Source organism: Pseudomonas sp. NPDC096917 (genome assembly GCF_044762555.1).
Classification (GTDB): Bacteria; Pseudomonadota; Gammaproteobacteria; order Pseudomonadales; family Pseudomonadaceae; genus Aquipseudomonas.
In genome coordinates this window covers 1-57,671 of the sequence record NZ_JBIWEO010000013.1, presented here as the reverse complement: position 1 = coordinate 57,671, position 57,671 = coordinate 1, and the positions used below count along the sequence as shown (strand labels likewise).

49 protein-coding genes, 1 other RNA gene and 4 pseudogenes (1 of these 54 running past the window's edge) are annotated in these 57,671 nt (G+C 54.3%); 26 read left to right on the top strand and 28 right to left on the bottom strand.

The genetic code is table 11. The features are described from left to right. The 17 genes and pseudogenes from ccoN (ACIQYF_RS16405) to ACIQYF_RS16325 all read left to right on the top strand — a co-directional run. Window positions 1–1,319, top strand: the 3' portion of a protein-coding gene (gene ccoN / locus ACIQYF_RS16405; RefSeq protein WP_402863808.1) for a cytochrome-c oxidase, cbb3-type subunit I. The gene continues 106 nt to the left of window position 1, outside the view; the window shows 1,319 of its 1,425 coding nt (coding positions 107–1,425); its start codon lies off the left edge, out of view; the stop codon is at window positions 1,317–1,319. Window positions 1,320–1,329: 10 nt separating this feature from the next. After that, window positions 1,330–1,938: a cytochrome-c oxidase, cbb3-type subunit II gene (gene ccoO, locus ACIQYF_RS16400; protein WP_402863805.1), complete on the top strand. Its 609-nt coding sequence runs from the start codon at window positions 1,330–1,332 to the stop codon at window positions 1,936–1,938. 15 nt (window positions 1,939–1,953) lie between these two features. Then, window positions 1,954–2,148, top strand: coding sequence for a cbb3-type cytochrome c oxidase subunit 3 (locus ACIQYF_RS16395; protein WP_026014402.1), 195 nt, complete (start codon window positions 1,954–1,956; stop codon window positions 2,146–2,148). Next, window positions 2,141–3,079, top strand: a complete 939-nt coding sequence (ccoP, locus tag ACIQYF_RS16390) for a cytochrome-c oxidase, cbb3-type subunit III (RefSeq protein WP_402863800.1) — start codon at window positions 2,141–2,143, stop codon at window positions 3,077–3,079. The genes ACIQYF_RS16395 and ccoP (ACIQYF_RS16390) overlap by 8 nt, the downstream gene beginning before the upstream one ends. Window positions 3,080–3,554: 475 nt before the next feature. Further along, entirely contained in the window at window positions 3,555–4,997 is a 1,443-nt protein-coding gene (gene ccoN / locus ACIQYF_RS16385) for a cytochrome-c oxidase, cbb3-type subunit I (RefSeq protein WP_402863797.1), read from the top strand. Further along, a complete protein-coding gene (gene ccoO / locus ACIQYF_RS16380; RefSeq protein ID WP_402863794.1) occupies window positions 4,997–5,608 on the top strand; it encodes a cytochrome-c oxidase, cbb3-type subunit II in 612 nt (203 codons plus the stop codon). The genes ccoN (ACIQYF_RS16385) and ccoO (ACIQYF_RS16380) overlap by 1 nt, the downstream gene beginning before the upstream one ends. A gap of 5 nt (window positions 5,609–5,613) precedes the next feature. After that, window positions 5,614–5,805 carry a CcoQ/FixQ family Cbb3-type cytochrome c oxidase assembly chaperone gene (locus ACIQYF_RS16375; RefSeq protein ID WP_026014404.1) on the top strand — a complete coding sequence of 64 codons (192 nt, stop codon included), beginning with the start codon at window positions 5,614–5,616 and terminating at the stop codon, window positions 5,803–5,805. Beyond that, window positions 5,802–6,779, top strand: coding sequence for a cytochrome-c oxidase, cbb3-type subunit III (ccoP, locus tag ACIQYF_RS16370; protein ID WP_402863790.1), 978 nt, complete (start codon window positions 5,802–5,804; stop codon window positions 6,777–6,779). The genes ACIQYF_RS16375 and ccoP (ACIQYF_RS16370) overlap by 4 nt, the downstream gene beginning before the upstream one ends. 164 nt (window positions 6,780–6,943) lie before the next feature. Further along, window positions 6,944–7,048: pseudogene (locus ACIQYF_RS16365) on the top strand (VapC toxin family PIN domain ribonuclease); the annotation flags it as partial. Between the two features lie 216 nt (window positions 7,049–7,264). Further along, the gene (ccoG, locus tag ACIQYF_RS16360) at window positions 7,265–8,680 is read left to right on the top strand and encodes a cytochrome c oxidase accessory protein CcoG (RefSeq protein ID WP_402863787.1); all 1,416 of its coding nucleotides are present in this window, start codon (window positions 7,265–7,267) and stop codon (window positions 8,678–8,680) included. Window positions 8,681–8,692: 12 nt separating this feature from the next. Next, the gene (locus tag ACIQYF_RS16355) at window positions 8,693–9,232 is read left to right on the top strand and encodes a FixH family protein (RefSeq protein WP_402863784.1); all 540 of its coding nucleotides are present in this window, start codon (window positions 8,693–8,695) and stop codon (window positions 9,230–9,232) included. Between the two features lie 68 nt (window positions 9,233–9,300). Continuing rightward, complete coding sequence (locus ACIQYF_RS16350) at window positions 9,301–11,751, top strand: heavy metal translocating P-type ATPase (RefSeq protein WP_402863781.1); 2,451 nt, start codon at window positions 9,301–9,303, stop codon at window positions 11,749–11,751. A 20-nt stretch (window positions 11,752–11,771) separates the two neighbouring features. Then, window positions 11,772–12,002 carry a cbb3-type cytochrome oxidase assembly protein CcoS gene (ccoS, locus tag ACIQYF_RS16345; protein ID WP_402863778.1) on the top strand — a complete coding sequence of 77 codons (231 nt, stop codon included), beginning with the start codon at window positions 11,772–11,774 and terminating at the stop codon, window positions 12,000–12,002. Continuing rightward, window positions 11,995–12,678 (top strand): sulfite exporter TauE/SafE family protein, encoded by a 684-nt coding sequence (locus ACIQYF_RS16340; RefSeq protein WP_402863775.1) that lies wholly within the window; start codon window positions 11,995–11,997, stop codon window positions 12,676–12,678. Before ccoS ends, ACIQYF_RS16340 begins: the two co-directional genes overlap by 8 nt. 107 nt (window positions 12,679–12,785) lie before the next feature. Further along, window positions 12,786–14,168, top strand: coding sequence for an oxygen-independent coproporphyrinogen III oxidase (hemN, locus tag ACIQYF_RS16335; RefSeq protein WP_402863772.1), 1,383 nt, complete (start codon window positions 12,786–12,788; stop codon window positions 14,166–14,168). Between the two features lie 178 nt (window positions 14,169–14,346). Further along, the gene (gene fnr / locus ACIQYF_RS16330) at window positions 14,347–15,081 is read left to right on the top strand and encodes a fumarate/nitrate reduction transcriptional regulator Fnr (RefSeq protein ID WP_402863769.1); all 735 of its coding nucleotides are present in this window, start codon (window positions 14,347–14,349) and stop codon (window positions 15,079–15,081) included. A 55-nt stretch (window positions 15,082–15,136) separates the two neighbouring features. Further along, window positions 15,137–15,679 (top strand): adenine phosphoribosyltransferase, encoded by a 543-nt coding sequence (locus ACIQYF_RS16325; protein ID WP_402863766.1) that lies wholly within the window; start codon window positions 15,137–15,139, stop codon window positions 15,677–15,679. Window positions 15,680–15,765: 86 nt separating this feature from the next. On the opposite strand, the gene recR is transcribed toward ACIQYF_RS16325, so the two are convergent. The 8 genes from recR to ACIQYF_RS16285 all read right to left on the bottom strand — a co-directional run bounded on the left by recR (window position 15,766) and on the right by ACIQYF_RS16285 (window position 27,219). Continuing rightward, complete coding sequence (gene recR / locus ACIQYF_RS16320; RefSeq protein ID WP_402863763.1) at window positions 15,766–16,368, bottom strand: recombination mediator RecR; 603 nt, start codon at window positions 16,366–16,368, stop codon at window positions 15,766–15,768. A gap of 118 nt (window positions 16,369–16,486) precedes the next feature. Continuing rightward, entirely contained in the window at window positions 16,487–16,825 is a 339-nt protein-coding gene (locus ACIQYF_RS16315) for a YbaB/EbfC family nucleoid-associated protein (protein ID WP_016780291.1), read from the bottom strand. Window positions 16,826–16,902: 77 nt separating this feature from the next. Continuing rightward, a complete protein-coding gene (gene dnaX, locus ACIQYF_RS16310; protein WP_402863759.1) occupies window positions 16,903–18,966 on the bottom strand; it encodes a DNA polymerase III subunit gamma/tau in 2,064 nt (687 codons plus the stop codon). Between the two features lie 226 nt (window positions 18,967–19,192). After that, an RNA gene (gene ffs / locus ACIQYF_RS16305) (signal recognition particle sRNA small type) lies at window positions 19,193–19,289 on the bottom strand. Window positions 19,290–19,488: 199 nt separating this feature from the next. Further along, entirely contained in the window at window positions 19,489–21,849 is a 2,361-nt protein-coding gene (gene ligA / locus ACIQYF_RS16300) for an NAD-dependent DNA ligase LigA (protein ID WP_402863756.1), read from the bottom strand. A gap of 96 nt (window positions 21,850–21,945) precedes the next feature. After that, window positions 21,946–22,812, bottom strand: coding sequence for a cell division protein ZipA (gene zipA / locus ACIQYF_RS16295; protein WP_402863753.1), 867 nt, complete (start codon window positions 22,810–22,812; stop codon window positions 21,946–21,948). Window positions 22,813–23,068: 256 nt separating this feature from the next. Further along, complete coding sequence (smc, locus tag ACIQYF_RS16290; RefSeq protein ID WP_402863750.1) at window positions 23,069–26,557, bottom strand: chromosome segregation protein SMC; 3,489 nt, start codon at window positions 26,555–26,557, stop codon at window positions 23,069–23,071. 2 nt (window positions 26,558–26,559) lie between these two features. Beyond that, window positions 26,560–27,219, bottom strand: coding sequence for a GntR family transcriptional regulator (locus ACIQYF_RS16285; RefSeq protein WP_402863747.1), 660 nt, complete (start codon window positions 27,217–27,219; stop codon window positions 26,560–26,562). Window positions 27,220–27,443: 224 nt separating this feature from the next. Here ACIQYF_RS16285 and xdhA point away from each other — a divergent pair, with 224 nt between their 5' ends. From xdhA to guaD, 4 genes are read left to right on the top strand one after another with little or no spacing between them, the layout of a single operon-like run. Then, window positions 27,444–28,898: a xanthine dehydrogenase small subunit gene (gene xdhA / locus ACIQYF_RS16280; protein ID WP_402863744.1), complete on the top strand. Its 1,455-nt coding sequence runs from the start codon at window positions 27,444–27,446 to the stop codon at window positions 28,896–28,898. After that, window positions 28,891–31,362 (top strand): xanthine dehydrogenase molybdopterin binding subunit, encoded by a 2,472-nt coding sequence (gene xdhB / locus ACIQYF_RS16275; RefSeq protein WP_402863741.1) that lies wholly within the window; start codon window positions 28,891–28,893, stop codon window positions 31,360–31,362. The genes xdhA and xdhB overlap by 8 nt, the downstream gene beginning before the upstream one ends. After that, on the top strand, window positions 31,355–32,212 hold the full coding sequence (xdhC, locus tag ACIQYF_RS16270; protein WP_402863738.1) for a xanthine dehydrogenase accessory protein XdhC: 858 nt from the start codon (window positions 31,355–31,357) through the stop codon (window positions 32,210–32,212). Before xdhB ends, xdhC begins: the two co-directional genes overlap by 8 nt. Window positions 32,213–32,220: 8 nt before the next feature. Next, the gene (guaD, locus tag ACIQYF_RS16265) at window positions 32,221–33,519 is read left to right on the top strand and encodes a guanine deaminase (RefSeq protein ID WP_402863735.1); all 1,299 of its coding nucleotides are present in this window, start codon (window positions 32,221–32,223) and stop codon (window positions 33,517–33,519) included. Window positions 33,520–33,604: 85 nt separating this feature from the next. On the opposite strand, the gene ACIQYF_RS16260 is transcribed toward guaD, so the two are convergent. Beyond that, window positions 33,605–34,357: a GntR family transcriptional regulator gene (locus ACIQYF_RS16260; RefSeq protein ID WP_402863732.1), complete on the bottom strand. Its 753-nt coding sequence runs from the start codon at window positions 34,355–34,357 to the stop codon at window positions 33,605–33,607. 243 nt (window positions 34,358–34,600) lie between these two features. Here ACIQYF_RS16260 and ACIQYF_RS16255 point away from each other — a divergent pair, with 243 nt between their 5' ends. Then, complete coding sequence (locus tag ACIQYF_RS16255) at window positions 34,601–35,791, top strand: benzoate/H(+) symporter BenE family transporter (RefSeq protein ID WP_402863729.1); 1,191 nt, start codon at window positions 34,601–34,603, stop codon at window positions 35,789–35,791. Window positions 35,792–35,894: 103 nt separating this feature from the next. On the opposite strand, the gene ACIQYF_RS16250 is transcribed toward ACIQYF_RS16255, so the two are convergent. Further along, the gene (locus ACIQYF_RS16250) at window positions 35,895–36,656 is read right to left on the bottom strand and encodes an SDR family oxidoreductase (RefSeq protein ID WP_402863726.1); all 762 of its coding nucleotides are present in this window, start codon (window positions 36,654–36,656) and stop codon (window positions 35,895–35,897) included. 194 nt (window positions 36,657–36,850) lie between these two features. Here ACIQYF_RS16250 and ACIQYF_RS16245 point away from each other — a divergent pair, with 194 nt between their 5' ends. After that, window positions 36,851–37,855, top strand: a complete 1,005-nt coding sequence (locus ACIQYF_RS16245) for an NADP-dependent oxidoreductase (protein WP_402863723.1) — start codon at window positions 36,851–36,853, stop codon at window positions 37,853–37,855. 47 nt (window positions 37,856–37,902) lie between these two features. Here ACIQYF_RS16245 and pyrF read toward each other — a convergent pair whose 3' ends face one another. Further along, the gene (pyrF, locus tag ACIQYF_RS16240) at window positions 37,903–38,601 is read right to left on the bottom strand and encodes an orotidine-5'-phosphate decarboxylase (protein ID WP_402863720.1); all 699 of its coding nucleotides are present in this window, start codon (window positions 38,599–38,601) and stop codon (window positions 37,903–37,905) included. Window positions 38,602–38,832: 231 nt separating this feature from the next. On the opposite strand from pyrF, the gene ACIQYF_RS16235 reads away from it, so the two are divergent. Both ACIQYF_RS16235 and ACIQYF_RS16230 read left to right on the top strand, forming a co-directional pair. Beyond that, window positions 38,833–39,000 (top strand): DUF2897 family protein, encoded by a 168-nt coding sequence (locus tag ACIQYF_RS16235; protein ID WP_402863717.1) that lies wholly within the window; start codon window positions 38,833–38,835, stop codon window positions 38,998–39,000. Window positions 39,001–39,137: 137 nt separating this feature from the next. Beyond that, a pseudogene (locus ACIQYF_RS16230) lies at window positions 39,138–39,692 on the top strand (TetR/AcrR family transcriptional regulator). 61 nt (window positions 39,693–39,753) lie between these two features. Here ACIQYF_RS16230 and ACIQYF_RS16225 read toward each other — a convergent pair. Further along, complete coding sequence (locus ACIQYF_RS16225; RefSeq protein WP_402863714.1) at window positions 39,754–40,083, bottom strand: ComEA family DNA-binding protein; 330 nt, start codon at window positions 40,081–40,083, stop codon at window positions 39,754–39,756. A gap of 440 nt (window positions 40,084–40,523) precedes the next feature. On the opposite strand from ACIQYF_RS16225, the gene ACIQYF_RS16220 reads away from it, so the two are divergent. Then, a complete protein-coding gene (locus tag ACIQYF_RS16220) occupies window positions 40,524–41,642 on the top strand; it encodes an acyltransferase family protein (protein ID WP_402863711.1) in 1,119 nt (372 codons plus the stop codon). Window positions 41,643–41,778: 136 nt separating this feature from the next. Here the strand turns inward: ACIQYF_RS16220 and ACIQYF_RS16215 are convergent, their stop codons facing one another. The 16 genes and pseudogenes from ACIQYF_RS16215 to ACIQYF_RS16140 form a co-directional block, all read right to left on the bottom strand. Beyond that, entirely contained in the window at window positions 41,779–43,767 is a 1,989-nt protein-coding gene (locus ACIQYF_RS16215) for a polysaccharide biosynthesis protein (RefSeq protein ID WP_402864117.1), read from the bottom strand. Between the two features lie 68 nt (window positions 43,768–43,835). Continuing rightward, window positions 43,836–45,029: a DegT/DnrJ/EryC1/StrS family aminotransferase gene (locus tag ACIQYF_RS16210; protein ID WP_402863708.1), complete on the bottom strand. Its 1,194-nt coding sequence runs from the start codon at window positions 45,027–45,029 to the stop codon at window positions 43,836–43,838. A gap of 78 nt (window positions 45,030–45,107) precedes the next feature. After that, window positions 45,108–45,722: pseudogene (locus tag ACIQYF_RS16205) on the bottom strand (NeuD/PglB/VioB family sugar acetyltransferase); the annotation flags it as partial. A gap of 21 nt (window positions 45,723–45,743) precedes the next feature. Further along, window positions 45,744–46,334, bottom strand: a pseudogene (locus ACIQYF_RS16200) (sugar transferase); the annotation flags it as partial. Then, window positions 46,327–47,478 (bottom strand): glycosyltransferase family 4 protein, encoded by a 1,152-nt coding sequence (locus tag ACIQYF_RS16195; RefSeq protein ID WP_402863705.1) that lies wholly within the window; start codon window positions 47,476–47,478, stop codon window positions 46,327–46,329. The pseudogene ACIQYF_RS16200 and the gene ACIQYF_RS16195, both read right to left, overlap by 8 nt. A 37-nt stretch (window positions 47,479–47,515) precedes the next feature. Continuing rightward, window positions 47,516–48,604: a glycosyltransferase gene (locus tag ACIQYF_RS16190; protein ID WP_402863702.1), complete on the bottom strand. Its 1,089-nt coding sequence runs from the start codon at window positions 48,602–48,604 to the stop codon at window positions 47,516–47,518. A 1-nt stretch (window position 48,605) separates the two neighbouring features. Continuing rightward, window positions 48,606–49,400 carry a glycosyltransferase family A protein gene (locus ACIQYF_RS16185; protein ID WP_402863699.1) on the bottom strand — a complete coding sequence of 265 codons (795 nt, stop codon included), beginning with the start codon at window positions 49,398–49,400 and terminating at the stop codon, window positions 48,606–48,608. Next, complete coding sequence (locus ACIQYF_RS16180) at window positions 49,394–50,629, bottom strand: oligosaccharide flippase family protein (RefSeq protein ID WP_402863696.1); 1,236 nt, start codon at window positions 50,627–50,629, stop codon at window positions 49,394–49,396. Before ACIQYF_RS16180 ends, ACIQYF_RS16185 begins: the two co-directional genes overlap by 7 nt. 1 nt (window position 50,630) lies before the next feature. After that, window positions 50,631–51,662 carry a hypothetical protein gene (locus ACIQYF_RS16175; protein ID WP_402863693.1) on the bottom strand — a complete coding sequence of 344 codons (1,032 nt, stop codon included), beginning with the start codon at window positions 51,660–51,662 and terminating at the stop codon, window positions 50,631–50,633. 263 nt (window positions 51,663–51,925) lie between these two features. Continuing rightward, the gene (gene rfbC / locus ACIQYF_RS16170) at window positions 51,926–52,483 is read right to left on the bottom strand and encodes a dTDP-4-dehydrorhamnose 3,5-epimerase (RefSeq protein ID WP_402863690.1); all 558 of its coding nucleotides are present in this window, start codon (window positions 52,481–52,483) and stop codon (window positions 51,926–51,928) included. Continuing rightward, entirely contained in the window at window positions 52,480–53,373 is an 894-nt protein-coding gene (gene rfbA, locus ACIQYF_RS16165) for a glucose-1-phosphate thymidylyltransferase RfbA (protein ID WP_402863687.1), read from the bottom strand. Before rfbA ends, rfbC begins: the two co-directional genes overlap by 4 nt. Before the next feature lie 165 nt (window positions 53,374–53,538). After that, a complete protein-coding gene (rfaH, locus tag ACIQYF_RS16160) occupies window positions 53,539–54,066 on the bottom strand; it encodes a transcription/translation regulatory transformer protein RfaH (RefSeq protein WP_402863684.1) in 528 nt (175 codons plus the stop codon). Window positions 54,067–54,145: 79 nt separating this feature from the next. Continuing rightward, window positions 54,146–55,633 (bottom strand): MBL fold metallo-hydrolase RNA specificity domain-containing protein, encoded by a 1,488-nt coding sequence (locus ACIQYF_RS16155; RefSeq protein ID WP_402863681.1) that lies wholly within the window; start codon window positions 55,631–55,633, stop codon window positions 54,146–54,148. Between the two features lie 721 nt (window positions 55,634–56,354). Continuing rightward, window positions 56,355–56,603: a lipopolysaccharide assembly protein LapA domain-containing protein gene (locus ACIQYF_RS16150; protein WP_402863678.1), complete on the bottom strand. Its 249-nt coding sequence runs from the start codon at window positions 56,601–56,603 to the stop codon at window positions 56,355–56,357. Between the two features lie 24 nt (window positions 56,604–56,627). Then, the gene (ihfB, locus tag ACIQYF_RS16145) at window positions 56,628–56,924 is read right to left on the bottom strand and encodes an integration host factor subunit beta (RefSeq protein WP_003447108.1); all 297 of its coding nucleotides are present in this window, start codon (window positions 56,922–56,924) and stop codon (window positions 56,628–56,630) included. A gap of 380 nt (window positions 56,925–57,304) precedes the next feature. After that, a partial coding sequence (locus tag ACIQYF_RS16140) for a S1 RNA-binding domain-containing protein (protein WP_402863674.1) occupies window positions 57,305–57,671 on the bottom strand: 367 nt, incomplete at its 5' end.

Below are 57,671 nucleotides of genomic sequence, written 5' to 3'. Positions count from 1 at the left end.
CCGCGCAGTTGGTCTGGCCCGAACTTAACTTGGATTTGCCCTGGACCAGTTTTGGGCGCCTGCGCCCATTGCACACCAACGCAGTGATTTTCGCCTTTGGCGGTTGCGCTCTTTTTGCGTCCTCGTTCTACTCGGTGCAACGCACCTGTCAGACCACGCTGTTCGCACCCAAAGTCGCAACGTTTACCTTTTGGGGCTGGCAACTGGTCATTCTGCTGGCTGCGATCAGCTTGCCGCTGGGCTACACCAGCTCCAAGGAATACGCAGAGCTTGAATGGCCGATCGATATTTTGATCACCATCGTCTGGGTCGCATACGCCATCGTGTTCTTCGGCACGATCATGAAGCGCAACACCAAGCACATTTACGTGGGCAACTGGTTCTTCGGCGCGTTTATCGTGACCGTGGCTATTTTGCACATCGTTAACAACCTCGAAATCCCGGTCAGCCTCACCAAGTCCTACTCACTTTACGGTGGCGCCACTGACGCCATGGTGCAGTGGTGGTACGGCCACAACGCCGTGGGCTTTTTCCTGACGGCGGGCTTTTTGGGGATGATGTATTACTTCGTGCCGAAACAGGCCGAACGCCCGATCTATTCCTATCGCCTGTCTATCGTGCACTTCTGGGCGCTGATCACCCTGTACATCTGGGCGGGTCCGCACCACTTGCACTACACCGCGCTGCCGGACTGGGCGCAGTCACTGGGCATGGTGATGTCGCTGATTCTGCTGGCACCGAGCTGGGGCGGCATGATTAACGGCATGATGACGCTCTCGGGCGCCTGGCATAAGTTGCGCAGCGACCCGATCCTGCGCTTCCTCGTGGTCTCCCTGGCGTTCTACGGCATGTCGACTTTCGAAGGCCCGATGATGGCAATCAAGACCGTCAACGCCCTCTCCCACTACACCGACTGGACCATCGGCCACGTACACGCCGGGGCTCTGGGATGGGTGGCGATGATTTCGATTGGCGCGCTGTATCACATGATTCCCAAAGTCTTCGGCCGCCAGCAGATGTACAGCACCGGCCTGATCAACGCGCACTTCTGGCTGGCCACCATTGGCACCGTGCTTTATATCGCTTCGATGTGGGTCAACGGCATCGCTCAAGGCCTGATGTGGCGCGCAGTCAACGAAGACGGCACGCTGACTTACTCCTTCGTCGAAACCCTGGTGGCCAGCCATCCGGGCTATGTAGTACGACTGATCGGCGGGGCGATTTTCCTGAGCGGCATGTTCCTGATGGCTTACAACACCTGGCGCACAGTGCGTAATGCCGAGCCCGCCGAAGTTGTAGCCGCCGCGCAGATGGCTTAAGGAGTTCGCCATGAAACACGAGATTATTGAAAAAAATATCGGCCTCATGCTGTTGCTGATGATTCTGTGCGTGAGTGTCGGCGGCCTGACACAGATCGTGCCGCTGTTTTTTGAAGACGTGACCAACACCCCGGTCGAAGGCATGAAGCCGTACACCGCGCTGCAACTGGAAGGCCGCGATGTGTACATCCGCGAAGGGTGCGTGGGCTGCCACTCGCAGATGATCCGCCCGTTCCGCGCCGAAACCGAGCGTTATGGCCACTATTCGGTAGCCGGTGAAAGCGTATGGGATCACCCTTTTTTGTGGGGCTCCAAACGGACCGGGCCGGACCTGGCACGCGTTGGCAGCCGCTACTCGGATGACTGGCACCGCGCGCACTTGTACAACCCGCGCAACGTCGTGCCCGAGTCGAAAATGCCCGCCTACCCGTGGTTGGTGTCAACCCCGGTGGATAGCAGGCATACCGCCAAAAAACTCGAGGTGATGCGCACCCTGGGCGTGCCATACACCGATCAAGACATCGCCAATGCCAAGCAGTCGGTACAGGGCAAAACCGAAATGGACGCACTGGTGGCCTACCTGCAAGTGCTCGGCACTGCCATCAAGAGCAAGAGGTGAGCCATGGTGTTTGAGATGAGTAGTGGAATGATTCGCGGGCTGGGCACTGTGGTAGTTGCAGTGGCTTTTATCGGTCTGGCGCTGTGGGTGTTCAGTCCACGGCGCAAGTCGGAGTTCGAAGACGCAACCTTACTGCCATTCAAGGACGATCCAGAGGCCATAAAACACGTCGAGCAAGAGCAAGCGTCCAGGAGTAACAAACATGTCTGAGTTCTGGAGTATCTACATCAGCGTGCTGACCATTGGCACGTTGATCGGTCTGACCTGGCTGCTGTTCAGTACGCGCAAGGGCGAGAAAAAAGGCGAAACCGTCGAAACCATGGGGCACAGCTTCGATGGCATCGAGGAGTACGACAACCCGCTGCCGCGCTGGTGGTTCATGTTGTTCATCGGCACGCTGGTATTTGGGGTCTGCTATTTGATCCTCTACCCGGGCCTGGGCAACTGGAAAGGTTTGTTGCCCGGTTACGAGGATGGCTGGACCGGCGTCCACGAGTGGGAGAAGGAAATTGGCAAGGCCGACGCCAGGTTCGGCCCGATTTTCGCCAAGTATGCCGCCATGCCGGTCGAGCAGGTTGCGCAAGATCCGGCGGCCCTGAAAATGGGTGGCCGCCTGTTCGCTTCAAACTGCTCGGTGTGCCACGGTTCGGATGCCAAGGGCGCATTCGGCTTTCCTAACCTGGCTGACGCTTCCTGGCGCTGGGGCGGTGATGCCGACACCATTAAAGCGACGATCATGGGTGGGCGCATTGCGATGATGCCCGCCTGGGGTGAAGTGCTGGGTGAGGACGGGGTGAAAAACGTTTCGGCCTATGTGCGCCATAGCCTGGCGGGCCTGCCTCTGGCGCAGGGCACGACGTTCAACCTGGACGCAGGCAAGCAGGCGTACGACACCACCTGTGTGGCGTGCCACGGCGCAAACGGCAAAGGCAACCCGCTGATGGGTGCGCCGGACCTGACGACTCCTGCGGCCTTTATTTACGGCACCAGCCTGGCGCAATTGCAGCAAACCATTCGTCATGGCCGCCAGGGTCATATGCCTGCACAAAACGAGTTGTTGGGTAACGACAAGGTGCAATTGGTGGCCGCGTACGTATTCAGCTTGTCGCACGCCAATCAAGAGCAAAAAACAGCCGAGTAATGGCTGCAATATTGCTTACTTGAACCCACGCAATTCCTGCAGGCGCGAGGCAAGCTCGCGCCTGCAGCTTTTTTAATGCCCACGTTACAACCTTAAAGCGCGACCCAGTGTCGCATCGGTTTCCAGCCCCCTATCCCCCACTCCCTGCCCAGCGTTTCACCATTCAGGTCAAGTGCTAAGTCAACGGGCTTCATGCCAAGCCAAACTGACGGGTTTGCACCGGCTGTCGTTGATTACCATCTTGTAAGGTATGTTCCACGAGCCCACCTCCCTACCCTCCCGCCCTCTCTAACCCGCCCGACAGGGTGCCGGTCTACCCGACCTCACTTACCCTTACTCCGAGCATGGAAAGGCCGCAGAATAGGCGCTCCAACGCATTGACCCAGGTCAAGCTGCGTTGCAATAGCTAGACACATTACCCATACTCTCGACCGCTTTTTACTCCTAATAAAATATAAAACCGTGGAACCTTAGAATGAGCACAGCAATCAGTCCGACTGCTTATAACTATAAGGTCGTCCGCCAGTTCGCCATCATGACGGTGGTCTGGGGGATCCTTGGCATGGGACTCGGGGTTTTTATCGCGTCACAGCTTGTGTGGCCCGAACTGAACCTCGGCCTTGAATGGACGACCTTTGGCCGTCTGCGCCCCTTACACACCAACCTTGTGATTTTCGCCTTCGGCGGCTGCGCATTGTTTGGTACGTCTTACTACGTGGTGCAACGCACCTGCCAAACACGACTGATCTCCGACACCCTGGCCTCCTTTAGCTTTTGGGGCTGGCAAGCGGTCATCGTCGGCGCAATTATCACCTTGCCACTGGGCTACACCACCACCAAAGAATACGCAGAACTGGAATGGCCGCTGGCTATCCTGCTGGCCATCGTCTGGGTGGTGTACGGCATCGTGTTCTTCGGCACCATCACCCAGCGTAAAACCAAGCATATTTATGTGGGCAACTGGTTCTACGGCGCGTTCATTGTGGTGACGGCCATGCTGCACATCGTCAACCACGCGTCGCTGCCGGTGAGCTTCTTCAAGTCTTACTCCGCCTATGCGGGTGCGACAGACGCCATGATTCAGTGGTGGTACGGGCACAACGCAGTAGGGTTTTTCCTGACAACCGGCTTCCTGGGCATGATGTATTACTTTGTGCCAAAGCAGGCTGAGCGCCCGATTTACTCGTATCGCTTGTCTATCGTGCACTTTTGGGCGCTGATCACCCTGTACATCTGGGCCGGTCCGCACCACTTGCACTACACCGCACTGCCGGACTGGGCTCAGTCACTGGGCATGGCCATGTCGATCATTCTGCTGGCGCCAAGCTGGGGCGGCATGATCAACGGCATGATGACGTTGTCGGGCGCCTGGCATAAGTTGCGCACCGACCCGATCCTGCGCTTCCTCGTGGTGTCTTTGGCGTTCTATGGCATGTCGACCTTCGAGGGGCCGATGATGGCCATCAAGACAGTCAATGCGCTGTCGCACTACACCGACTGGACCATCGGCCACGTACACGCCGGGGCGCTGGGTTGGGTCGCGATGATTTCGATTGGTGCCATGTATCACATGATCCCGAAAATCTACGGCCAAAAGCAGATGTACAGCACCCCCCTGATCAACGTGCACTTCTGGCTGGCGACCATCGGCACTGTGCTTTACATCGCCTCGATGTGGGTCAACGGCATCACTCAAGGCCTGATGTGGCGCGCGATCAACGACGACGGCACCCTGACCTACTCGTTCGTCGAAGCCCTGCAAGCCAGCCACCCTGGCTATATCGTTCGCGCCCTTGGCGGGGCCATTTTCGCCAGCGGCATGCTGTTCATGGCCTACAACGTGTTACGCACGGTTATCGCCTCGAACCCGGTTGAAGCTGAAGCCGCGAGCAAGATCGCGGTAGTGGGAGCCCACTGATGTTTAAGCACGACACTATCGAGAAGAATATTGGCCTTATGGCCTTCTTAATGGTCATCGCCGTGAGCATCGGCGGCCTGACGCAAATCGTTCCGCTGTTCTTCCAGGACGTGACAAACACCCCGGTTGAGGGCATGAAGCCGCGCAGTGCGCTGGAACTCGAAGGCCGCGATATCTACATCGCCAATGGCTGTGTGGGCTGCCACTCGCAAATGATCCGCCCGTTCCGCGCCGAAACCGAACGTTACGGGCACTACTCGGTCGCCGGTGAAAGCGTCTGGGACCACCCGTTTCTGTGGGGCTCCAAACGCACAGGGCCGGACCTGGCCCGTGTGGGCGGTCGTTACTCCGATGACTGGCAACGTGCGCACTTGTACAACCCGCGCAACGTGGTGCCTGAATCGATCATGCCGGCTTACCCGTTTCTCGTAGAACGAAAACTGGACGGCAAAGACACGGCTAAAAAAATGGAAGTCTTGCGCACACTGGGCGTTCCTTACACCGATGCAGACATCGCCGGTGCCAAGGATGCAGTGAAGGGCAAAACCGAAATGGACGCACTGGTGGCTTACCTCCAGGGCTTGGGCACCATCATCAAAAGCAAACGGTGATCTGAATGGATATCGGGATGATTCGTGGCCTGGGCACTGTCGTGGTGATGGTGGCGTTTATCGGTTTGGCGCTGTGGGTGTTCAGCCCGCGACGCAAGTCAGAGTTTGACGACGCGACGATGCTGCCGTTCAAGGATGATCCCGAAGCCATCAAGCACGTCGAGCAAGAGCAAGCGTCTAGGAGTAACAAAGAATGACTACATTCTGGAGTCTGTACGTCACAGTCCTCACTCTGGGTACTATCTTCGCCTTGACCTGGCTGCTGCTGGCCACTCGCAAGGGCCAGCGCAGCGAGCAGACCGACGAGAAAGTCGGGCACGCTTTCGACGGGATCGAAGAGTACGACAACCCAATGCCCAAATGGTGGTTCATGCTGTTTGTGGGCACCATCGTGTTTGCCCTCGGCTACCTGGTGCTGTACCCGGGCCTGGGTAACTGGAAAGGCCTGCTGCCGGGCTATCAGTACCTGGACACCAAAGAGCAAACCCCGTTTGCCAATGGCCAGACCGGCTGGACCGGCGTGCATGAGTGGGAAAAGGAAATGGCCAAATCGGACGCCAAATTTGGACCGATCTTTGCCAAGTTCGCCGCCATGCCCATCGAAGAAGTCGCCAAGGACCCACAAGCACTGAAAATGGGCGGACGCCTTTTCGCCTCCAACTGCTCGGTGTGCCACGGCTCCGACGCCAAGGGCGCTTATGGCTTCCCCAACTTGACCGATGCCGACTGGCGCTGGGGCGGTTCACCCGCCGACATCAAGACCACCATCATGGCGGGGCGTCACGCCGTCATGCCAGGCTGGGCTGAAGTCATCGGTGAGCAAGGTGTCAGCGACGTAGCCGCTTACATACTGACCGCTCTGGACGGTCGAAAACTGCCAGAAGGTGCCAAGGTCGACCCGCTCAAGGGCAAGGAAATCTTCGCCACCAACTGCGCGGTGTGCCACGGCCCGCAAGGCCAAGGCAACCCATTGATGGGCGCGCCTAACCTGACTCACCCCGGCGCATTTATCTACGGTTCGAGCTTCGCTCAACTGCAGCAGACCATCCGTTACGGTCGTCAGGGCCAGATGCCTGCCCAGGCTGACCTGCAAGGCAACGACAAGGTGCACTTGCTGGCGGCTTACGTGTACAGCCTGTCCCATGGCGATGAAGCCAACAAAGAGGAATAAACCCCTCGCGTAATCGCTACAAAAACCGGCCTCGCCCGCGAAATTGGCGGGGCCGTTTTGTTTCATCGTGTTTTCGCGGTTGTCGCAAGAGCCAAAAGTAGTAACGCCACTCCATTCGTTTTTTGGGAGGAAATCCCCATGACCCTCACCACCCTGTCGAGTCGTGGATCGCGGCGACGGCCCAGGTCCACGGCTTGACCGTCGTGACCCGCAACACCCAGGATTTCGCCCTCAGCGGCGCGCCCTTGCTCACCCCTTGGGCGCTTTGATTCAGAGGCTTTCACACCTGACTCCACGCCTTAAGTCAATTGATCCAGGTCATGACTTGTTATATCTCCTATACCAACTTTGGGCTTTTCGGAACGCGACCAAAGGTCGCACCCTTGGGCTAGAGTCACAGGGGTATCATTGCGCCATCGCAACACCTTCTGACCCCGGTTGGCACGTACTGACCGAGGCATTTTCCACTGCCGTGGGACGCACTAATGAGCAATAAGATTCCGGTTCAAAACGTTACGCCACCTGCCAAGACAACCACCGAAAGCGTCGACCTGTACGCCGCCCGAAAAAAGATCTACACCCGCGCCTTCAGCGGCTTTTTCCGCAACCTGCGAATCGCCGGTGGCGCCGCGCTGTTCTTGCTGTATTTCGGCACGGTGTGGCTCAACTGGGGTGGCCACCAAGCCGTCTGGTGGAACCTTCCCGAGCGTAAATTCTTTATTTTTGGCGCCACCTTCTGGCCACAGGATTTCATCCTGCTCTCGGGTCTGTTGATCGTCGCAGCCTTTGGCCTGTTCTTTATTACAGTGTACGCAGGCCGCGTGTGGTGTGGTTACACCTGCCCGCAAAGCGTATGGACCTGGGTGTTCATGTGGTGCGAGAAAGTCACCGAAGGTGATCGCAACCAGCGCATCAAGCTCGACAAGGCGCCAATGAGCGCCAACAAGTTCGTGCGCAAGCTCAGCAAACACACACTGTGGCTGCTGATTGGCTTTATCACCGGCATGACCTTTGTCGGTTACTTCTCCCCCATCCGAGAATTGGTCTTTGATTTTTTCACCGGCCAGGCCAATGGCTGGGCCTACTTCTGGGTCGGCTTTTTCACCCTTGCCACCTACGGCAATGCCGGCTGGCTGCGCGAGCAAGTGTGCATTTACATGTGCCCATATGCGCGCTTCCAGAGCGTGATGTTCGACAAAGACACGCTGATTGTTTCCTACGATCCGCGTCGCGGCGAAATGCGCGGCCCGCGTAAAAAAGAGGCTGATTACAAGGCTCAGGGCCTGGGCGACTGCATCGACTGCACCCTGTGCGTTCAAGTGTGCCCGACCGGCATCGACATCCGCGACGGCTTGCAGATTGAATGCATTGGCTGCGCCGCGTGTATCGATGCCTGCGACAGCATCATGGACAAGATGAACTACCCGCGCGGTCTGATCAGCTACACCACCGAGCACAATCTTTCAGGCCAGAAGACCCATAAACTGCGTCCGCGCCTGATTGGCTATGCACTGGTCTTGGTGACCATGATGGGCCTGTTGGCAGCCGCCTTTTTCACCCGCTCTCTGGTTGGTTTTGATGTCAGCAAAGACCGCGTGCTGTATCGCGAAAACGCCGAAGGCCGGATCGAAAACGTTTACAGCCTGAAGATCATGAACAAAGATCAGCGCGACCATACATACGTGCTGGAAGCCAGCGGCTTGCCTGACTTGAAACTGCAAGGCAAACGCGAGATCACAGTCGCGGCGGGTGACATTGTCAGTCTGCCTGTCGAGTTGTCGAGTGCACCGGAACAATTGCCGTCCAGCACCAACGAAGTGTTCTTCATCCTTAAAGATGCCGATAACAGCGACATCAACGTTAAAGCCAAGAGCCGTTTCATCGGCCCCCACATCAGATAAGAGAAACTGTCCATGCCCGCAGCAAACGCCCACAGCCCTTGGTACAAACACATATGGCCGTGGATCATCATTGCCATTCTCGCCTGCTCTGTGACGCTGACCCTGTCGATGGTGACCATTGCTGTAAAAAACCCGGACAACCTGGTTAACGACAATTACTACGAAGCAGGCAAAGGGATTAACCGTTCGCTGGACCGTGAGTTGCTGGGCCAGACCTTGCAACTGAATGCCAAGCTGCGTTTGGACGAAGTGACCGGCGAAGTGGTGCTGCTGCTTCAAGGCAACAGTCAGCCGCAAACCCTGGAGCTGAACCTGATCTCACCGACCCAACCGGAGAAGGACCGCCGAGTCAGCCTGACCCAAAGCCCAACAGAGCCGGGCCGTTACACCGGCCAGTTGGATGACAAGGTGCAAGGCCGTCGTTTCGTGGAGCTGCTGGGCGTTGAAGACGGCAAGACCTGGCGCCTGTTTGAAGAAGAACGGGTCGACCATGACAAAGACCTGATGCTGGGCGACGAGCCGATTCAGGGCGCGGAAGACCGTAAGCAGTGATGCAACGCTTGTAGCCTCATTCCTCGACAGCGGCTACAGGCTCTCGATAGCTGCACAAGGTGTGTTCCATGAGTTCTCCCGTTCCCTGCTACCACTGCGCCCTGCCCGTTCCACCCGGCAGCCGCTTCACCGCCGAGGTTCTGGGCCAGCCCCATGAATTCTGCTGCCCTGGCTGCCAGGCGGTGGCGCAAGCAATCGTCGCCGGTGGCCTGGAAAGCTACTACCAACATCGCAGTGAGGCGTCGGCCAATCCACAGGCTCTGCCGCTGCAACAGGTGGAAGAACTGGCGCTGTATGACCGGCCTGACGTGCAAAAACCCTTTGTTCGGCACGAGGGCCAGCAGGCCGAAACCACGCTGCTGATCGAGGGCATCAGTTGTGCCGCCTGTGGCTGGCTGATTGAGAAACACCTGCTGCACCTACCCGCTGTGAGTGAAGCCAGGCTCAACCTGTCCAACCACCGCTTGCACATCCGCTGGGCCGACAACCAACTGCCACTGAGCGAAGTGCTGAGCGAGCTGCGACATATCGGTTACGCAGCCCACCCGTATCAGGCGGATCGTGCGACTGAGCAATTGGCCAGCGAAAACCGCCTGGCCTTGCGCCAACTGGGCGTCGCAGGCTTGCTGTGGTTTCAGGCGATGATGGCGACCATGGCCACCTGGCCCGAATTCAACATCGACCTCAGCCCCGAGATGCATACCATCCTGCGCTGGGTCGCGCTGTTTCTGACCACGCCTATCGTGTTTTACAGTTGCGCCCCGTTTTTCAAAGGTGCAATGCGTGACCTGCGCACACGTCACCTGACCATGGACGTGTCTGTGTCTCTGGCCATTGGCGGCGCCTATGTGGCCGGCATCTGGACCACCATCACTGGCGTTGGCGAGCTGTATTTCGATGCCGTCGGCATGTTCGCCCTGTTCTTGCTGGCTGGGCGCTACCTCGAGCGTCGCGCCCGTGAGCGTACGGCGGCGGCCACGGCGCAACTGGTCAATTTGCTGCCCGCTTCGTGCTTGCGCTTGAGTGGCGATGGCCAGAGTGAGCGCATCCTGCTGAGCGAACTCACGGTAGGCGACAAGGTCTTGGTGCACCCCGGCGCCATTGTGCCTGCCGACGGCAAGATCCTTGACGGCCAATCGAGCATCGACGAATCACTCCTGACCGGCGAATACCTGCCCCAACCCCGCAACGTGGGCGATGCCGTGACGGCGGGCACCTTGAATGTCGAGGGGGCACTGACCGTCGAGGTCTTGGCATTGGGCCAAGACACGCGTCTGTCGGCCATTGTGCGATTGTTGGACCGCGCCCAAAACGAAAAACCGCGCCTGGCCGAAATCGCCGACAAGGCGGCGCAATGGTTCCTGCTGTTCTCGCTGATAGCGGCTGTTGCGATTGGCCTGCTGTGGTGGCAACTCGACCCTTCTCGAGCCTTCTGGATCGTGCTGGCAATGCTGGTGGCCACGTGCCCATGCGCACTGTCACTGGCGACTCCGACGGCCTTGACCGCCGCGACCGGCACCTTGCACAAACTAGGATTGCTGCTGACCCGGGGCCACGTGATTGAAGGGCTGAACCAGATCGACACGGTGATTTTCGACAAGACTGGCACCTTGACCGAAGGCAGGCTGGCATTGCGGGCCATTCGCCCCTTGCGCAATCTGGACAGCGATCAGTGTCTGGCCCTCGCCGCCGCACTCGAACATCGCTCCGAACACCCTATTGCCCGCGCCTTCGGTCGCGCCCCGCAAGCCGCCGATGAAGTGCACAGCACGCCGGGGCTGGGCCTTGAAGGACGAGTCGGCGAACAACGGTTACGGATTGGCGAGCCCACATTCGTCTGCGCGCTGAGCCTGTGCGCCACCCCGGACATGCCGAACGAAGCCGGGCAATGGCTATTGCTGGGCGATACCGAGGGAGCGCTGGCCTGGTTTGTACTCGACGACCGCCTGCGCGCCGACGCCCCCGCCTTGTTGGCGGCCTGTAAGGCGCGCGGCTGGCACACGTTGCTGCTGTCGGGAGACAGCTCGCCGATGGTTGCCAGCGTGGCTGCCGAACTGGGAATCGATGCCGCTCAAGGCGGCTTGCGACCCGACGACAAACTGCGAGTGCTACAACAATTGCACGCTCAGGGACGCAAGGTGTTGATGCTGGGCGATGGGGTTAACGACGTGCCGGTGCTGGCCGCCGCCGACATCAGCGTGGCGATGGGCTCGGCCACCGACCTGGCCAAAACCAGCGCGGACGCGGTGTTGCTGTCCAATCGCCTGGAGGCACTGGTGCAAGCCTTTAGCTTGGCTCGACGCACGCGCCGGGTGATCATCGAAAATCTGCTGTGGGCCGGTTTGTACAATGGCCTTATGCTGCCTTTTGCCGCGCTGGGATGGATCACGCCGATCTGGGCCGCGGTCGGCATGTCGATCAGTTCATTGACTGTGGTGCTTAACGCCCTGCGCCTGACCCGCATGCCGCGTCAGGCGCAGACCCAGCCTGCGCCAAACACTCGCCCGCTACCGGCTTGAGCCGGTCGCCTGGAGCCTTTATGCCAGCGCTTTACATCATGATTCCTGCGGCCCTGCTGATTGTTGCAATCGCCGTCTACATCTTCTTCTGGGCCGTGGACAGTGGCCAGTACGATGACCTGGACAGCCCGGCCCACAGCATCCTGTTTGACGACCAGGACCCACAGCACACGGCGGCCGTCGAACAAGCCAGAGGGACTCAGGCGCACGTAGCCAAAGACGCCAGCGACAAGGCCCCACCCCATGCTTGAGCTCGCACCGCTGCTGGTGTCCGCGGTCATCCTGGGCCTGCTCGGCGGCGGGCATTGCCTGGGCATGTGCGGGGGTTTGATGGGCGCCTTGACCTTTGCCATTCCCAAGGAGCAACGCAGACGACGCTTCAAACTGTTGCTGGCTTACAACCTGGGTCGAGTTCTCAGCTACGCCACCGCAGGTTTGCTGCTGGGGCTCGCAGGCTGGGCCGTCGCCAACAGCCCGGCGGCGATGGCTATGCGGGTGCTGGCCGGGGTGTTGTTGATCTGCATGGGCTTGTACCTGGCGGGTTGGTGGAGCGGCCTGACCCGCATCGAAAGCCTGGGACGCGGCCTGTGGCGGCATATTCAACCCGTCGCGAGCCGCTTGCTGCCAGTCTCGAGCCTGCCCCGCGCCTTGCTGTTGGGCGCGCTGTGGGGCTGGCTGCCATGCGGATTGGTTTACAGCACCTTGATCTGGTCAGCCAGTCAAGGCAGCGCCCTGGACAGCGCCTTGTTGATGCTGGCATTCGGCTTGGGTACCTGGCCCGTGCTGCTGGCCACAGGCTTGGCGGCCGAGCGCATGACGGCGGTACTGCGTAAACGCAGCGTGCGCATGGCCGGTGGATTGCTGGTGATGCTGTTCGGCATCTGGACCCTGCCCGGCCCGCATCAGCATTGGTTGATGGGGCATTGATCGCCCCCCCTCTGTAGCCGTTGCGGGCGTTGATGCAAATCAAGGTGTTGCAAATCCGCAGCCCCTAGACTCCGCAGCATTGCTAGCCATCCCAGAGGAATGCCCGCATGCTCGACACCATTCGTTGGGACTCAGATTTAATTCGCCGTTATGACCTCGCCGGGCCGCGCTACACCTCGTATCCGACGGCGCTGCAGTTTCATGACCAGGTCAGTCCATTCGACTTGCTGCACGCCCTGCGTGACAGCCGCAAAGCCATGCGCCCACTGTCGCTGTACGTGCACGTGCCGTTTTGCGCCAACATTTGCTACTACTGCGCCTGCAACAAAGTCATCACCAAAGACCGCGGCCGCGCACAGCCGTACTTGAAGCGGCTGGAGCAGGAAATCCGTCTGATCGCCTGCCATCTGGACCCCAGGCAAACAGTGGAACAACTGCACTTTGGCGGTGGCACACCGACCTTTTTAAGCCACGATGAGTTGCGCCAGTTGATGGGCCATCTGCGCGAGCATTTCAATCTGCTCGACGATGACTCTGGCGACTACGGCATCGAAATCGACCCCCGGGAAGCCGACTGGTCGACCATGGGATTGCTCCGTGAACTGGGGTTCAATCGCGTGAGCATTGGCCTGCAGGACCTCGACCCCGACGTGCAACGCGCCGTCAATCGCCTGCAAAGCCTGGAAGAGACCCGCGCAGTGATCGATGCTGCGCGCACCTTGCAGTTTCGCTCGATCAACATCGACCTGATTTACGGCTTGCCCAAACAAACCCCGCAGGCTTTCGCCCGGACCATTGAAGAAGTGATCAGCCTGCAGCCGGATCGCTTGTCGGTGTTCAATTACGCGCACTTGCCAGAGCGCTTCATGCCGCAGCGCCGGATCAACACCAGCGACCTGCCCTCGCCTGCCGAGAAGCTGAACATGCTTGAGCGCACTATCGAGCAACTGACGGGCGCCGGTTATCGCTACATCGGCATGGACCATTTCGCTCTGCCAGACGATGAGCTGGCGATTGCCCAGGAAGAGTCGACCCTGCAGCGCAACTTTCAGGGCTATACCACCCACGGTCATTGCGACCTGATCGGGTTGGGCGTATCGGCCATCAGCCAAATCGGTGACCTGTACTGTCAAAACAACAGCGATATTACGCACTACCAGCATACGCTCGGCAGTGAACAACTCGCGACCCACCGCGGCTTGTTGTGCAATCAGGATGACCGAATACGCCGCGAGGTGATTCAGCAAATCATCTGCAACCTGCACTTGCCGTTCGCGCGTATCGAGCAGGCGTTCAACATTGACTTCAGGGGGTATTTTTCAAACCAGTGGCCGGCACTGGAAACGATGGCGGCAGACGGTTTGATTGCACTGGACAACGAACAACTGACGGTACTGCCCGCAGGGCGCTTATTGGTGCGCTCAATCTGCATGGTGTTCGATGCATACCTTGCACAGCAAAGCCGTCAGCGTTACTCACGGGTTATCTAGCGCCAACTACGGCGAAAGTCCTATAGATATTGACTAAGGCGCTTTTTACGGACTCAAAACACACCTGGAGGGATCGATCAGTGCTGGAATTAAATGCACTGTATTGGCGCGCTGGCCTCGACCCACTCACTGGGGTACCCTTGCGTCTTATGTGTGTTTTCCCACAAGGATTGAAGAAATGTCCGAGCCAGTAAAAGTGCGCGCTCATACCCAGGCTCACTGCAAGGATTGCAGCCTTGCTCCTCTTTGCTTGCCTCTTTCGTTGAATTTGGAAGACATGGATGCGTTAGAGGAAATCGTAAAGCGCGGGCGCCCTCTAAAGAAAGGCGAGTTTTTGTTTCGTCAGGGCGACGTATTTGGCTCGGTCTATGCCGTACGCTCTGGCGCACTTAAAACATTCAGCTTGAGTGACAGCGGCGAAGAACAAATTACCGGCTTCCACCTGCCCAGCGAGCTGGTTGGCCTGTCAGGCATGGGCACTGAAGCCTACCCTGTGTCAGCTCAAGCGCTCGAAACGACGCCTGTTTGCGAAATTCCTTTCGAACGCCTGGACGAACTCTCAGTTCAACTGCCCCAATTGCGTCGCCAATTGATGCGCATCATGAGCCGAGAGATTCGTGACGATCAGCAAATGATGCTGCTGCTGTCAAAAAAGACGGCCGATGAGCGGATCGCGACATTCCTTGTGAACCTGTCTGCACGTTTCCGCGCTCGAGGCTTCTCGGCCAACCAGTTCCGCCTGAGCATGTCGCGCAACGAGATTGGTAATTATCTGGGCCTGGCGGTCGAAACGGTTTCTCGCGTGTTCACTCGCCTGCAAGATAGCCAACTGATCACGGCTGAAGGCAAAGAAGTGCACATTCTTGATCCCATCAATCTGTGCGCGCTGGCCGGCGGCTCGGTAGAGGCCTGACACAACTGTTTGAGCGCTATACTGGCGGCCTCAACGCCGCCAGGACATCCAAAAGATGGTCAACGACTTCAACCTCAAATCCCTGATCCGTCCAGTGCTCGATTTTCCCAAGCCAGGCGTGATCTTTCGTGACATCACCCCGCTTTACCAGTCACCTCGCGCCATGCGGGTGATCGCCGATACCTTTATCGAACGCTATGTCGAAGCTGAGTTCAGCCACATCGGGGCGATGGACGCTCGTGGCTTTTTGATTGGCTCAGTGCTTGCCCATCAACTCAACAAGCCGCTGGTCCTGTTTCGCAAGCAAGGCAAGTTGCCGGCTGACGTCTTGGCCGAAGGCTATCAGACGGAATATGGCGAAGCGTTTCTGGAAGTGCACGCCGACAGCTTGTGCGAGGGCGATTCGTTGCTGATAGTCGACGATTTGATTGCCACGGGCGGGACGTTGATCGCCGCAGTGAATCTGGTACGCCGCCTGGGCGCCCAGGTGCTGGAAGCGGCGGCGATTATTGACCTGCCAGAACTGGGCGGCTCAAAGCGCCTGCAGGACCTGGGCGTACCGACTTTTAGCCTGACCGAGTTTTCGCTGACGGAGTAACTGTTCAGAGTGGGAGCTGCCGCAGACTGCGATCGTACAAGATCAACAGATCGCAGCCTGCGGCAGCTCCCACACAGTTGGGTGGGTTACAACGCGATAGGTTTGCGCCCGGCAAACGAGTGCGCCAAGGTGCCGCCATCCACCAATTCCAACTCCCCCCCCAACGGCACGCCGTGGGCGATGCGCGAAGCGATCAGGCCTTTGCTGCTCAGCAATTGGGCAATGTAATGCGCTGTAGCCTCGCCTTCGACCGTCGGGTTAGTCGCCAGAATCACTTCTTTGAAAGTGCCCTGCTCGGCAATGCGCGTCATCAATTGCGGAATACCAATCGCCTCGGGGCCCAAGCCATCCAACGGCGACAAATGCCCCTTGAGCACAAAGTAACGCCCGCGATAGCCGGTCTGCTCAACGGCATACACGTCCATTGGCCCCTCAACCACGCATAGCAAAGTGTCATCGCGGCGCAAGTCAGCGCACTGCGGGCACAAGTCATCTTCGGTCAGGGTTCTGCACAAGCGGCAATGACCCACACCGTCCATCGCCTGACTCAAAGCCAGCGCCAGGCGCGAACCGCCACTGCGATCACGCTCTAGCAATTGCAGGGCCATGCGCTGCGCAGTCTTTTGACCCACACCCGGCAAAGTGCGCAGGGCGTCGATCAGTTGGCGAATAAGGGGGCTGAAACTCATAGAGAAAGGTCCGACAAAACAACGAGAGGCGGTTTATACCCGTGGGCCGGGCCAGCGTCAAATACCCATCAAACAGGCAAAAAAATACCGGGCTCAAGGCCCGGCATTTTTGAGCGCCTTAGAATGGCAGCTTCATGCCCGGTGGCAGTTGCATGCCAGCGGTCACGCCAGACATTTTGTCCTGGCTGTTGGCTTCGATCTTGCGCACGGCGTCATTGACGGCAGCGGCGAACAGATCTTCCAGCACTTCGCGGTCGTCTTCGCTTACGCCTTCGAGAAGAGTGGGGTCAATGCTCACGCGCTTGACGTCATGACGGCCGGTCATGACCACCGTCACCATGTCGCCACCTGCTTTACCGGTGACTTCAGCATTGGCCAGTTCTTCCTGCATCTTGGCCATTTTTTCCTGCATCTGCTGTGCCTGCTTCATCAGGCCGGCCATGCCACCTTTCATCATGGGAATCACCTCAAACGTTATTTGGACAAAGCACCCGCAATCACAATGACTTCGGGCTGTAAGTGCTTACCCTGCCGTTACGAAGCCTGAGCCTCTTCAACATCGACAGGTTGAATCGTATCGTCACGGACTGCCGCGCCGAACTGTTGAATCATTTGCTGGACCAGCGGGTCTGCGTAAATCGACTCTTCGGCCAGACGCTGGCGCTCGGCACGCAAACGCGAGGCCGCCTGGGCCGGAGTTTCCTGCTCGGGCTTGACCAGCTCTATTGTGACTTTGAGTGTGCGCTGATGAAACTGGTTCAACGCATCGTTAAGTCGACGTTGCTGGGTCGCGTTAAACAGCGCGCTGTGAGCCGGGTCCAGGTGCAACAACCAGTCATCACCGTCAACGGCGACCAAGGTGCAGTTGGCGCCAATGCTCGCCGTCATGCCCGACACCGGTAATTGGGGGAACATGTTCAACCATTCAAGGGCAAGCCCCGTGGCAGGCATCGCTGCCGGCAAGGGTTCGGGCTCTGGCTCAGGGTCGACCGCATGCTCACTGGCCAATTCATCCAGGTAGCTGTACGCCACAGAATCCATGTCTGGTTCGATGTAGTCTTCATCCAGAGGTGGCTCGTCGTCGCGATCCATGCCCGGCACCGCGGCGTCTACCTGTTCGACGGTTGGCTCAACGATGGGCGCCGCCACCCACTCCGGTGCGTCCGGCACAACGCTGTCGGGTGTCGGCAACGGCATGGGCGGCAAATCGGGCTGCTCGCTGACCGTATCGAGCATCGGCTCGGGCACGATGTCGTCTTCGATTGCAGGTGCTGGCCGGTCATTCCATGGCAAATCTTTTTCAGGCAGCGCAGGCGCCAGTACAGCGGCGACCGGCTCGGGCACAGGAGCGACCACCTCAGCGACCGGCGCAGAAACGGCTACGGGAGTTGGCTCTACACGCGGCGCCACGGCTGGCGCAACAGCGGTCGCGCCAGCCACGGTGTTGGCGGAATCAACTGTGGCCTGGCTGATCCCCACTGGCTTTAGCGGCTGACTCGGCGCATCGCCGGTATCGGCTGGGCGGAAGGCCAGCATCCGCAGCAGGACCATTTCAAAACCGCCTCGCGGGTCTGGCGCCAGCGGCAGATCGCGTCGACCGATCAGGCCCATCTGGTAATAAAACTGTACGTCTTCGGCCGGCAGCGCCTGCGCCAGGGCCAATACGCGGTCGCGGTCGCCGTGCCCGTTGTCGACGCCTTCAGGCAGCGCCTGGGCAATCGCAACACGGTGAAACACGTTTAAGATCTCGGAGAGCACGCCATTCCAGTCCGGGCCTTGCTCGGCCAAATGCCGCACCGCCTCAAGCAGCGCCCGCGCATCACCCTGAATCAAGGCGTGCAGCAGGTCAAACACCTGACCGTGGTCGAGAGTACCCAGCATCGCCCGCACATCGGCAGCCAGCACCTTGCCTTCGCCGAACGCAATCGCCTGATCGGTGAGGCTCATGGCATCACGCATCGAGCCATCAGCCGCACGGCCAAGCAGCCATAAAGCATCGTCTTCGAACGGTACGTTTTCGACACTCAACACGTGGGTCAAGTGCTCAACGACGCGCTCGGGCGTCATGTTTTTTAGCGAGAACTGCAGGCAGCGAGACAGAATCGTCGCCGGCAGTTTTTGCGGATCCGTGGTCGCCAAAATGAATTTGACGTAGGGCGGCGGCTCTTCGAGGGTTTTCAACAGCGCATTGAAAGAATGGCTGGAAAGCATGTGCACTTCGTCGATCAGATAGACCTTGAAGCGCCCGCGGCTGGGCGCGTACTGCACGTTGTCAAGCAGCTCACGCGTGTCCTCAACCTTGGTCCGGCTCGCGGCGTCGATCTCGATCAGGTCGACAAAACGCCCTTCATCGATCTCGCGACACACCGAGCACTCGCCGCAAGGGGTCGAGGTGATACCTGTTTCACAGTTCAGGCATTTGGCAATAATCCGCGCAATGGTGGTCTTGCCGACGCCACGGGTACCGGTAAACAGGTAGGCGTGGTGCAGGCGCTGACTGTCCAGGGCGTTGATCAGAGCCTTGAGCACATGGGTCTGGCCGACCATTTCGCGGAACGAGCGCGGACGCCATTTACGTGCAAGAACCTGATAACTCATTGATAACCGTCGCGTCTAAAAAGCGGAGGGGGCTAATGCTAGCGGAGCAGGGGCAAAATTGCATCCGATGCGCGCTTTTAACTGCTCAGGCGCTCGTGGCCGGGTATTTTAGGCGTACACGAAAAGACGTCGACAGAGCATGCTGCAATCGAAAATTTTAAAGGAGAGAAATAGATTTTTCCGGACTAAAAACCCTGCGAATTGAGGGTTTTTAAAATGGAGGCAACCCCACCAGCCACACCCCGGCACACAATGTTCCCGCTGTGGCTGCTTCCTTCCGGATCTGACCAGGTTCACGGGTAATCGTTGCGGAGGGACCGATAGGGTCACCATAACAACATCCGCCTAGCAGCGAACGGCGCCATTGTACCTGTCTGACGAAAAGTTACAACCGCTGCTGCAAGAATAAAAAAATGAATAGGCTCAAGCACTTGGATTCGAGCCGGGGCGCGCTGCAATCTGATTTCCCAGCAGTCGCCTCGCAGGCTCGGCTACTGCTACAAGATTTGCGCGCTGCGGCTGTCAGGCAATTGAGATGCCCTGCTCTTTCAGGAACGCGACAAACGCTTCTTCATCCAGCACTTTGAGGCCCAGTTCGTTGGCCTTGACCAATTTTGAGCCCGCCCCCGGCCCCGCCACTACGCAGTGGGTTTTGCCAGAGACGGAACCCGAGACCTTGGCCCCCAGGCTTTCAAGTTTGTCTTTGGCCACGTCACGGCTCATTAACTCCAGCGAACCGGTCAGCACCCAGGTCTGTCCAGCAAGCGGCAGGCCTTCTACGGCTTTTTTCTCGCTCTGCCAGTGCATGCCGAAGTCACGCAACTGCGCTTGGACTTCAAGCGCCAGACGGGCATTGTCCGGGTTATCGAAGAATTCGCGCACCGCCTTGGCTTGCTTCTCGGGAAGAGCCTGACGCATGTCCAGCCAGTCGGCGTGTATCACGCCTTCCAGGGTGCCAAATTTGTCTGCCAGTTTTTGCGCCCCGCCCGGCCCTACGGATGGAATGTGCAGTTTGTCGATGAGCCCGCCCAAGGTGGCACTGGCGGCAAACTCGGCACCCAGTTCGCCCTGATCCTGCAATTGCAGTCCTCGCGCCAGCAATTGGGCAATCACCTGCTGGTTGTGGTCATCACTGAAGAAGCTGTGAATCTCGTGAGCCACTTCCAGGCCCACATCCGGCAAGTAGGTGAGCACTTGCGGCAGAGCACGCTGTACGCGCTCCAGGGACGCCAATGAGCGCGCCAGCACCTTGGCTGTCTCTTCTCCTACATCGGGAATACCCAAGGCATAGATAAAACGAGCCAATGTCGGACGCTTGCTATCGGCAATGGCCTCCAGCAAGTTCTTGCTGGACAGCTCGGCAAAGCCTTCCAGGTCGACAATTTGCTCAAACGAAAGGATGTACAGGTCGGCAGGTGAACTGACCAGGCCTTCATCGACCAACTGCTCGACGCTCTTTTCACCCAGGCCTTCAATGTCCATCGCACGTCGCGAGACGAAATGGATGATGGCCTGTTTGAGCTGAGCACCACAGGCCAGCCGTCCGACGCAGCGATACACGGCACCTTCGCTGATGGTTTCACGGCCCTTGCTGCGTTTGATCAACTGCGTACGCTCAACGTGCGAACCGCACACCGGGCAGTTTTCAGGAATGCGTACCGCACGCGCATCGTCGGGACGACGATCAAGCACCACTTGCACCACCTGCGGAATGACATCGCCAGCGCGACGAATAATCACTGTGTCGCCAATCATCAGGCCCAAACGCGCCACTTCATCCATGTTGTGCAACGTGGCATTGGACACGGTAACGCCCGCCACCTTGACCGGCTTAAGGCGCGCCACCGGAGTTACTGCACCTGTACGCCCCACTTGAAACTCGACATCCAGCAGTTCAGTCAGCTCTTCCATGGCCGGGAATTTATGGGCGATGGCCCAACGCGGCTCGCGCGCACGAAAACCCAGTTCGCGTTGAGAGGCCAGGCTGTTGACCTTAAACACCACGCCGTCGATTTCGTAAGGCAAAGCGGCCCGGCGCTCGCCGATGTCGCGGTAGTAGTCCAAGCACTCGGCAATGCCTTTGGCCAGTTTAAGCTCGTGGCTGATGGGCATCCCCCATTGCTGCAACTGCTTAAGGTTGCCGATGTGGGTGCCTGAAAACTCCTCAGAAACTTGCCCCAGACCATAGCAGCAGAATTCCAGCGGGCGGCTGGCAGTGATTTTCGAGTCCAACTGACGCAAGCTACCGGCCGCCGCGTTACGCGGATTGGCGAAGGTCTTGCCGCCCGTCGCGAGCTGGGCTTCATTGAGGCGCTCGAAACCGGCCTTGGACATAAAGACCTCGCCGCGCACTTCAAGCACCGCAGGCCAGCCACTGCCCTGCAACTTGAGCGGAATATTGCGCACGGTGCGCACGTTGACGCTGATGTCTTCACCGGTGGCGCCATCACCCCGCGTAGCACCGCGCACCAGAACGCCATTCTGGTACAGCAGACTGACCGCCAGACCGTCCAGCTTGGGCTCGCAGCTGTATTCCACTTCGGCGCCGCCGCCAAACAGATCACCTGAAGGCAGATCCAGGCCTTCGCTGACACGCCGATCAAACTCGCGCATATCGACTTCATCAAAAGCATTACCCAAACTGAGCATGGGCACTTCGTGACGCACTTGAGTGAAAGCAGACAAGGCCGCACTGCCGACCCGCTGAGTCGGCGAATCTGGCGTTACCAGTTCAGGGTGTTCCGCTTCCAGCGCTTTCAACTCACGAAACAGGCGGTCGTACTCAGCGTCCGGAATGCTCGGCTCGTCGAGCACATGGTAACGGTAGTTGTGCTGATCCAGTTCAGCGCGCAGCTCTAGAATGCGGGTGTTGGCGGCGGTCATGGGGTGTTCTCTCACAAAGCAAAAGAGCAGCCGAGGCTGCTCAAGTGTTAATTCATTTTGCATTCAGCGGGAGCACACACGTTGCCCCCCCTGTTTTTAGCGTTTTTGAGTCAGGGCACGGCGCTCGAATTCGACGATGCGCTGGCGGTAATGCTCGATGGTCTGAGCCGTCAGCACACTGCGCTGATCGTCTTTGAGCTCGCCATTGAGCTCTTGGGACAGCTTGCGTGCAGCGGCCACCATGACATCAAACGCCTGCTTGGGATGACGCGGCCCCGGCAGACCGAGGAAGAAGCTCACCGCCGGGGTGCTGAACAGATCGATGTCGTCCAGATCGAATACGCCCGGCTTGACAGCGTTTGCCATCGAGAACAGCACTTCGCCATTACCGGCCATGCTTTCATGACGGTGGAAAATATCCATCTCGCCAAAGCGCAAGCCACTTTCAAGAATGTTTTGCAACAGTGCCGGGCCCTTGAAGCCCGCAGGGTCACGACAGATAACGCTGATCACCAGCACTTCTTCAGCGGGCTGGGCAGGCTCTTTGCTTTCTACGGCAGAAACGGTTGGCGCAGCACGCCCACGCGGCTTGGTTTCAGCAGGGAAATCGTCATCACGGGCACTGAGGCTTGGACCATCATCGTCAAGGTCGAGATTGAGGTTCAAGTCACCCTGGCTTGGCTCCCCGCCACGCTTGGAGCCCTTCTCGCGAGCCGGCATGCTCACCGATGGCAAGTCCTGCTCATCGAGCTGCGGCTCTTTGTGATTAGGTGTATCCAGGACCCGTGCAGGACCCAGCAATTCAGCGCTGGTCTCCTCATCAGGGACGTTGGAAAAACTGCGATCAAGGCGAAATTTGAGCTTGCCCTTACCGCCACGCATACGGCGCCAGCCATCAAAAAGAATACCGGCTATGACCACTATGCCGATGACTATCAGCCACTCGCGCAGACCGATTTCCATGTAATCCCGTGCCCCTAAAAAATGATTCTATGAAGAAGAGCCTAAAGCCCTTTAAAACGTGGCGCCAAGTCTATGTTCTGAATGGCGTTTTCCCACGTACAAAAAAATTAGACGCTAAATTAACACGACCAAAGATAACTTTACACCGTCTGTCGCCTTGAGTTAGACACATGTGTTGACTGATGAACCAACCAGATCAGCCAATTATTAGGATTTTTCTTACGCGAAAAATTCTTTAGCCATACATGCTTATAGCTCAAGCATCGACCATTGCCATTGCCTCCTCAACATCAACCGCAACAAGACGTGAACATCCAGGCTCATGCATCGTCACACCCATCAACTGATCAGCCATTTCCATGGCAATTTTGTTATGCGTGATGTAGATGAATTGCACGGTCTGCGACATCTCTTTAACCAAGCGCGCATAGCGGCCCACGTTAGCGTCATCAAGCGGTGCATCAACTTCGTCAAGCATGCAAAACGGCGCCGGGTTGAGTTTGAAAATGGCAAAAACCAATGCCAAAGCCGTCAACGCTTTCTCGCCACCGGACAGCAAATGAATCGTGCTGTTCTTCTTGCCCGGCGGCCGCGCCATGATCGTTACCCCTGTATCGAGTAAATCTTCGCCCGTCAGTTCCAAATAAGCGCTGCCGCCACCGAAAACTTTTGGGAAAAGTGCCTGTAATCCACCATTTATCTGATCAAAGGTGTCTTTGAAGCGACTACGGGTTTCTTTGTCGATCTTGCGAATAACGTTTTCCAGGGTGTCCAATGCCTCGACCAAATCAGCATCTTGAGCATCCAGATAACGTTTACGCTCGGATTGCTGCTGGTATTCATCAATGGCCGCGAGGTTGATAGCGCCCAAACGCTGAATACGCGCTGCAATACGTTCAAGCTCTTCTTCGGCCTGTTGCTCATTGACCTCATTGCTCAACGTGGCCAGCACCCCGTGCAGATCATAGCCATCTGCCAGCAACTGATCCTGCAACGCGGTGCGCCGAACGGTGAGCGCCTGCCACTCCATGCGCTGCTGTTCGAGCTGGCCTCGAATCAACTGGGACTGTTGTTCAGCCTGATTACGACGTTTTTCAGCGTCTCGCAGTTCACGATCGGCATCTTCAAGCGCCAGTTGCGCAATTTTAAGTTCTTCGTCCACGCTCAAGCGTTTGTCGAGCAACTCTTCAAGTTTGAGGCGCAGCTCTTCAAGCGGTGCCTCGCCCTCCTCCAGATTGAGTGTGAGCTGCTCGCGCTTTTCAGCCAGCCGCTCAGACTGCAGCTCCAGACGCTCAAGCGCTTGCCGGGTCGAATCGTGCTGCGCCCTGAGCGAACCCAGGCGAACCGCCAACTGATGCGCGTGATCTTTGTGCTGGCGCGCCTCCTGGCGCACTCGATCCAGCCGCTCGCGCAAGCTGTCGCGCTGAGCCAACAGCAACTCGCGCTGCTCGGTATCGGTGGCCATGGCGTCCAGCGCTTCCTGCAATTGCAGACGCGCTTCGCCGACTTGCTCATGTTCCAGCGCACGCTGCTCGCCCAGCTCCGCCAGTTCTTCGTCCAAGCGCCTACGGCGCAAGGTCAATTGCTCGACCTTGGCTTTGCTGGCAGACAGCCTGGCCTTGACCTCACCTTGTTGCCGGGCTTCGTCCTGCAAGCGGCGGCGAACCTGCTCACGGGCGTCTTCTTGTGCGACTTGTTGTTCGCGCAAGCGTTGCAATTGTTCTTCAAGGCAAGCAAGGGTCGCTTCACGCTCTTCGCACTCAACGCCCAGTCGCAGGATTTCCTGACCGCGGGCCAGCACACCGCTTTCAGCTTCGCTGGCACGTCGAACCCGCAAGAAGTGACGCCCGACCCAGTAGCCGTCACGGCTGATCAGGCTTTGCCCATCGCTCAGTTGCCCGCGCAGGGCCAGCGCCTGCTCAAGGGTTTCAACCGGCTTGACCTGCCCCAGCCACGGCGCCAGATCAAAATCGGCCTCGACTTTGTCCAGCAAGCTGCCGGACACACGGCCGACCTGAACGTCGGCGCTGAAGAGGCGCAAATCGCCTTGGGCAAAGCCCGCCAGATCAAGCTGCGAAAAGTCATCCACCAGCACCGCTTGCAAGTCAGCACCTAGCACGGTTTCGACGGCAAGCTCCCAACCCGCTTCTACCCGCAGCCCTTCGGCCAAACGCGGGCGCTCAGCCAGTTGCTGCTCGCGTAGCCATTCGCCAGCACCGGTGCCAGGATCAAGTGCGGCTTGTTGCAGCGCTTCAAGGGAAGCCAGGCGGCCGTTGAGCCGCTGCAACTCACCCTGAGCCTGCTGCTGGTTTTGCGTGGCCTGGTGCAACTCGTGGCGCACTTGCTCCAGTCGCTCGATGACCTGCTCTTCACTGACCTGAAGTGCTTGTTGCGTCAGTTCACTGGTTGCCAGTTGCTCACTCAGTTCAAGGATCGCAGCATCTTCCGGGTCTGCGGCCAGCAAGGCACGCTCTTCGGCCATTCGGCGCTGGCGCTCCGCCACCCGCTCCATGCTGGTTTCCAACTGCTGAATGCGCGCCTGCAACACTTCGGACTGGCGTTGCGGCTCGGCCGAGCGCAGGTTGAAGGCATCCCACTGCTCTTGCCAGCCGTGCATGGTGTGTTCGGATTCTTCGAGCGCTGCGGCCGCTTCTTCGGCCGCAGCGCTGGTCAGTTCTTGCTCGGGCACAAGCATGTCGAGCTCTTCGCCCAAGGTCGCGAGCATTGTGCGGTCATGGCCCAGGTGCGATTCGGTTTCAAGCCGCGCACGCTCGGCTTCACGCAGGTCATCTTGCAACTGACGCAACCGCTGCTGGCCGTGCTGAATGCTTTGCTCAACCCGGGCGATGTCACCCCCGACCGAATAGAAGCGCCCCTGCACCAAATTGAAGCGCTCTGACAGATCATGGTGCCCGTCACGCAGGCGCTCAATGCTGGCATCCGCGTTACGCTGGTCTGCAACCAGGGCTTCAAAGCTGACTTCCTGATTGCCAATGACGGCTTCGCGCTGACCCACTTGCTCGTTCAGGGCTTGCCAGCGCAACGCTGATAGCTGCGCCTTGAGCTGACGCTCTTCAGCCTTGTATTCCTGATACTTCTCGGCCGCCTGAGCCTGACGGTGCAGACGCTCAAGCTGACGCCCCAGCTCGTCCCGCAAGTCGGTCAGACGCGCCAGGTTTTCGTGGGTGCGGCGAATACGGTTTTCGGTCTCGCGGCGGCGCTCCTTGTACTTGGAGATGCCGGCCGCCTCTTCGATAAAGTTACGCAGGTCTTCGGGCTTGGACTCGATCAATTTCGAGATCATGCCCTGCTCTATGATTGAGTAGCTGCGCGGCCCCAGGCCAGTGCCCAGGAAGATATCGGTGATGTCTCGGCGTCGGCACTTGGTGCCGTTGAGGTAGTACGTAGTCTGGCTGTCGCGGGTTACTTTACGGCGAATGGAGATCTCGGCGTAGGCCGCGTACTCACCCAGCAGCGTGCCGTCGGAGTTATCAAAGACCAGCTCGATACTGGCCTGACTCACGGGTTTGCGGCTGGTGGAGCCGTTAAAGATGACATCGGTCATCGACTCGCCGCGCAGGTTCTTGGCCGAGCTTTCGCCCATTACCCAGCGCACGGCGTCGATAATATTCGACTTGCCGCAACCGTTAGGGCCGACAACAGCCGCCATGTTGCTCGGAAAGTTAACCGTCGTGGGGTCAACGAAAGACTTGAAACCCGCCAGTTTGATGCACTTGAGGCGCACGCTTAGGCAACCGTCAAGGCTGACAACACCAGGTCACAACTGCGCTGAGCATATCGGCTCAGTACTACACGAATTTGCGAAAAATCACGCGCCAAAACGGCTTCAAGCAACTGCGCAAACAGCTCCAGAAACTCGCTCATCTCAGCCTTGCGTTGTTCCAGTGCCAAGTAATAGGCACGGCTCATGGCCGGGTGCAGGTTTTCGACGGTTTCCTGCAGGTACGGGTTGTCGGCAAATGGGTAAGCCGCACGCATCACGTTGAAGCTCTCTTCAACAAAGGCGCTGATGTCCTGACGCTCATAGCTGTCAGTCAGGCGTTGTTGAATTTGCAGGAAGGGCCCCAGGTCAGCCGGGACGGTCCAGCGCTGCGCAACGGCATTGCCGAGCAAAATGTACATCTCGCTCATCAAAGTGCAGAGGCTCTGCACCTTGTGCGCAGTCAGCTCGGTGACATGGGCGCCACGCCGCGCAAGGATGGCAATCAAATGCCGGCGCTCAAGGATCAACAACGCCTCACGAACAGAACCACGACTGACATTGAGCGCCAGCGTTACCTTCTGTTCTTGAATGCGTTCCCCAGGCTTGAGTTCGCCACGAATAATACGTTCGGCGAGGTGGTGAGCAATTTGCTCGGCGAGGCTATCCGGCGCCTTGAACGTCATGTTTTACCTTCAAAATCTTAGATCAGTGCAGGCGGCGAAGTGTAACCCACTTGCGAGGTGCTCGCAGAGTGTCTCGGCCGTTGAAATTGGCACGATATAAGCAAATAAACCTTCCAGCGATCAAGCATCGGGATGACCGAGCCTCATTTCTTGACCCTCAGGTCAACAATGACTAGATTCAGCTCATCCCGCCCGATAAAAACAATGATGTTGCGAGGCCACCCGTGATCCAGTTTTTACTCAATCAGACCCTACGCACTGAGCACACACTGGACCCCAATCTGACGGTGCTCAATTACCTGCGCCAGCACCTGCACAAACCCGGGACCAAGGAAGGTTGCGCCAGCGGTGACTGCGGCGCTTGCACCGTGGTCGTGGGCGAGTTGCATGTCGATGAACACGGTATTGAAGGCCTGCGTTATCGCAGCCTCAACTCATGCCTGACGTTCGTGCCTGCCCTGCATGGCAAGCAGTTGATCAGCGTCGAAGACCTCAAGCATCAAGGTCGGTTGCACAGCGTGCAACAGGCGATGGTCGACTGCCACGGCTCACAGTGCGGTTTTTGTACGCCTGGCTTTGTGATGTCGCTGTTTGCACTGCAAAAAAACAGCCTGGACGCCGACCGTCATCAGGTCCATGAAGCGCTGGCGGGCAATCTGTGCCGCTGCACCGGCTATCGACCGATTGTGGCCGCCGCCGAACAAGCTTGCCACTCCCCTCACGCAGACCAATTTGATGCCCTGCAGGCTGCGACCCTCGCCAAGCTCAAGGCCATTGCGCCCAGCGGGACCGCCGAGTTGAAAAGCGGCGACAAGCGCTGCCTGCTACCCGTGAACGTCGATCAGGTGGCAAACCTGTACGAGGTCCACCCTCAGGCTCGCCTGCTGGCGGGCGGCACCGATCTGGCGCTGGAGGTCACGCAGCTCCATCGGCCGTTGCCGGTGATGATTTACCTGGGACAGGTTGCCGAGATGAAGCGCATCGAACGCTTCGCTGATCGCCTTGAAATCGGCGCAACGGTGTCACTGACGGATGCCTATAGCACGCTCAAGGCTGAATACCCGGACTTCGGCGCACTGTTGCTGCGCTTCGCCTCGCTGCAAATTCGTAATCAGGGCACGCTGGGCGGAAACATCGGCAACGCTTCGCCTATTGGTGATTCGCCGCCGTTACTGATTGCCCTTGGCTCACACCTGATACTGCGCAAAGGCCAGACACGCCGCACGTTGGCGCTTGAGGATTACTTCATTGACTACCGAGTGACTGCCCGCGAAGAGGGCGAATTTATCGAAAAAATCGTCATCCCACGCGCCAGGAAAAGTCATCTGTTTCACGCCTATAAAGTCTCCAAACGCCTGGATGACGACATCAGCGCCGTGTGTGCTGCCTTCAATCTGCACATTGACAACGGCGTGGTGATCGAAGCCCGAGTGGCTTACGGCGGCATGGCGGCCACGCCCAAACGCGCCAGGGCCTGCGAAGCCGCATTGCACGGCTCGCCCTGGAACACAGCAACCGTGGAACGAGCCTGCACCGCTTTGGCGCAGGATTTCAGCCCACTCTCGGACTTTCGCGCCAGCAAGGAATATCGCTTGTTGAGTGCGCAAAACCTGCTGCGTAAATACTTTATCGAACAGCAAAACCCCCATCTTCAAACACGGGTGAGCGCTTATGTCTAATCATCACCCGATCGAACCCTCGCAGGCCGAGTTGAGCGCCCTGTTTGTGCAGGACCTGAAAACCGGTGTCGGACGCAGCGTCAAACATGACAGCGCCGAAAAGCACGTATCTGGCGAAGCCCAGTACATTGATGACCGGCTGGAGTTTCCTAATCAGCTGCATGTTTATGCACGCTTGTCTGACCGAGCTCACGCCCGAATCATTCGCGTCGACACCACCCCGTGCTACGCGCTTGCCGGCGTGCGCCTGGTCATCACCCACGAAGACATCCCTGGCCTCAAAGACATCGGCCCGCTGCTACCCGGCGACCCGTTACTGGCTATCGATAAAGTGGAGTTTGTCGGGCAGCCGGTGCTGGCCGTGGCCGCCTGTGATCTGGAGACCGCGCGCCAGGCGGCGATGGCGGCAATCATTGAATACGAAGACCTCGAACCGGTGCTGGATGTGGTTGAGGCGCTGCGCAAGAAGCACTTCGTGCTCGATAGCCATACCCACCAACGCGGCGATGCTGCCGCGGCGTTGAGCAAAGCGACACATCGATTGCAAGGCAGCCTGCATATCGGCGGGCAAGAACACTTTTACCTTGAGACCCAGATCTCTTCGGTCATGCCCACCGAAGACGGCGGCATGATCGTCTACAGTTCGACCCAACACCCAACTGAAATTCAGAAACTGGTTGCCCAAGTGCTCGGTGTGTCGATGAACAAAATCGTCGTCGACATGCGCCGCATGGGCGGGGGCTTCGGTGGCAAGGAAACCCAGGCTGCCAGCCCGGCCTGTTTATGTGCCGTGGTGGCGCACCTGACCGGTCAACCGACCAAAATGCGTCTGCCACGGGTCGAAGACATGCAGATGACGGGCAAGCGCCACCCGTTTTATATCGAGTACGACGTCGGCTTCGATGACAACGGCCAGTTGCAAGGCATCCAATTGGATCTGGCAGGTAACTGCGGCTATTCACCTGACTTGTCCGGGTCAATTGTCGACCGCGCCATGTTTCACGCAGACAACGCATATTACTTGGGCGACGTCACCATCCATGGCCATCGCTGCAAAACCAATACAGCCTCGAACACAGCCTATCGAGGCTTCGGCGGCCCCCAAGGAATGGTTGCCATCGAAGAAGTCATGGACCGGATTGCTCGTCACTTGCAGCTCGACCCGCTGCAAGTGCGCAGAACTAATTACTACGGCAAAACCAACCGTAACGTGACCCACTATTACCAAACCGTGGAGCACAACTTGCTTCACGAAATGACCGAGGAACTGCAAGCCAGCAGCCAGTACACAGAACGTCGCGCTGCCATCCAGGCCTTCAACGCCAACAGCCCGGTTCTGAAAAAGGGCCTGGCTCTGACACCGGTCAAGTTCGGCATTTCGTTCACAGCCAGCTTTCTCAACCAGGCCGGGGCGCTGATCCATATCTACACTGACGGCAGCATCCATTTGAACCACGGTGGCACAGAAATGGGTCAGGGCCTGAACATCAAGGTCGCGCAAGTGGTGGCCGAAGTGTTTCAGGTCGAGATCAGCCGCGTGCAGATCACCGCCACTCACACCGACAAAGTGCCCAACACCTCGCCGACCGCGGCTTCCAGCGGTACCGACCTGAATGGCAAAGCGGCGCAGAACGCAGCGCAGATCATCAAGCAGCGACTCATTGAATTTGCCGCCAGTCAGTATCAGGTCACTGCGCAGGAGGTGCATTTTCATAACGGCCTGGTACGCGTTGGCGAGCAGATCCTGAGCTTTGAAGCACTGATACAGCAGGCCTATTTCGGCCAGGTTTCACTGTCGAGTACCGGTTACTACAAAACGCCGAAGATTTTTTACGACCGCAGTCAGGCGCGCGGTCGCCCGTTTTACTACTACGCGTTTGGTGCCGCTTGCGCGGAAGTGATCGTCGACACCCTGACCGGCGAATACAAAATGTTGCGCACCGACATCCTGCATGACGTGGGTGCATCGCTGAACCCGGCCATCGACATCGGCCAGGTTGAAGGCGGCTACATTCAGGGCGCTGGCTGGTTGACCATGGAAGAATTGGTGTGGAACACCAAAGGCAAGCTGATGACCCATGGCCCGGCCAGCTACAAGATCCCGACCGTCGCCGATATGCCCCTGGATCTGCGGGTCACGCTGGTAGAAAACCGCAAGAACCCGGAAGACACGGTCTTTCACTCCAAAGCCGTGGGCGAACCGCCCTTTATGCTCGGCATTGCCGCATGGTGCGCCATTAAAGACGCCGTCGCGAGCCTGGCCGACTATCGCGTGCAGCCCACTATCGACGCCCCCGCCACTCCGGAACGGGTGCTCTGGGGCTGTGAGCAGATGCGTAACTGCGTAGCCACTGCTGAAGGCTGCGATGGGTTGCGTAGCAGCCCGGAAAACCTGAAGCACCTGCGGCCCTTATCGACGCGTGCGGCAGCGGCTACAAAGGAGCGAGGGGAAGACCATGAATAACTGGATCAGCGCGCTGGCCTGTTTACAGCAACAAGGTGAACCCTGTGTGTTGGTGACAATCATCGAAGAGCAAGGCTCGACCCCACGCAATGCCGGCTCCAAAATGGTCATCAGCGCCAGTCAGATATTCGACACCATCGGTGGCGGGCATCTGGAATTCAAGGCCATGACCATTGCCCGCGAAATGCTCAACGCCCACAAGCAAGGGCCGCAGTTACAGCGTTTTAGTCTGGGTGCCAGCCTCGGCCAATGCTGTGGCGGTGTCGCGGTGCTGCTATTCGAGCCTATGTGCCAGGTGCAGGCGCAGATCGCCGTGTTCGGCGCCGGTCATGTCGCTCGCGCACTGGTGCCGCTGCTGGCCAGCCTGCCGTGCCGCGTCCGCTGGATCGACTCGCGGGAACAGGAGTTCCCTGCGCTCATCCCGGACGGCGTGCATAAAATCGTGACCGAAGACCCGGTCGATGAGATCAATGAGCTGCCTACGGGTTGCTACTGCATCGTCATGACGCATAATCACGCCCTGGATCTGGAACTCTGCGCCGCCCTGCTCAAACGCAATGACTTTACCTACTTCGGCCTGATTGGGTCTAAAACCAAGCGCATGAAGTTTGAACATCGCCTGCACGAGCGAGGCATCAGCGCCGCCCATGTCCAGCGCATGCGCTGCCCAATGGGCTTAAATGAAGTCAAAGGCAAGTTGCCGATTGAAATTGCGATCGCTATCGCCGGCGAAGTCATCGCCACGTATAACGCCCATTTTGGCCAGCACACCGCCTGCGCCGCCCCTGTCGGGCTTGAACCGATTAAACAATTGCTGGCGTCTTCACGACGCAGCCATGCCACGCACTGAGAGTTGTTATGACCTGTAAAGCCTATCGCGCCGCCATCCTGCACAGCATCGCCGACCCCGCCGAAGTCGGGATCGAGGCCTCCTACGAGTATTTTGAAGATGGCTTGCTGGTGGTCGAAGACGGCAAAATCAAAGCGCTGGGTCATGCCAGTGAATTGCTCGCCACATTGGAGGCCGATACCGACATCACCTTCTTCAGCGATGCGCTGATTACACCGGGCTTTATCGACACCCATATTCACTTCCCACAAACCGGGATGATCGGGGCTTACGGCGAACAGCTACTCGATTGGCTGAACACCTACACCTTCCCCTGCGAAAACCAGTTCGCCGACAAGGTACACGCTGAAAAAGTGGCGGATATCTTCCTTAAGGAACTGTTGCGCAATGGCACAACAACCGCCTTGGTGTTCGCCAGTGTGCACCCGCAATCGGTGGACGCTTTGTTCGAGGCTGCACAGCGCCTGGATCTGCGTCTGATTGCGGGTAAAGTGATGATGGACCGCAACGCTCCAGACTATCTGACAGATACGCCAGAAACGGGCTACAACGACAGCAAGGCGCTGATCGAACGCTGGCATGGCAAAGGCCGCTTGCATTACGCCGTGACCCCACGTTTCGCACCGACCAGTACCCCGGAACAATTAACCCTGGCGGGCAAATTGCTGAGCGAATACCCGGACGTGTACCTGCATACCCATATCAGCGAAAACCTCCAGGAAATCGAGTGGGTGAAATCGCTGTTCCCGGAACGTAAGGGCTATCTGGACGTGTACGACCATTACCAGCTATTGGGCGAACGCTCGGTATTTGCCCATGGCGTGCATTTGTGTGACGAAGAATGCGCGCGCCTAGCTGAAACAGGCTCGGCGGTGGCTTTCTGTCCAACATCCAACCTGTTTCTGGGCAGCGGCCTGTTTAACTTGCCAATGGCTGAAAAGCACAAACTCAATGTTGGATTGGGCACCGACGTAGGCGCAGGCACCAGCTTCTCGCTGCTCAACACGTTGAACGAAGCCTACAAGGTGATGCAGCTACAGGGCGCACGCCTCAATCCATTCAAATCACTGTATTTAGCCACCTTGGGCGGCGCGCGCGCTCTGCGTCTGGAAGACAAGATCGGCAACCTGGCACCTGGCAGCGACGCAGACTTTGTGGTGCTGGATTACAACGCCACCCCGCTGATGAGCTATCGCCTCCAGCAATCCAAAAACATCGCCGACACGTTGTTTGTGTTGATGACCCTGGGCGACGATCGCACGGTTGAGCAGACGTATGCAGCAGGGAACCTGGTGCATCAGCGTTAAGGGACTGGGTAAAACTGTGTAGGAGCGTGCTTGCTCGCGATCTTTTGATATTGAAAAGATCGCAGCCTGCGGCAGCTCCTACAGATTAACGGTGGCTTTTGCCTTTGGTTTGCAGCAAGTGCGAGAACACCGCATGCAGATCGTCCGAGGCGCCTTCTTCGTCGAGGTTGAGCTTGCTGTCAATGTGGTCCATGTGGTGCATCATCAGGTCCACTGCCAACGCAGCATCGCGCGCTTCAATCGCATCGATCAGTTGCATGTGCTCGTCATAGGAGCAGTGTGAGCGATTGCCACTCTCGTATTGGGCAATAATCAGCGACGTTTGCGACACCAGACTGCGCTGGAAGCTGATGAGCGGCGCATTCTTTGCCGCTTCCGCCAGCTTCAAGTGGAATTCGCCAGACAGTCGAATGCCAGCACCACGATCACCGCGCGAAAAGCTGTCGCGCTCGTCTTGCACCATCTTGCGCAACTCAGCCAGATCATCTGCCGTCGAGTGGTTAACGGCCAATTCAGTGATGGCTTTTTCCACCATGCGCCGGGCAAAAAATACCTGACGCGCTTCCTCGATACTCGGACTCGCCACCACCGCACCGCGATTAGGGCGCAACAGCACAACACCTTCATGGGCCAGGCGCGACAGCGCTCGACGAATGATGGTGCGGCTCACCCCAAAAATTTCACCCAGTGCTTCTTCGCTCAATTTGGTGCCCGGCGCCAGGCGCTGTTCGAGAATCGCCTCAAAGATGTGCGCGTAGACAATATCGTCCTGGGTTCCACTGCGGCCGGCCTTGCCTGCGCGGGAGGGTTTCTTGAGAGGCTGCAACTGTTCGTTCATGGGCACTCGAATGGGAAAGCGGCGGCGAATAAGGCGTTACGTTAATACGTAAACGGGCGTCGCTGGCAATGAATTAATGCAAAAAAACAGGCCGCATTGTACACAAGCCCGAGTGCGAGCACGACTGTACGGTCATTTGCGCCCCCGGCTGTATTGCAATGAAATGTTACTTTTGCGTTTAGGCTTGCGCTCTGTTCGAACTCTATTGAAGAACACTCTGTTCAGTACAAGGAATTGCGTTTTATGAACGACGCCACTCAGCCGCGCTTGCATCCTTTGGCCGACACCTCACCTTCTGCCATGGTCGCAGGCTTCATTGCGATGATGACCGGCTACACCAGTTCATTGGTGCTGATGTTTCAAGCTGGCCAGGCAGCAGGTTTGACCACGGGGCAAATCTCTTCATGGATTTGGGCGCTGTCAATTGGCATGGCCGTTTGCAGCATAGGCTTATCCTTGCGTTATCGCACCCCGATTACGGTCGCCTGGTCAACGCCGGGAGCGGCACTGCTGATTACCAGCTTGGGCGGCGTTAGTTACCACGAAGCAATCGGTGCCTACATCACCTGTGCAGTGCTGGTCATCATCTGCGGCGTGACCGGCAGTTTTGAGCGTTTGGTCAAACGAATCCCGTCCTCTCTGGCTGCGGCGTTGCTGGCAGGCATCTTGTTCAAGATCGGCAGCGAGATTTTCGTTGCTGTGCAACATCGCACCGGTTTGGTTATCGGGATGTTTTTCACCTATCTCATCGTCAAACGCCTGTCACCGCGCTACGCCGTGCTGGCCGCGCTGGTGATTGGCACCCTGATCTCGAGCGTGTTCGGACTTCTGGATTTCAGCGGCTTTGCGCTCGAAGTCGCAGTACCGGTATGGACCACGCCTTCATTCTCGCTGGCGGCCACCATCAGTATTGGTATACCGCTGTTTGTGGTGGCCATGACGTCGCAAAACATGCCGGGAGTCGCGGTATTGCGGGCCGATGGCTATACCGTGCCAGCCTCCCCCCTGATTAGCGCTACCGGCGTAGCCTCATTGCTCCTCGCCCCGTTCGGTTCCCACGGCGTTAACCTGGCCGCCATCAGCGCCGCGATCTGTACCGGGCCGCATGCCCACGAAGACCCAAAGAAGCGTTACACGGCGGCCATGTGGTGCGGAATCTTCTACGGTATTGCCGGCACGTTTGGTGCCACGCTGGCCGCCCTGTTTGCCGCGCTGCCCAAAGAACTGGTGTTGTCGATTGCAGCACTGGCCTTGTTCGGCTCAATCATCAATGGCCTGACGATCGCCATGAGTGAATCGAGAGAGCGTGAAGCGGCACTGGTGACATTTATGGTCACCGCATCGGGGATGAGCCTGTTTTCGGTCGGCTCGGCTTTCTGGGGCATTGTGGCAGGCGTGTTGACCCTGATGATCTTGAACTGGAAAACCCGCTGATCAAGCACATGTACAATCTGTAGCCACTGTCGCGAGTCTGCGCTGGGGTTCAAGGCCTTCGGACCTTATCGCAGCCTTCGGCAGCGGCTACAGTGCCAACCTCTTAAATCGCCATCGCCCCGCCATCAATCGCCAAGGCATGGCCCGTGGTAAACGCAGCGCCGTCCGAGCACAGATAAAGCACGGCACTCGCCACCTCTTCAACCTTACCAATACGCCCCATAGGGTGAACGGCCGCAGCGTATTCAGCCTTTTTAGGGTCTGCCTCATAGGCGCGACGGAACATATCGGTATCGATCACCGCTGGGCACACCGCATTCACGCGGATTTTTTTCTTGGCATATTCAATGGCTGCCGACTTGGTCAGGCCAATCACTGCATGTTTGGACGCCGAGTAAATACTCATTTTGGGGGCTGCGCCCAGACCCGCCACCGAGGCGGTATTGACGATGGCACCACCGCCCTGATTGAGCATCAGCGGCAACTGATATTTCATACACAACCAGACACCTTTGACGTTAACACCCATGATCGCGTCAAACTCGTCCTGCGTCCCATCAGCCAAGCGTCCGTGTTCAATCTCAATACCGGCATTGTTGAAGGCGTAGTCCAAACGGCCGTAAGTGTTAATGGTCTGTTCCATCAAGTGCTTGACCTCACTCTCAAGGGTGACATTGCAACGCACAAATACGGCAATCCCACCGCCAGCCTTGATCTGTTCAACCGTCGCCTCCCCGCTTGCGGCATGCAGATCAGCCACGACGACTTTCAAGCCCTCAGCCGCAAAAGCCTGCGCGGTGGCTCGTCCAATACCCGCACCACCTCCCGTGACCAGCGCCACTTGACCGGAAAACGTCATGCTCATTGTTTTTATCCTCGAAGGGGAAAGACGTGTTCAGTGTAGGCACGCGCTAACAGATGCTTATTATTCGAAGGGATAAAAACCTGCCTACTAAAATCACTCCAACGGATAGAAAACCATTCGTAAAGCCACATTAACTTGCTGTGACGCCCAAGAAGGTCTATCAACAGAGTTTGCCTTAATGATGAGCACCTACGATGACCGCCGAGACTAACCGCCAATTCCTTCTCGCCAAACGCCCCGTCGGAGCAGCCACCCGCGATACCTTCACCTATCAACAAGTCCCGCTTGCCGAGCCCGGTGATGGACAGATCGTGGTTAAAAATGAATACCTGTCCCTTGACCCGGCGATGCGCGGCTGGATGAATGAAGGCAAGTCCTACATTGCGCCTGTGGGTTTGGGTGAGGTAATGCGCGCACTGGGTGTCGGCAAAGTGATTGCTTCAAAGCATCCAGGTTTTGCCGTCGGCGACTACGTAAACGGTGCACTGGGAGTGCAGGATTACTACGTCGGTGAGCCGCGCGGCTTCTACAAAGTAGACCCGAAACTGGCGCCACTGCCTGTGTACTTATCGGCGCTAGGCATGACGGGCATGACCGCCTATTTCGCTTTACTCGAAGTCGGCGCGCCCAAAGCCGGGGACACCGTGGTTATTTCGGGTGCGGCGGGTGCCGTTGGCAGCATTGCCGGACAGATTGCCAAGCTCAAGGGCTGCCGCGTGGTGGGTATCGCAGGCGGAAAAGAAAAGTGCGCCTATCTGGTTGAACAGCTGGGCTTTGACGGCGTCATTGACTACAAGAACGAAGAAGTTCTCGCTGGCCTAAAACGCGAATGCCCTAAAGGTGTCGATGTGTACTTCGACAACGTAGGCGGCGATATTCTTGATGCCGTACTCAGTCGTCTGAACTACAAAGCCCGCGTCATCATCTGCGGCGCGATCAGTCAGTACAACAATAAGGAAGCGGTCAAAGGCCCGACAAACTATCTGTCGCTGCTGGTCAACCGTGCACGAATGGAAGGCTTTGTGGTGATGGACTATGCCGACCGTTATGTTGCGGCCGGGCAAGAAATGGCAAGTTGGCTGGCCAAAGGCCAACTGACAAGCAAAGAGGATATTGTCGAGGGGCTGGAAACCTTTCCAGAAAGCCTACTGAAGCTGTTCAGCGGTGAGAACTTCGGCAAGTTGATTTTGAAGGTCTAAAAACTGCTGTCGCCGCAGCCCAGGCTGCGGCGACATCGCAGGCACGCTTAAGCTATTTCGGCAACAACAGCAGCCAATGCTTTGGCCGGATCAGCCGCTTGGCTGATTGGCCGGCCAATGACCAGGTAATCAGAACCCGCATCCAGCGCCTGGCGCGGAGTCAGAATGCGACGCTGGTCATCCAATGCGCTGCCAGCAGGACGAATCCCCGGCGTTACGAGTTGTAGCGATGGATGCGCGGTCTTGAGCGCTTGGGCTTCCAGAGCCGAGCACACCAGCCCATCCATCCCGGCCTTTTGGGCCAGAGCAGCCAAACGCAAGACTTGCTCTTGAGGCTCGATGTCCAGGCCGATTGCAGCGAGGTCTTCACGCTCCATGCTGGTCAATACAGTCACACCAATCAGCAGCGGCTGAGGCCCGGAACGCTTGTCCAACTCCTCACGGCACGCGGCCATCATCCGCAGGCCGCCCGAGCAGTGAACGTTGACCATCCACACGCCCATCTCGGCAGCTGCCTTGACGGCCATTGCCGTGGTGTTTGGGATGTCATGGAATTTAAGATCCAGGAACACCTCAAAACCTTTATCACGCAGGGTGCCGACAATTTCCGCTGCACAGCTGGTAAACAGCTCTTTGCCTACTTTCACACGGCACAGTTTAGGGTCCAACTGATCAGCCAATTTCAGTGCGGCGTCACGCGTCGGGAAATCCAGGGCGACGATGATAGGAGTCTGGCAGTCGGACATTAGCGGGTTCTCAGGCTGGTCGAAATCGGCGCGCATTGTAGCGGAAGCGGTCGTCTACCGGCACCCGATGATCGTATTTTCATGACTTTAATCATCTTCAGGCGAACCATCGCGCGCAAAAAGATAACCGGCCTACAATGAAACCAGTGGCTGCTCACACACTCAATAGGATAGACAGCAACACGCCGCGCAAATTTTTTGCTCAGCATCTTGCTCATCAAGGAGAAAACGATGCCCTGGTATGCCTGGTTAATTCTCATCGTAGCCATCGGCGCCATTGTTGGCGGCCTGATGACCTTACGCGAAACTGCCAACAAAGTTGAACTGACCGACGAAGAACGCAAGCGTGTTGCTGAACGCAATGCCGAGATGGATGCAAAGGAATCAAGGGACAAATAACACAGAGGTCGCTCTCAGTGTGGAATCAAGAAATTGAGTTCTGAGAGCAATTCTCAAAACACCAAAAGCTAAACAAACGTGTAAAGCCTTGATACTCAACACGATGATGCTTTTATTGGATTAAAGAGACAACTGCCATGCGGTACTCTGAAAATCATAAGCCCTACCCCATCAGCGCATCATCAAAGAAGCCGCAGGGCTTTTTCGCATAGACGGGATTGGGGCGACAGGCTTGCAGCCCCTCATGAAAGCCAAAGGCCTCACACACAGTCGTTCTATGCTCGCTTTGCTTGCGAAAACGAAGGGGTAGAAGAAGCATTGAGCAAGCTGCCGGCGAAATAAACGGTTTTTGCACGGACATATTCAACTCAACCCAACCGCTGAACGCCTTTATCAATACCTACCTGTCGAAGTGGCACGTGACGTCGCCGCACGAAGGCTGCCCACTGCCGACCATGTCTGCTGAAATGGCAAGACAAGGGATTGCCAGCCCAATCACCGACTCTGCGCTCAACGCTCGACTCAAACAAATCGAAAACACGTTGCAAGGGCCTGATACAGAAAATCAAAGCATTATGAACTTCGCGCCCCCTGGTAGGGCGCTGGTGCTTGCTCGTAGCGCAGAGAATGATGCGTTAAGAGAGAAAATATTGGATGTGACGCGCAACACGTTGAAGCAACCGGTGGAATAAACCCAATCGTAACAATCAAAAGGCCAGTCATTGACTGGCCTTGTGCGTTCAAGCGCTTAATTTAGTTAACCGAGACCCTGTCGCGATTCTTCTCAAAAATAGCCTTGCCGATTCCTTTGACTTCCAGAAGCTCATCCGCCGAGGCAAAGTCACCGTTAGCCTCACGATAAGCGACAATTGCTTTTGCCTTGGCAGAGCCTATACCAGAAAGCTCACGCTGAAGTGTCGCCTCATCTGCTGTATTAAGGTTGATTGTCATAACTTGGGTATCAGGCGAAGCAATCGTAGCTACAACCGGTTGAGCCGCATCTGTCGTAGGCGTCGCGTGAACCGCGCTGGACATACCGACCATTAGAGCAAGAAACATAGAAGGGAGAAAGGCAATACGCATAAGTGACACTCCAATACATCGTTAAGTGGAAACAGCTTTCCTGAGCTGTATTCCAAACATAGGCGATGAGGGAGGCGTGTCAAAAATGTGTCAATTGCAAGGTGTGTACGCCAAAACAACAGCGCACTAATTTAATACCTTGCGCAGTGAAAAAACGGCTGGAGACAGGTAAATATTGATCATTTTTATTGAAATAGAGCTTTACGGCCAAAACACCTCCAGGAAAATGAGGTGTTTGCATCGATGAGAAAAATCATTATTAGCGAGTATGTCTAGTAGCCTTGAGCAAAGGCATAGATTATTCTGCCTGCAGGTTAATCAAGTTCCATCGGAGCTGACAACCCACACCCTCAAGGTGAATGACGTCGGTAAAATCATGAACGAGGTGGTCATCACTGACCATAAGAGCTCCGCCACTAGTAACAGGCCCTCACAACCGAATGAATACAGAATACACAGCAGAGTCCATAGCCATATCGCTTTCAATAGTGGCGATCTTCTTGCTTTTCTCGACATTATTCAAAGAGAAAATCGAAAAAGCCGAGATAAAACATGATTATAAATTCATTAATGGCCTTAGAGGTTTAGCCGCTGTTTTTGTATTTATCAATCACGCACCGTTTATCCTTACCAACCTAGGAATCACAAACAATACATTCTCGTCTTGGGGGTGGATCTATCCAAACCTCGGGTCATTCGGTGTTCAAATATTTTTCTGCATTACCGGCTTTTTGTTTTTTGACAAGCTGATGAAAACACCCAATATGCAATGGGATAATTTTTTTGAAGGCCGAGTACGAAGAGTCGCCCCTTTATATTACTTCTCTTCAGCCATTGTTTTCTTGATAGCCTGTTTTTTTTCAAGCTTTGAAATATTCAATAAAGACACACTGCTTACACTTGCAAGCATGCTGACGTTCAACTTCCTCGATGGTCCATCTAAAATTGGCCACATCATTTTAACCCCACTCAACTCTGTCACTTGGACACTGGTACATGAATGGCGATTCTATGCCGTATTACCCCTGATCGCTCTGGCCTACAGATCAAAATATAACAAGCTGATACTGGCCACTGCAGTGGTATTAACAGCCATAGACCTAAGTGTCAGCGCTGTTGTCTGCTGGTCCTATTTTCTGACGGGAATCGTGGCGGCCGTTCTTCATAAAAAAATCCAATGCTCGAAGCTTAACGCCGGAATCTTATCAACACTGGCGCTGGGCATATTTATTTACACGTGTGGTGTCAAAGAGGCACAAGGATATGGCTCATTAAGATTCGTATTGACATCCTGCTTTTTTCTATGCATCACATTGGCAAATCCTAAAGTACTGCACGCCCAATGCTTAAATCGATTGAGCGATATCAGCTACAGCATCTACCTCATGCATCTACCTGTACTTTATCTGACGTTCCAGACCGCTTCATTATTCCTGGATTTATCCGCGATCTCCAAAACCACATTTTGGTCGATCAACATGCTTGCTATTCCCTTGGTAACCTCTATTTCGACACTCACGTTTATCCATATAGAAAAGCGATACATGAGAAAAAAGTAACGACAACGTGAGCAGCAAACTACAGAGCGTTATTTCAAGATAAAAAAAGCCAGTCAATGACTGGCTTGGCTCTACTAGGCCCAAAGGCCATGAATCAGTGACACCGGACCCTGCAACCATCGCAGAATAATGACATTTAAGAACGGCTCTGCTGATGAACCCAGTCAACAATTTCGCCCTCGGGCGAATAACCACTCACGGTATTACACAGTATCTGCCGGACTTGCACATAGTCATCTTGGTGAACGGCATGCATCAACTGTGTCAATCTATCTTTCAGCTCATCCCAAGACAACATATCTTCGTTTGCACGCATAATCATGGGGTGCTGGGTAGCTGCGACGTTATCACCGATAAGCAACTCTTCATAAAGCTTTTCACCAGGACGCAGGCCGCTGAATTCGATGGTGATATCACCATGCAAATTCTTTTCCGAGCGCACACTCAAGCCTGAAAGGTGAATCATCTTCTCGGCCAATTCAACAATGCGTACAGGCTCCCCCATGTCGAGAACAAACACATCACCGCCCTGGCCCATTGAGCCTGCCTGAATAACCAACTGCGCAGCTTCAGGGATCGTCATGAAGTAACGAGTAATCTTGGGGTGAGTCACAGTCAATGGCCCACCGGCTTTGATTTGTTTATGAAACAGAGGAATCACTGAGCCCGAAGAACCCAACACATTACCAAAACGAACCATGGTAAATCGGGTTTTATTGACTCGTGACACATTGGACGAGTCACCAAACAAAGCGGGAGCTATTTCTTGGCTCAGCGCCTGCAACGTCATTTCAGCCAAACGCTTGGTACTCCCCATCACATTGGTCGGGCGTACCGCCTTGTCAGTAGAGATCAATACAAAGTTGGCAACACCCGACTGCAAAGCTGCCTGTGCGGTATAAAGAGTGCCCATAACATTATTCTGCACACCCTCAGCCACATTATGCTCAACCATAGGCACATGCTTATAGGCCGCGGCGTGATAGACAGTGTCAACATGCCAGGTTCGCATCACATCCAGCAATTTCTGAGGGTTACGTACAGAGCCCAAAATCGGCAAAACACGCACCATCAGTGACTCACATTTAACGCGCTGCTCCAGCTCACTGAGAATGCTGTAAAGATTAAACTCCCCGTGCTCGAACAAAAGCAATGTAGTGGGCTTCAGGCTCAGAATCTGTCGACACAGTTCGGACCCGATGGAGCCACCTGCCCCTGTGACCAGAACACACTTGCCTTTAATGCAGTGTTCCAACAGTTCTGCTTGTGCTGGAACAGCATCACGGCCTAGCAAATCAGCGACATCCACTTCCTGGATATCATCAACCTTCACTCGGCCGCTGGCCAAGTCCATGAAGCCTGGAACACTGCGCACGTGAAGTGGGAAGCCTTCTAGCAACCCCAAAATCTCACGACGTCGAGCACGTGATGATGAAGGAATGGCCAGCAGCAACTCTTGAGCGCCAGTCCGGTCGATCATTCTCTGCATATCTTCAGGCTTGAAAACCTGCAAGCCAGAAATAACCCGATCAGCAATGCTGTCATCATCGTCAACAAATGCCACAGGACGCATAAGGCGGCCCATCCGAAGCGCGGCGACCAGTTGGTTACCTGCAGCGCCGGCCCCGTAAATAGCGACACGTGGCAACCCGTCATCTCGGCTGGTAAATGGCACGTGCTGTGCGGCGGAGAACCAGTCGCCCAAGAAGTATTGCCGCATGGCCAGGCGTAAACCACCGAGCATGATCAAACTCAACCACCAATAGTTGAAAATGATCGAGCGCGGCACGACGTTGTCGTGGTTGCTGTACCAGTACACAACAACAGCAAGAATCAGCGCGGACAGGCTGACCGCTTTGATAATGGCTATCAGGGCATCATTGCCAAAATAGCGCATGACGGCGCGGTACATCCCGAAGCGAACGAAGAGAGGGATAGCAATGAGAGGAGCGACTACAAATAGCCAAACATGTGCTTTGACAGGATTGATCATGTCGTCGAGACCCAAGCGAACGACAAACGCCAGCCACAAGGCAAACCAAACGAGGATGACGTCTGTAAGTACTTGAATAAAGCGCTTTTGTCGCCGAGACAAATTTAATAAATATGATCGAATTATATCCATAACATCTTTGAACACCTGTGCCGCTCCAAAATCAATCCGCAATCTTTTGCTCAATGCAATCGTAGTATTTATACGGTAGCACCAGCTTCCAATGATGCTTCCTGCATAACGCTACTCAGTGTCTGACAGCTGAAGTCTACCTCTTGTTCAGTAAGTGTTGGATGAACTAGAAACATCAGGCTGGTTTCACCCAGCTCTTTTGCGTGTTCAAGGCGCTGCGTCGGGCGCCAGCCGGTGTTGTCAAAGGCTTTCTCAAGATAGACCTCGGAACACGACCCGGAAAAGGCAGGTACCCCTCGAGCGACTATTTCAGTGAGAATGCGATCACGGGACCAGTCAGATTTAAGTTTTTCGGGGCGCACAAACACATAGCACTTGTAAGCCGCATGCACATCATCGGCTGGCAAGACAGGTACACGAAGGGCCGGCAATTGCTGGGCGGCGCTCCAAATCCGCTGGGCATTTCTCAGGCGAGCAGACTGCCAGTCATGCATACGCCGCAATTGAATGCGACCTATAACAGCTTGCACCTCAAGCATGCGCCAGTTAGTCCCAAAACTTTCATGCAACCAGCGAAACCCCGGAGCATGCTCGCGCTCATAGACAGCTTCCCAACTCTTGCCATGATCTTTGTAGGCCCACATGTCAGCCCAGAGCTGGCGATCATTGGTCGTGACCATTCCCCCTTCTCCGCCCGTGGTCATGATTTTGTCCTGACAAAAGGACCAGGCGCCAATATGCCCGATAGAGCCTACGGGGCGGCCTTTATACAAGGCGCCATGAGCTTGAGCACAATCCTCAATGACTTTGAGCCCATGTTCTTCAGCTAAAGCCATTATCGGGTCCATATCACATGGCCAGCCCGCCAAATGAACGCAGATCAGCGCCTTGGTGCGAGGACTCAAAACCTTGCGAATAGACTCAGCGGTAACGTTTTGCGAGTCCAAATCCACGTCAGCAAATACAGGCACCGCACCTGCATTGACAATACTTGAAACCGAAGCAAGGAAAGTACGTGATGTCACGATCACTTCATCGCCCGCTCCAATGCCTAGCGCTTGCAACGCCAAATCCAGTGCCACAGTACCGTTGGCTAAAGCGACGGCGTATTCAGTGCCGGACCACTTCGCGAACTCTTTCTCAAAAGTACGTGCTTCCTGACCGGTCCAATAGTTGACCTTGTTAGAAAGGATTACATCCCGGACAGCGTCGGCCTCTTCTTCTGTGAAGGACGGCCAAGGAGAAAACTGTACATTACTCACTAATCACCACCCATAACCTCAATATTAAAAAATACCAGTGCACATCAGAAAAACGATAAACCCTACTTGGAACCAATATCAGTCATCACCAGATCTTAAAACTCTGGCAGGTACACCGACAACAGTCAAATCGTCAGCTGTATCCTCAACAACTACGGCTCCTGCGCCAACCTTTACATTCGAGCCGATGTGAATTGACTGTCGGATACTCGCACCAATACCAACCCAGCTCAACCGGCCGATTTTAACCCCTCCTGCTAATCTAGCACCTGGACTGATATGAACATAATCCGCTAGGCAGCAATCATGATCAATACTGCACCCGGTATTAAGAATCGAGCCAACTCCAATGGTCGCATATGAATTAACTACAACCCCTGCAAAAACAACTCCACCCTTGCCAATACTGGCGTATCGACTAATGGTTGCAGCGGGATGAATCAAAGAAACAAGCGGAGCTTGTGCGGCAAGCAGTTCAGTAATTTTCGAATACCTGATTTCGTTACTGCCGATAGCCACTATAACGCCATCAAACTCGTGCAAGCGCATCAGGAGTTGCTGGCTATCTCCCGAAACATACCAGTGTTCAACCTTCTCTATCGCAGGCCAGCGATCATCAAAGAACTCTATATCGTTCCAACCGCAAACTTCTGCGGTGTCGGCTACTACTTTACCGTGCCCTCCAGTGCCCAAAATCGCCAGTTTTTTTGCAGGCTTATCCCCTGCAAACTTAGACATGGTTGCCTCACCTGTGGCATTGATGCCTTCACGAACAAATACTTTTTTAATAGTGAGCGCAATGATCTTCAAGTCTAACCAAAAAGACTTATTATCGACGTACCAGGTATCGTACTGAAATTTCTGCTCCCAACTAATTGCATTTCTACCGTTGACTTGCGCCCATCCGGTAATACCAGGCTTAACATCATGGCGACGACTCTGCTCAGCACTGTAAAGAGGCAAATATTCCATCAACAGAGGCCTAGGCCCCACTAAACTCATATCACCTTTAAGTACATTCCATAGCCCCGGTAGTTCATCCAGACTACTAGAACGTAGAAATGATCCAAAAGGCGTCATTCGCTCAGAATCAGGTAACGGGTCACCACGATCATCGACAGAATCTTTCATGCTCCGAAACTTCAACATCTCGAAGGGAACACCCTTAAGACCTGGACGGGTTTGCCTAAATAATACTGGACTGCCTAATTTGCGTCGTACCGCAAAAGCAAGATAAGCAATAATTGGCGACAACAGCAACAAGCCCAAAAGCGAAGCTGTAAAGTCAAAAGAACGCTTAATCAATGTTCAATTCCTGTAGATAGAATGCATTCATTCGCCCCCAATGAACCGCTTGATCGTAACGTTCCGCGATTCGAGATCGAGCAAATGCCCCCATTTTCAAAAGTTCTGTTTTAGGTGTGTTGACAGCTTGACTCATTGCGATCTGCAAACTGGAAACATCCCGCGGCTTAGCGACCCACCCATTCAAACCAGGCTCAATAATTTCGTTGCTACCGTTTATGTCTGTTACAACGGCCGGCTTACTCATAGCGCCCGCCTGCAGAACAACATTAGGAAAGCCTTCACGGTAACTCGGAAGAACCAGAGCATCACACGCTTCAAGCGCATCACGTATATCCGGTTTAAAACCTAACGCATGAATTCGTTGGTGCTCCTTAAAAAGAGTTAGGGTTGCACTGTCTACAGGTGCCTCAGCATCCAGTTCTCCGACCACTATCAAATGCACAAAATCAGGCAACTCCAAAAAAGCCTGACCTAACTCTCTCAATCCTTTATCTCTATTGAGACGGCCAATATAGCAGAATACGAAATCCTCATCCGCAATACCCAAAGACTTTTTCAGCAGCTCTGCCTTAGAGCTAATAGCCTCAATACCAGGCTGAAAAAAACCTAAATCAACGCCCGCAATATTGCCATAACCAATCACCGACATATTCTTGCGAGTCACTCCGAAAGACAGTAAATCCCGCCTTACTCCCTCTCCTTCCGGAACGATTCGAGTCGCGAGCATGCAAATAATACGGTCAATATTGACAAGCAGTATTTTTTTTAAGCCTGTTTGAGTAGGAAATATAAGCCCGGTAAAGGTATGTATTCTTACAGGAACACCGCATATGAAAGCGGCGATCATTGAAACCAATCCAGCCTTGGGTGTGTAGGAGTGAACCACTGATGGCTTTAACTTAAACAGCAGCCTACACATATTAAAAATCGACAAGAGATCTGACAAAGGACTTATGCCACGTTTCATAGGAACCACATGAAACGGAACACCTTCTTTAGCAGAAAGCGTTTCCTCGGCACCTTCAGCCGAACTAGCCAAATGAACGGAAAAATTGCGATTAAGAAAGCGCGGCTGAAGAGACAGTATTGTCTTAAGGGTTTCAGGCACTGTTGTAACTATTAACATCTTCGCTTCTTTCATAATCAAGCCTTAAATTTCAACACGAAACAGCTATCAATCACGATGTGTAGATGCGCGCCCAAACATCAACTATTTCATTGATAGAGTAATTTTCGACTATTCTTTCTCTTGCTGAGGCCGATAATTTCCGGCTATCTTCGGGGGAAAGATCGAGAGCGGCAGACATCGCCTGCGCAAGTGCAGTTGGGTCTTTGCGAGAAACCAAGTATCCACACCCGCCCAATACTTCTTTAACACCGCCGCAATCGGTAGCCACAACTACTTTTTCTGATGCCATCGCTTCAGCGACCACTAGCCCAAAGCCTTCCCATGCGGAAGACAGTGTGTATAAATCTGCGGCATTATAGATTTTATTGACATCTGATCTTACGCCCAAAAATCTAACATACTGTGAAAGGCCCAATAACTTCACTGAACCGGCTAACTTTTCTCTTTCAGGACCGTCGCCCACAATCCACAGTTTAACGTTCGATCTTTTCTGACAAAGCTCACTAAAAGCGCTTAACAAATTCCCATAGTCTTTTGCATCAACTAACCGCCCGACTGCGACGATAAGCTTTTCGTCCTCACCCACATGCTCAGAAGTTCTTATCTCTTCTCTGGCTAATAAGTCAGGCTTAAAAATATCGGTATCAATACCGTTAGGTATCGCTTGCATAGTTCCTACGGGGCATGCTTTTTTTTGCTCAAAGACATGAACCGCCTCGAGCGTAACGTTAGTGGTTACATCGGCCAAGGAATGAGTTAACCGGTATGCCAGCATTCTGGCACGGCCTCCCTCATTAGTATTATGTGCCGTATTGATCAATTTCTTGATAGCACAAAAAGGTCTAACTATACGCGTAAACAAATTAGCATGAACCATGTGCGCATGGACAACATCGGGCACAAAGTCTTTTATTATCTTTCTAAGCTTAATGATGCCAACCATAAACCCTGGCATCGTTTTTTTAAGATTTAACGGCAGGAGTTCAATATCATTTGACTTAGGACGTAACAAGGCCGGCCCTGTAAGATAACAAATCTTGACCTCATGCCCTTGACTACTAAATCGATCAGCCAGATCGAGAACTTGCCGCTCTGCGCCGCCAACACCTAACCCAGTGATAACATAAAGGATCTTCATCTTAGTGCCCTTTCCTACCTAGAAGGTGATATAAACGGCACTGAGCATACCGAACAGCACATTTGATTTTTCGTGATAAAGTTTTTTCCCGCGAAATTTGCTGACTATAATAGCAACCAAATCCTAACGGATTCCGACGCAAGTTAGCGTTGAAGTTTGCAGAATATCCATCTTCTAAATACTCACACACATAGAGCACTTTATTTCCAAAAAATTTAATCACACCTTCATCTGATACTCTGTTCCAAACCAATAACTCCGGCACAAATTTCTCACCCTCAAACACTGGAAATGGGTGTTTGATAAGCGCCTGACGCTGGAATATATAAGCCAGGTCGCCTTGATAATAATTTCCGGCTGCTGTCGGAGTCATGATCGTAAACTCTGTCGGTAAACCCTCACAAGGTCGTCCTATGATGCCTCCAGAAAAATTTTGTTTCCTAAAGCAATAACCAATTGTAGTTTCACCTGCATCTTTAATAAGAGTATCCGTAAAAACGGCCACAGCATCCGCAGGAAGGGCATCATCGCTGTCAACAAAATAAATCCACTCACCACTACTTACGCTAACCCCCGAGTTAATAGCGACATGTTTACCTGAGTTTTTTTGCTTGACAATTTTCATGGGAAAAGAAGCTCTGACTTGGAAATCCTTTAAAAGGCTCTCGGTCTCATCAGCACTCCCATCATCTACCACCACCCACTCAAAATTCAATTTAGTTTGCTTTTGCAAACTCTCAAATAATCGGGGAAGCGTGTAAGCCCTATTATAAGTGGCCGTAACAACTGTCAACATGCGCTACTCTCTACCCGCTTAATATTTATCGCAAACGCCACTAACGACGCTGAAAAAACAATCTCCGACAACACCAACCCGTAGACAACACCTTTCAAGTCAAATTCATACGAAAGCAACGCAGCTAGAATCAATGAAAAAAACGAGAAAAATATCAGCAGAAAACTTAAAATCCGATCCTTGCCCAGAGGCATGAATATCGTTAGCCCCATCGCTTGATTCATCATTCTGAAAGGAATAACAAAAACAAAAATACGCAGGATCACAATTGCTTCTTCAAACCCAGGGCCCAACATCAAGCTGACTAAATAATCACCCAAAACAAATATGATACCCGCCCCTACAACGCCTAAAAAAAACAAACCCGCGACAATAAAAGTAGAAAACTTCAAATTTAGAGATGTGGACTGCAATAACTTCCTGCTCAAGTAAGGGTACAAGCCTATTAATACTGGCCCTACCAAGCCTACAGAAGCCTTTATTATTTTCTCGGCAGGAGCAAATTTCGCAACGGCTGCTTGGCCGCACATCACACCGACTAAAGCAGGCCCGGCACTCATCATTATATTATTTGAGCTTTTATATAAGAAACTGTGAAAACCGTCTTTTATCTGTTTAACTCCACCTTTGGCCACAAACGAAAAACCACCGACTACTCTATACACAAGATAAAAGCCAACTGCGGTATTTAGCAAAGCAAATGACGACATAATCATCAGCGCGTTACGTGCATCTTCAGGTTGAGAGACAAATATAAACAGCACGAACAACCCTACAAATCTCAAACACACCTCAAAGACTACCGGAAATGTTATTTTTTCTAAACCTTGAAATAACCAAATACTGCTAAATCCGTATGCAAAAAAATACAAGTAGCCCCACACAGCAGCTTGCGGCTTGATATCGACTGTGGCGATAGACATGATCAAAAGTGAAGTGACTACCATCCCCGCAGTCAACATTATTTTTGCAGAAGTTATTTCATTATAAATTTTCGACAGCAGCGGTTTCTCACCAACACATAGTGCGACTTGCCTCGATCCGCTTAAGGAAAATCCATATTCCACAACCAAAGAGCACAACAATGCAGTTGTTTGAATAAGCAATATATGCCCATACTCGTCAACCCCTAAAGCTCTGGCTAAAATTGGAATTTCTAGAATAGGGATCAGATAGCTCACTAACTGCGCAACAAACAGCAAACCTACATTCTTAAATTGCAGAATCATGTTATGCCTCTACCTGATCTTCATTTTCACTGGCAACTATTCGCTGAGAAAATGCAGACAACATAGAGACCATCAAAATCCATATCCCCCACTCAGAGAGCTCTGTGCTGAAGGGGTGAAGCATCATTATAAGGGCATAGCCTAATACCCCGCCAAATGCAGCAATTGAATAAGCCAGGTTTTCAGGAGACTTGATAGATAAAGATTTTAAACTGATAAGCCTTCCAAGAAAGAACATAATAGGCGAAAACATAAGTACAACCATACCTATAAAACCTAAAATACCTAGATCACCTAATGATGAAAGGTATGCATTGTGTACTACCATATTCTCACCATCGACCAAGGACGTGGCTGTACCAAACCCGCACCCTAAAGGAAAACATTGCTGAGCATGCATGACGCCATCGGCGAGCATTTGTGTGCGTGTGGGATCCCCCGCTGCAAGTCTATTTAATACAAGCGGCTCTTCTGCATGGCTGATAAAAACATACCCGCCACTGTAAAGCATCAACAACCCTATACCGCCCAGACACATTACTAAAGAACATACCAAAGCTGTTTTCGGCTTCAAATAAGCACATAACAAAACAAACAGCAGTACCACCATCGCCAGGATTAAAAACCCCGTTCGACTCGAGTCGGCTTTCAGCAAGAAAAGGCCGCCAATTAAAGCAACTAAAGAGAGAATCCTACTCCCTGCGCCAAATACCAGTCCAGCAATGACAAAACCTATAAAAAACGCTGGTGTTTTCCATAAGACCCCAGGGTATGCAAACTGACTACCTTGCCGCCCATCCCCTAGTTCAACATATAGTTCTCGCAGGGAATATTTAGATATCAAGAATAAAAACAGGCCAACCATTATTGATATCAAACTTATCTTGTAGACATCTGCCCCAACCAAGTCACGAGCATTAACAAATACACAGAAAAATGCCAATGCGATAAAAAAAATCTTAACACCTTGATATAAGGTATAGGCATTTTGATTAGCAACACCACTCAACACAAAAGACACCAGTACCAGCATAAACCCTACCAGGTACACAAATAACTCAGCACTTACAGTCCGGATATACAGGCAAGAAGATAAAAACAACCCCATACATATAACAACACACCACAATACCCAGTAACCCGCAGAGCCTATAATAAATCTCACATCACCCAGCACTATCAATAAACACGCGCACAACACAACACATACTGAAATCTTATTACTCTTCAACTTCATCCCTCCGAGCCTGCACACAAAAATTTTGACCCAGCGTGCCTAGTACCCAAAGAGACTTCTTACCCGGGGAGCTTCACAAATACTGGTGCGGCCTTATCTTTATCACTTAAATAATACTCACTTAATACTGGCCACCGAATCCCCAGACACGTATCGTTCCACAACACGCTCCGCTCTGAATCCTTGTTGTAATATTCGGTAACTTTATAGCTCACTCGTGTGTCGTCCTCTAACGCTAAAAAGCCATGTGCAAAACCTGCAGGAACCCAGAGCATTTTTTTATTCGCGTCACTCAACTCGAGTGCAAACCATTCACCATAGGTAGATGACTCTACGCGCAGATCTACTGCCACATCAAAGACTGCACCATGAGACACACTTACCAGTTTTCCTTGAGCAAAAGGCGCCAATTGGTAATGCAATCCCCTGACAACTCCCTTTTTCGAACTTGATACATTATCCTGAACAAAGCACTCCGGGGCCTCTAATTTCAGTGACTGTAAACCCATCCGAAACCGCTTTAAGTTAAAGCTCTCTGAAAACCAGCCACGATCATCCTTGAAAGTATCAGGCTCAACAATAACCAACCCTGAAATAGGTGTCGTAATAAATTTCATATATCACGCTTTTCTGACATCAGACGCAACAGGTAGTGCCCATAACCTGTTTTTTTAAACTTCTCTGCTTGCTGAGCCAACTGCTCTGATGTGATCCAGCCAAAATTGAATGCAATCTCTTCCAGGCAAGCAATTTTCAAACCTTGTCGTTGCTCAATCGTTCGAACAAAACAACTTGCCTCAAGTAATGATTCATGTGTACCTGTATCGAGCCACGCGAAACCACGCCCTAACACTTCAACCGTCAAACTATTTTGTTGAAGGTACATACAGTTGATATCAGTTATCTCGAGTTCGCCACGCAAAGAGGGCTTAATATTTCTGGCAAAATCAACAACCTTATTGTCATAGAAATACAGACCTGCCACGACATAGTTGGATTTTGGTATTTCCGGTTTTTCCTCAATGCTGACCACACGCCCGAAGCTGTCGAATTCAACCACACCGAAGTTTTCAGGATCAGAAACATGATAGCCGAATACCGTGGCTCCAGAGGTTTTTGACATTGCAGCTTTTAAGTTCTCTGAAAAGTAATGCCCATAAAAAATATTATCACCCAGGATCATGCACACTGGATGACTGCCAATGAATGCCTCACCAATGATAAAGGCCTGCGCCAAACCTCCTGGCGTCGGCTGCTGCGCATAACTCAGGTCAATACCGTACTGGCTACCATCACCCAATAATTTTCGGAAGCTGGGTAAATCTTCAGGCGTTGAAATAATTAATATTTCACGAATACCCGCCAGCATGAGAACAGACAGCGGATAGAAAATCATGGGCTTGTCATAAATAGGTAACATCTGCTTGGACACCCCAAGTGTAAGGGGGTGCAAACGTGTACCCGCACCGCCAGCGAGGATGATGCCTTTACGTTGGAGGGTGGTCATGTCGCGAGTACGTCCTTAATTTTCCTGCCAACTCCTCCTGCCCCAACTAGCACAGGGGGAAGTTCTGCGTTAAAAACACGCTACCGCCCCAGGATTATTCGTCAATTCCCTGAGAACGGTTTTCATTATTGACTGTTCAGACCGCAGCCACAGCCTCAGCCTGCTTTATCGAGTCGTGATACTCGCTAATGGCAAACTGATCTGTTGCTGGCGGTTCATTAGGTTGATAAGCAGAATGACTCTTTCTTCGCCGTCCATGGACATGAATATGGACTCAATGCCTGGGAAGCCTTGATCAAGGATGGTGACTTTGTCACCCGAGTTAAACGTCGAGATGATATGCGTGTCGGCACGCAATTGCAGCTGAAGGATCAACTCGTGACTGACCGCCAATGGCCGACCTCCAAAAGCAACCACCCGTGCAACTCCGCGCGTTGAACGCAAGGGAGCCCAGTTGGCTCCTTCCGGCATATGAATAAATAGGTAGCCTGGAAACAACGACTCTTGGACACAGCTCATTTGGCCACGTTGCACCTTTTCACGCCTGCAAACCGGACGTGAACATTCATAGCCCTGTCGCTCGAGGTTTTCCTCTGCACGTTCGTCTTGTCTGGGCTTGCATTGCACCAGGTACCAGTCGCCTGATTCCGGCACGACAGGGTCGCGGGGGACTGTGGTGTTTGTTATGTGCATGGGCAATTCATTAAGGGGTTCGTCCGTGTTTTACCATTGTGCGGCGCATGTGCAAATGACAAGCAACTGGTTCTTTTCATCACTGCGACTGGAATCCCAGTGGCGGCTTCAAATTCGTCGGAATGTGTAGATCGACAATTTTGTTTTGAGCCTGATACAGGCCCAACAGTTCCTTCGCCAATGCATTCCTTGCCGGCTCATCGCCATGGACCAAGTGTATTTCTTCGGGCCATTGCTGCATACCTGAAACAAAATCCAGCAAGCCTTGCTGATCGGCATGCGCAGAATACCCGCCCAAGGTACTAATGCCAGCACGGATAATACAGCGCTTACCCTCCAATTCAACAAAACCACCTGACGGGCCATGTTTTTGTATCAACGCACCCGGCGTCCCCCCAGCTTGATAGCCCGTAAAAAGCACATTGTGCCTTGGGTCAGCCAACATGGCTTTCAGATAGTTCACTATGCGACCGCTGGAGCACATGCCACTGGCTGCAATTACGATCGCAGGGCGGCCAGTGTTGGCCAGAAAGTTGACTGCTTGCACGTGTTGGGCGTGACTGTCGATCATGATCAGTTGCTTGAAATGCAAGGGCTTACGCCCTCCTGCAAGTCGCTTTTGTGCTTCAACATCCCAATAGCTGTCCAGCTCACGATAGACCCTGGTTAGCCGGCTTGCCAAGGGTGAGTCGAGAATGACCGGTAATTGAGGCCAAGTGACAGGTAGAAACTGATCCGGCACAGGAACGGGCAGACCAGGATCCAATAGGGCTCTTCGATGCAGAATATCTTCGATTTCGTAGAGCAGTTCTTGAGTACGTCCAATGCTGAACGCTGGAATCAATAGTGTGCCGTGATCAGCCAGCGCTCTATTAATAGCACTTTCCAGTCGCTCCTGACGTTTTGAGCGATTTTCATGCACGCGGTCGCCATAAGTGCTCTCAAGAATCAGCACATCAGCACGACTTGGGGAGCGAGGGCCCTGCAAAAGCGGTGTGTGGGGTGCTCCCAAGTCGCCCGAGAACACGATCCGGCGTTGCAAACCGGTATTCGGGTACACAAGGTCGCACTCGACATAGACGGATCCGAGTATGTGTCCTGCTCTTTGCAGGCGGATCCTTGCGTGCAGGGCCTCTGCTTGCTCAATGCTGAACCAATGGCCATAGGGTAGCGCGATGATTTGTTGCTGTAGACGCTGTAGGTACCGCTCAACTTTTTTTGGCTCGCGGCTAAATTCAAGCCTGAATGCGTCTTCAAGGACTAGCGGGAGCAATTTGGCCGAAGGTTCACTGCACAGAATAGGCCCTGTAAAACCCGCGGCCAGCAAATAAGGAATACGTCCTACATGATCAGCATGAACATGAGTGATGAGCAGGGCTTTTATACCCTCGAGCGAAAAATTTATAGGTGGATGTTGTACGTTGCCATCCAGTGCGACTCGCTCATCCCCCCCTTGAAATAGTCCGCAGTCAATTAGAAGACTGCTGTGGGCGTTCATTTCAAGTTGATGACAAGAGCCTGTGACGCCGTCGATCGCGCCGTGATGCCTAATAGTGGGATACGGCATGTGTTTGCCCTCACTAAAGCCTCACACAGAGGCAACTTCCTCACAAAATAAGACTGAGGGCCAGACCACCTGCGGCATCCATCAGCCCCTGACAATTGCGAATTTTTTGCACTGCCATTAGCATTTTTCAGGGTAATCGCAAGTACCGATGCAGTGCTTTGAAGAGGTTCTACTCTGTGCATCGCTGCCAAACGCCAGACTAGAACAGCCAAAACAACGAACAGACCTCCAAGCCCCTCCATAAAATAAAGCGACCGTTAGCAGACAAGCGCAGGCAAAAGCAGAAAGCCCCCAAAAGAGCCTTGGTAGCCAAAATAAGGGGATCTTGATGCCAGACCACCTTAAATAAGCCGAAAACATCGACTTCAGAGGCTGAGTTGGAGCCTGGAGTGTGGAAGAGACCGCTCATCAATATAGGCGCCTGCCATCAAACAGAAATGGCTGGCTCGTATACGCAGATATTCATAGATGCTTATGCCTATGTAGAACCTGGCACATCCCGAAAATGCGCATAAAAAGCACGGAATTAGCTAACAATCGAGAACTGCGCGCATCTTAACGGCATCGTAAAACTATAAGCAGAAGACAAAGCTTGGCAGCATGTAGGAAACCTCCTAGCTCATTACTTCCCGTCCCCCCACACTTCTCAATCAATCAGCCAACCGCACGGCTTGTTCAGGGTCCCCTTATGCAATTCAGCAGAAAGGTCAGTCACATACTCTTATGACTTCAACAGATTGCGCTTCAACTTGGCAGCCTTGCGCTTATAAGCAATGAAGCCCATTGCAGGCCCAATCGCCATACCCAGCAACAACGCGCCGATAAAGATCAGCGATGCGGGCAGTTCAGGTGAACTCCACCCGAGAAAAACCAATGAAGTGGGTTGCTGGTTTTCGAGGATAAAAATCATCGTCGCGAAAACTACGACCAATGCAAACGCCACCAGAACTGCACGCTTAAAGCTACTCATGGGTAACCCCTGCCTCCCTAAGGATTAAATATCGTCTTCCTCGTCTTCGTTCACTCGATCCCGAAGCTCCTTGCCCGGCTTGAAATGAGGAACAAATTTACCGTCGAGACTTACAGATTGACCGGTCTTTGGGTTGCGACCAACCCTGGGCGCTCGGTAGTGCAGCGAAAAACTACCAAAGCCACGGATCTCGATTCGATCTCCGGTCGCCAGGCACTGTGACATTTGTTCAAGCATGGTCTTGATAGCCAACTCCACATCTTTGGATGAGAGCAGCCCTTGATGGGTGACAATTCGTTCGATCAACTCCGACTTCGTCATATTTTTCCCTTCTTTTTCAAGCAGCTAGATCAGCGCTTCAAAGGTTTTAGCATGATCGAAAGAATTTGAACAGCCCAGCGCTTGACTTATCTTGGCCAATCTCTCAGCAATGGCGCGGGCAAGCCCAAAACAAATAAACACCATCACCACCAAGCACTACCCGCCTAAAACCTAGCGCGAACCCGCGCAGAGCGGCATTGTCTTAGTGGCGCACCAACCCAAGGGTTTTAAATAAAAGCCTCTCACCCCCCTACAGAGGAGCGCAGGCTGGCCTCTGACACTGGCAGCGATCCAAAGCATGTTCTCGCGACAGTTAATGCTTAAATCGCAGACACAAAAAAGGGCGACCGAAGTCGCCCTTTTTTATGGTCAATCAGAACTTAGTTCTGCTTTTCCATTTGTGCACGCAACAGGTCGCCCAAAGTGGTCGGACCAGCAGCGATCTCAGAGGTAGCTGGCTTGTCGCGCAGGCTCTGGATTGCTTCCTTCTCGTCTTCAACGTCTTTCGACTTGATGGACAGTTGGATTACGCGGCTTTTACGATCAACGCTGATGATCTTGGCTTCTACTTCTTCGCCTTCTTTCAGAACGTTGCGCGCATCTTCGATGCGGTCACGGCTGATTTCGGAGGCTTTCAGAGTCGCTTCGATATCGTTGGCCAGAGTGATGATGGCGCCTTTAGCGTCAACTTCTTTCACGATGCCCTTAACGATTGCGCCTTTGTCGTTCTCTTGTACGTACTCGGAG

What these genes read in the sequence shown, in the direction of transcription:
- ccoO (WP_402863805.1), top strand. Translation starts at nt 1,330, where the DNA reads ATGAAACACGAGATTATTGAAAAAAATATCGGCCTCATGCTGTTGCTG.
- ACIQYF_RS16395 (WP_026014402.1), top strand. Translation starts at nt 1,954, where the DNA reads ATGAGTAGTGGAATGATTCGCGGGCTGGGCACTGTGGTAGTTGCAGTG.
- ccoP (WP_402863800.1), top strand. Translation starts at nt 2,141, where the DNA reads ATGTCTGAGTTCTGGAGTATCTACATCAGCGTGCTGACCATTGGCACG.
- ccoN (WP_402863797.1), top strand. Translation starts at nt 3,555, where the DNA reads ATGAGCACAGCAATCAGTCCGACTGCTTATAACTATAAGGTCGTCCGC.
- ccoO (WP_402863794.1), top strand. Translation starts at nt 4,997, where the DNA reads ATGTTTAAGCACGACACTATCGAGAAGAATATTGGCCTTATGGCCTTC.
- ACIQYF_RS16375 (WP_026014404.1), top strand. Translation starts at nt 5,614, where the DNA reads ATGGATATCGGGATGATTCGTGGCCTGGGCACTGTCGTGGTGATGGTG.
- ccoP (WP_402863790.1), top strand. Translation starts at nt 5,802, where the DNA reads ATGACTACATTCTGGAGTCTGTACGTCACAGTCCTCACTCTGGGTACT.
- ccoG (WP_402863787.1), top strand. Translation starts at nt 7,265, where the DNA reads ATGAGCAATAAGATTCCGGTTCAAAACGTTACGCCACCTGCCAAGACA.
- ACIQYF_RS16355 (WP_402863784.1), top strand. Translation starts at nt 8,693, where the DNA reads ATGCCCGCAGCAAACGCCCACAGCCCTTGGTACAAACACATATGGCCG.
- ACIQYF_RS16350 (WP_402863781.1), top strand. Translation starts at nt 9,301, where the DNA reads ATGAGTTCTCCCGTTCCCTGCTACCACTGCGCCCTGCCCGTTCCACCC.
- ccoS (WP_402863778.1), top strand. Translation starts at nt 11,772, where the DNA reads ATGCCAGCGCTTTACATCATGATTCCTGCGGCCCTGCTGATTGTTGCA.
- ACIQYF_RS16340 (WP_402863775.1), top strand. Translation starts at nt 11,995, where the DNA reads ATGCTTGAGCTCGCACCGCTGCTGGTGTCCGCGGTCATCCTGGGCCTG.
- hemN (WP_402863772.1), top strand. Translation starts at nt 12,786, where the DNA reads ATGCTCGACACCATTCGTTGGGACTCAGATTTAATTCGCCGTTATGAC.
- fnr (WP_402863769.1), top strand. Translation starts at nt 14,347, where the DNA reads ATGTCCGAGCCAGTAAAAGTGCGCGCTCATACCCAGGCTCACTGCAAG.
- ACIQYF_RS16325 (WP_402863766.1), top strand. Translation starts at nt 15,137, where the DNA reads ATGGTCAACGACTTCAACCTCAAATCCCTGATCCGTCCAGTGCTCGAT.
- recR (WP_402863763.1), bottom strand. Translation starts at nt 16,368, where the DNA reads ATGAGTTTCAGCCCCCTTATTCGCCAACTGATCGACGCCCTGCGCACT.
- ACIQYF_RS16315 (WP_016780291.1), bottom strand. Translation starts at nt 16,825, where the DNA reads ATGATGAAAGGTGGCATGGCCGGCCTGATGAAGCAGGCACAGCAGATG.
- dnaX (WP_402863759.1), bottom strand. Translation starts at nt 18,966, where the DNA reads ATGAGTTATCAGGTTCTTGCACGTAAATGGCGTCCGCGCTCGTTCCGC.
- ligA (WP_402863756.1), bottom strand. Translation starts at nt 21,849, where the DNA reads ATGACCGCCGCCAACACCCGCATTCTAGAGCTGCGCGCTGAACTGGAT.
- zipA (WP_402863753.1), bottom strand. Translation starts at nt 22,812, where the DNA reads ATGGAAATCGGTCTGCGCGAGTGGCTGATAGTCATCGGCATAGTGGTC.
- ACIQYF_RS16285 (WP_402863747.1), bottom strand. Translation starts at nt 27,219, where the DNA reads ATGACGTTCAAGGCGCCGGATAGCCTCGCCGAGCAAATTGCTCACCAC.
- xdhB (WP_402863741.1), top strand. Translation starts at nt 28,891, where the DNA reads ATGTCTAATCATCACCCGATCGAACCCTCGCAGGCCGAGTTGAGCGCC.
- xdhC (WP_402863738.1), top strand. Translation starts at nt 31,355, where the DNA reads ATGAATAACTGGATCAGCGCGCTGGCCTGTTTACAGCAACAAGGTGAA.
- guaD (WP_402863735.1), top strand. Translation starts at nt 32,221, where the DNA reads ATGACCTGTAAAGCCTATCGCGCCGCCATCCTGCACAGCATCGCCGAC.
- ACIQYF_RS16260 (WP_402863732.1), bottom strand. Translation starts at nt 34,357, where the DNA reads ATGAACGAACAGTTGCAGCCTCTCAAGAAACCCTCCCGCGCAGGCAAG.
- ACIQYF_RS16255 (WP_402863729.1), top strand. Translation starts at nt 34,601, where the DNA reads ATGAACGACGCCACTCAGCCGCGCTTGCATCCTTTGGCCGACACCTCA.
- ACIQYF_RS16250 (WP_402863726.1), bottom strand. Translation starts at nt 36,656, where the DNA reads ATGAGCATGACGTTTTCCGGTCAAGTGGCGCTGGTCACGGGAGGTGGT.
- ACIQYF_RS16245 (WP_402863723.1), top strand. Translation starts at nt 36,851, where the DNA reads ATGACCGCCGAGACTAACCGCCAATTCCTTCTCGCCAAACGCCCCGTC.
- pyrF (WP_402863720.1), bottom strand. Translation starts at nt 38,601, where the DNA reads ATGTCCGACTGCCAGACTCCTATCATCGTCGCCCTGGATTTCCCGACG.
- ACIQYF_RS16235 (WP_402863717.1), top strand. Translation starts at nt 38,833, where the DNA reads ATGCCCTGGTATGCCTGGTTAATTCTCATCGTAGCCATCGGCGCCATT.
- ACIQYF_RS16225 (WP_402863714.1), bottom strand. Translation starts at nt 40,083, where the DNA reads ATGCGTATTGCCTTTCTCCCTTCTATGTTTCTTGCTCTAATGGTCGGT.
- ACIQYF_RS16220 (WP_402863711.1), top strand. Translation starts at nt 40,524, where the DNA reads ATGAATACAGAATACACAGCAGAGTCCATAGCCATATCGCTTTCAATA.
- ACIQYF_RS16215 (WP_402864117.1), bottom strand. Translation starts at nt 43,767, where the DNA reads ATGGATATAATTCGATCATATTTATTAAATTTGTCTCGGCGACAAAAG.
- ACIQYF_RS16195 (WP_402863705.1), bottom strand. Translation starts at nt 47,478, where the DNA reads ATGAAAGAAGCGAAGATGTTAATAGTTACAACAGTGCCTGAAACCCTT.
- ACIQYF_RS16190 (WP_402863702.1), bottom strand. Translation starts at nt 48,604, where the DNA reads ATGAAGATCCTTTATGTTATCACTGGGTTAGGTGTTGGCGGCGCAGAG.
- ACIQYF_RS16185 (WP_402863699.1), bottom strand. Translation starts at nt 49,400, where the DNA reads ATGTTGACAGTTGTTACGGCCACTTATAATAGGGCTTACACGCTTCCC.
- ACIQYF_RS16180 (WP_402863696.1), bottom strand. Translation starts at nt 50,629, where the DNA reads ATGATTCTGCAATTTAAGAATGTAGGTTTGCTGTTTGTTGCGCAGTTA.
- ACIQYF_RS16175 (WP_402863693.1), bottom strand. Translation starts at nt 51,662, where the DNA reads ATGCTGGTACTGGTGTCTTTTGTGTTGAGTGGTGTTGCTAATCAAAAT.
- rfbC (WP_402863690.1), bottom strand. Translation starts at nt 52,483, where the DNA reads ATGAAATTTATTACGACACCTATTTCAGGGTTGGTTATTGTTGAGCCT.
- rfbA (WP_402863687.1), bottom strand. Translation starts at nt 53,373, where the DNA reads ATGACCACCCTCCAACGTAAAGGCATCATCCTCGCTGGCGGTGCGGGT.
- rfaH (WP_402863684.1), bottom strand. Translation starts at nt 54,066, where the DNA reads ATGCACATAACAAACACCACAGTCCCCCGCGACCCTGTCGTGCCGGAA.
- ACIQYF_RS16155 (WP_402863681.1), bottom strand. Translation starts at nt 55,633, where the DNA reads ATGCCGTATCCCACTATTAGGCATCACGGCGCGATCGACGGCGTCACA.
- ACIQYF_RS16150 (WP_402863678.1), bottom strand. Translation starts at nt 56,603, where the DNA reads ATGAGTAGCTTTAAGCGTGCAGTTCTGGTGGCGTTTGCATTGGTCGTA.
- ihfB (WP_003447108.1), bottom strand. Translation starts at nt 56,924, where the DNA reads ATGACGAAGTCGGAGTTGATCGAACGAATTGTCACCCATCAAGGGCTG.